This window comes from Collinsella sp. HCP28S3_B9 (assembly GCF_052066095.1).
In the GTDB taxonomy this organism is placed as follows: Bacteria; Actinomycetota; Coriobacteriia; order Coriobacteriales; family Coriobacteriaceae; genus Collinsella.
This window is the reverse complement of sequence record NZ_JBQHST010000006.1, coordinates 1-57470: the sequence shown is the minus strand read 5'-3', so window position 1 is coordinate 57470 and position 57470 is coordinate 1. Positions and strand designations below refer to the sequence as shown.

Genomic DNA, 57470 nt, shown 5'->3' with positions numbered 1-57470 from the left:
GCGCCCGTCACGTCAATGCCCAGGCGACGCGGGTCGCATGCGCTTGCCGCAAAGCAGATGTCGCTGGGGATGACGAAAGCCTCGTGACGGTCGCACGGCGTCGGCACCACGAGCGTGTCGCGGCCGGCAACAGCACCGTCGCCCGAGCCCAACCCCAGGTCGCCCGCGGCGGCCCAGTACGTGTCAAAGTCCTCATCGCTGCCGGTAAAGCTCGCCAGGCAGCCGTCGGCCACAAAGATGCGGCCTGCCAGCTCGGCAAGCTTGGCGCGCAGATTGTCCAGGCGCTCGTCAAAGTGGTCGAGCAGATCGCGCAGGAACAAGTAGAAGTCCACGCCCGAAAGCTGCTCGCGCACCACGGCCGAAGGCGAACTGTAGCTCATCGCGCGGCCAAGCGCCGCCGAGTGACCGTTGTTGATAAAGCCCTGCTCAAGCCCAATGCGAATCTGCGTGAGCACGTCGCGCACGCGGTCGGCGTCGGCATCAAGCAACAGCGTGCTCGACCACACCTCGCGCGGCAGGCTCGCCAGCGCATCGATCTTTTCGGACAGGGCGCCGGCGCTCACCAGCAGGTAGGGGCGCACGCCGTCCACGTCGGGCTGGGTCATGACCTCGGTCGTAAAGCTCAAAAAGCCCAGCCTGCCAGCGATGAGGTTGTCGAGCTCCTCGGCCGAGTGTTCGCTCGTGGGTAGCTGTTTGAGCAGGCGGCAGAGCAGGGTCACATAGGGCAGGTCTTCAAACGCGACGCAGCTCAGGTCGAAATACTGCATGGCGTAGGCCAAGCGGTTGGTGGGGATGCCGTGGCGCAGGCAGGGGATGGGCGCGGTCGTGTCCACGACCAGCGGCGGCTCGGGGCGCGCCTCGCCAATGTCGGACACGCGCAGGCGTGGCAGCGTGGCCTTGGCCTCGGGCGCGTCATCCGCCTCCTGCGCGGCGCGCAGCACGGCCGTGCGCTCGACCACATCGGCCAGCTCGGCATCGGTCATGGCGTCGCGCTTGGCTGCCAGCTCGGCGGCCTCGGCACCCTCCGAACCCTCGGCGGCATCCACCGGCACCAGCTCGACCAGCGCCATGTGGTCGTTTTCCAGCACGAGCTCGCGCAGCAGGTCCTCAAAATAGCTGCCGTCCAGCTCGCCGCGCAGCTCCTCGTACACCGGGCCGTATTTGAGCGCCAGCGTCGCGGCGTCGTCATCGTAGAGCCAGGTGCTCAGCGCGTCGCACGCAATGGCCACGCCGTCGGCGATACCGTAGTCGCGCTGGCGCAGGTCGTATTCGTTGCTGCTGATGATGGCCTCCAGGCGCTCGCGCGGAACGCCGTGCTCGCACAGGTCGCGGCAGGCGTCCTGGAACACGCGGCGCAGCTCGCGCGCCACGCCGGGCTGAGCGTTTTGCAGCATGATGAGCTCGTTGGGCTGCAGGCTCTCGGCCGCGGTGTAGCTCACCACGTTGCCGCCCAGGCCGGCGGCCAGAATGGCCTTCTTAACCGGCGCCTCGTTGGAACCCAGCAGTGCCTCGAACAGGATGTCCGCCGCGATCGTGCGCTTGCGGTCGAGCGCGCTGCCCAGCACAAGACCCAGGCCCACCAGGGCGTTCTCGGGTGTGGTTGCCATCTCGACACGCTTGTACTCGCAGGTCACGGGCGCCTGCACGACCAGCGGATTGGGCGCCAGCGTGGACGGGTCCTCGCCGGCGGCGACGGCTGCGTCCATGCGGCGGCTCGCGGCACTCGGCTGCGACAGATAGCGCTCGTCCAAAAAGGCCAGTGCACGGTCCACGTCCAGGTCGCCGTAGAGCGTGATGTAGGAGTTGGAAGGATTGTAGTGGCGCGCGTGCGTGTCCAGGAACTGCTCGTAGGTGAGCGCAGGGATCGCGCGCGGGTCGCCGCCGCTCTCGTGCGCATAGGCGGTGTCGGGATAAAGCGCGGCGTTGACGGCGTCGTCCAGCACGCTCATGGGGTCGGACAGCGCGCCCTTCATCTCATTGAAAACCACGCCGTTATAGCGTAGCGTTCCCTCGCGCAGGCTTGCGGAACTGCCGTTGCCCTCGCCCTCGGCGCCCTCCGGCAGGTCCAGCTCGTAGTGCCAGCCCTCCTGCTCAAAAATGGTGGGCTTGGTGTAGATGGCCGGGTTGAACACCGCGTCCAGGTACACGTCCATCAGGTTGTACAGATCCTGCTCGTTGGTGGTGGCAACGGGGTAGATGGTTTTGTCGGGGTAGGTCATGGCGTTGAGGAACGTCTGCATGGAACTTTTGATCAGGTCGACAAACGGCTCCTTGACGGGAAACTTGGCCGATCCGCACAGCACCGAGTGCTCGAGGATATGGAACACGCCGGTGGAATCGGCCGGCGGCGTCTTAAAGCCAATGGCAAAAGCCTTGTTTTCGTCGTCGCACGCCAGGTACAGCAGGCGGGCGCCCGAGGCGGTGTGGCGCAGCACGTAGGCGTCCGAGTCGAGCTCGAGCACGGTCTCGCAGCGCTCGACGGCAAAGCCGTGACAGGTGGTGCCGGGCACCAGCAGCGCGGCGGCAGCGGCGCGCGGGTCGGTTAAGGTGGTGGACATATGCAGTCTCCTTTGACGCCCCAGCGGGGACGAATCGAGTCGAATCCTCGAGAGTATACCCATATGAGGCCGCGGCTCTGCGGCGAACTGGAGACGATGTGGGTGGACTAGCCTAGCTAGGTTGATAACGAATGCCGCGGGTAGCCGCTGCATCCCGCTAAAGTGAAATAACACCCCGTTTACCGAATCATTTAGGAAATATATGGACTCCTAAAAAGTTCTAATACAATATAAGTCATCTATCTATAAGCTGCTGATTCCTTGCAAAGGTATGGTTGATATGGTTGAAGCAAATAGCGTTATCCCCCTGTACAAACAGATTGTTCGTGCGCTTTCTGATTCGATCGCCAACGGCACGTACCGCCCGGGAGATAAGCTCCCGACCGAGGCGGAGCTCATCGAGCAATTTGGCGTGAGCCGAATAACGGTTCGATCCGCAATTAAAGAAATGGAAGATGCTGGGCTTGTTGAGAGGGCCCGCGGCAAGGGCACGTTCGTTTCGTCGGACACACAGATGTATGCCGCGGACGACCGTGAGAGCTTTACCCATTCGTGCCAGCTTGCGGGAAAACAGGCGTCTACCAGGGTTCTCGCAATGGGCTGGGACTTCCCAAGCCTGCGAGACGCGAAGTTCCTGGGCGTAGACGATACCCAAAAGGTATTGCGTAGTCGTCGTCTGCGCCTTGTGGATGACAAGCCCACGATGCTGGAAACCAATAGCTATTCCGCTGCGCTTTCTTTTTTGGAGCATGAATCCCTCGAGGATTCGCTGATGGCGGTACTCGATCGCCAGGGGATCAAGATGGGCCCCAACACGCGTACGCTCGAGGTCTGCTATGCGAGCGAGCTCGAGGCGGCATACCTTAACGTGGAGCTGGACTCTCCGCTGCTTCTGTTTGTCGATAAACGTTATGCTCCAAGCGGCGAGCCGCTTTTCATCTCCCGTCAGGTGTACTGCACCGAGCGACTGAAGTTCTATCTGTAAGCAAGGGCGGCCGTTCTGTAAAAGGAGCGGCCGTTTTACCGACCAATTGTTACCGTTCGCGGAATTAGAGAATTAACGCACCGCAAAAAGGAAATTGCTTATATACTTTGTTATGACAATATAGTACGTCTTATTGATATTGGAGAACTATGAATAAGATATTGCTAGCGAGTCATGGTTATCTCGCCCAAGGTATGAAAAGCTCTCTGGAGATTCTGATGGGCGCCAACGACCGAATCGAGTGTCTGTGCGCCTATGTCGATGACGACACGAGGGATGTCGCAGCGCTTATCGATGCTTGGATGGAGTCGAAGGATCCGGCCGACACGTGGTTTGTCGTAACTGACATCTTTGGCGGCTCTGTAAACAACGAATTCATTCAGAGACAGACCACCGGATCGTTTACGTTGATCGCCGGAATGAACTTGCCGCTGCTGGTGGAAATGGTTACACAGCTGGACTCCCTGGATGCGGACAAGGCCAAAGCCGCGGTCGAGGGGTCGCGTTCGTTTATTCAGCTTTGCGAGGCGGCGGACATGCTTGCCGATGTCGAAGAAGAAGAGTTCTAGCTCAAGCTTCAACGAATAATTCAACCCTGTCATTACCTTTATTACGCGCGGAGATGATTACGATGATTAAGCTTACGAGGGTCGATTACCGATTGATTCACGGCCAGGTCGCCATGTCTTGGACGCATGCGCTGGATGTCGATTGCATCCTGTGTGCCAGCGATGCCGTGGCAAAAGACGACATGAGAAAAGCCGCTTTGAGGCTGGCTCGTCCCAACGGCGTGAAGCTCGTCATAAAAGACGTAAACGCGGCCATCGAGGCGCTCAACAGCGGCGTCACCGACAAGTATTCGCTGTTTATCATTGTCGAGACGATCGAGGATGCCTATCGCCTTGCTAAGGGTTGCAAAGACATCAAGGAGATCAATTTGGGCGGAACTCGAAAGTCTCCCGAGACCACGCTTCATCCGACCCCCGCGATCTTTGCGACCGAAACCGATGCCGAGCATATCCAAGAGCTTGTGAACGATGGCGTGGTTATCGAAATCCGTCAGGTTCCCAATGACTCAAAGGTATTTGCCAAGGACGTTTTCTAGCTGGAAACATGCCATTGTCTAGCATTTATTAACTAGATCCTCCTTTCTTTAGCCCGTCGATTATTTGATCGGCGGGCTTTTTATTAAAGAAAAATCAAAAAAATCTGAAATAGTTCTTGCATAGTTAGTTATATAAAGTATTATAACGTCATGGGATGAATGAAGGGTTCATCCAAGTGAGTTAGGAGTAAGGGATGTTCAATTTCGATGAGCCTCGTTACGAGAAGGTTGTGAGCGATGCCCTCGCTCTCCGTCCTCAGATTGAGGCTGCCGTGGACGAGGTCTGCGAGCAGGGTTATTCCAACATCTTCTTCATCGGCTGCGGCGGCACCTGGGCCCACACGCTCCCGATGAAGTATTGGGTCGAGACCACCACGGCCGACGTCGACGTCCACTGCGAGATCGCCGCTGAGTTCCTCGCATGCCCGCCCAAGACCTTCAACAAGGACTCGGTCTGCGTCTTCTCCACCCGTACCGGCACCACCCCCGAGATCATCGAGGCCGCCAAGTTCTGCCAGGAGCAGGGCGCCCGCACGCTGATGTATGTCTCCAACGACAACACCCCGGCCACTGAGTACGCCGATTACAAGTTCTTCAGCTTCGCCGAGGACGACGTTCTGTGCGAGGCCATCTACACCTACCAGATCACGCTGGTCGCCCGCTTCCTCAAGAACGCCGGCGCCTTCCCCAAGTACGACACCTTCATGGAGGAGTTCGGCAACATCGCTCCGTACCTCATCAAGGCCAAGGACGCCCAGGACGAGCGCTGCGCCGCCATGGCTGAGGACTTCAAGGACACCGACTACCACATGGTGATTGGCTCCGGCATGCTCTGGGGTGAGGCCTACGACTACGCTATGTGCATTCTCGAGGAGATGCAGTGGATCAAGACCAAGTCTATCCACGCCGCTGAGTTCTTCCACGGCACCATCGAACTGTGCGAGGAGGGCACGAGCCTCATCATGCTCTACGGCGAGGACGACACCCGCAAGCTCATGGACCGCGTGGACAACTTCACCCACATGCTCGCCGACGAGAAGGGCGTCAACGTCCGCGTGAACAAGTTTGACACCGCCGAGGTCGAGCTGCCGTTCAGCGACCCCGAGTTCCGCAAGATCGTCTCCCCGATGGTCACCTACACCATCACCGAGCGTCTGAGCTGCCATCTCGAGCACGTCCGTAACCACCCGCTCACCACGCGTCGTTACTATCACCAGATGAACTACTAATCCTCTCAAATTGCTGTGGTTGTCTGCAGACGAGCTGCGCAGAATGCCTCGCCTGCAGACCTGTTTCTGGGGTTGATCTAAATGGTTGTCCAGTATCTTCTAATTGCACTGGTCGCATTTATTGCGTCCATGGACGAGCAATTATTTGGCATTACGATGCTTGGTCGTCCGCTGTTTACGAGCCTGTTTGTCGGCCTGATTCTTGGCGATGTCCAGCAGGGCGTTATCGTCGGCGCTGCTTTGGAGTCCATGTTCATGGGCGCCATCATGGTCGGCGCGGCGGTTCCTCCCGAGGTCTATGCCTCCGGCGTGCTTGGCTGCGCGTTTGCCGTCATTACGGGTACGGGCACGGCAACTGCCGTCGCACTCGCCCTTCCCGTCTCCGTCTTCCTTCAGGTGTGGCGCAACTTCTGCTACGCCGTTCCGGGTGCCTTTGCCTGCAAGAAGATTGAGACCGCTCTGGCAAATCGCGATCTTGCCAAGGCGAATCTGTACCATCTGACCATCGTGCCGCTGTCGATTGGCATTCCGTCTGCACTGCTGGTGTTTTGCTCGCTGTTCTTTGGTGCCGACCTCATCAACAATGCGCTTAACGCTATTCCGCAGTTTGTGATGGACGGCCTCAACGTTGCGTCCGGCGTCATGGTCTGCATCGGCTTCGCTCTTCTTATTAGGACCATGGGCGACAACAAGCTTCTTCCTTGGCTGTTCATCGGCTTCATTATGGTCATTTACCTCAAGATGGACGTGGTCGGCGTCGCCGCAGCTGCCATTTGCGTCGCGCTGCTCCTGGCCTTCCGCGAGGGCTCGTCCGGTCCGCAGGCGGTTGCTGCAGATGAAGAGGAGGACTTCTAATGGCTACCCAGAACACCGACCTCAAAGAGGCCAAGAAGGATGCGATTATGACTCCCGATATGTATCGGAGCATGTTCCTTCGCCAGTTTACGAGCCAGTGCTCGCAGTCGTACGACAAGATGATGGCAATGGGCTTCATGTACACCATTCAGAAGCCCCTGCGAAAGATCTATCCCAACGACGACGATTACTATGCGGCGCTCGATCGCCATACTGAGTTCTTTAACATCACGCCTCATGTGCTTCCGTTTGTAGCCGGCCTAACGGTTTCGATGGAAGAGCAGGCGGCTGCCGATAAGAACTTCGACACGTCCTCGATTAACGCCATGAAGGTCGGCCTCATGGGACCGCTTTCCGGCATTGGCGATTCGTTCTACTGGGGTACGTTCCGCGTGGTCGCTGCCGGCATTGGTATTGGTATCGCTTCGACGGGCAACCCGCTCGGCCCCATCGTGTACGCGCTCATTTACTCCGTGATTAACTTTGCAACGCGTATCGTCGCAGCCCATCTGGGATACGACCTGGGAACCAAGTTTTTGCAGCAGTCCGAAGAGAACAACCTTATGTCTCGCATGACGCATGCTGCCGGTGTCCTCGGAATGACCGTTATCGGCGCCATGATTGCGGCACAGGTCTCACTGTCCACTGCCTTGACCTTTGACGTGGGCGGTTCGGAGATTGTCCTGCAGGATCTGTTCGATTCGATCTTCCCCGGTCTGCTGCCCTTGCTGGCAACCTTTGCCTGCGTCGCCCTGTACAAAAAGGGCGTCAAGACCATTTGGATCATCTTGGGCATCTTTGCAATCTGCATCATCGGAACGGGCTTGGGAGTGTTCGCGGCGGCGTAATGTTAACTCCTATGCTCGCGCGTTGGATAGCTAACTGACCGTTTGAAAACGGGGCTCGGCGTAAGGCCGGCCCCGTTTTTTTGAGGGATTTTCCGACTGTCCAAAAATCCACGCTCGTCCATTGCTTACGCATCTCTCATCTCTCATTCGTCACTAATACGAGAGATAACAGAAAGACGAGAGATGAATATGAGAGATAACTGAGCAGCAAAGAGACAAGAAATCACGGTATTGTCTCAATACTGATTGTTCTACCAGCAAAAACATGTTTAAATGAAACAGATGGTAGATATCTTATCTCTCATCTTTCACTCATCTCTAATACGAGAGATAACAGAGAGACAAGAGATAATTACGAGAGATAACTGAGAGACGAAGGAAATCTATTCGCGGCATTCTCCGCCGGACCGAGCGAAAGGACGTGCAGATGAACGAGAACGAACTGATCGGTCTGCTCGAGTCTTTAAGGCGCATGGGCTCGGACGATCTTAGCGTCGAGGTCAAGGAGAGCGCCACGACGCTTTCTCGCGACGTATGGGAAACGGTTAGCGCATTCGCGAATACCGCCGGCGGAATTATCGTGCTCGGCGTGAGCGAGCGCGCGGGCTTTGTCCCGGTTGAGGACTTTGAGACCGAGAAGGTGCTCAACCAATTTGTCGCAGGCATGGGTGATGCCGGCGGTCGCGGAAAACTGGCCAATCCGCCCAAATACACTATTGAGCGCGTGGAGCTTCGGGGCACCGTGGTTCTCGTTATCACGATTGAGGAGCTCGACCCGTCGAGCAAGCCCTGCTATGTAATAGAACGCGGCGCCCAGGGCGGCAGCTACAAGCGCGTCGATGACAAAGACGTACCCCTTTCGTCGACCGAGGTTTTGGCACTGTCGTCATATGAACGGACGAGTCCTAGCGATCGCGATGCGGTGCCCGGCACGAGTGCGGGCGATCTCGACGAGTCGCTGGTCGACCGCACGATAGAGCGTGCCTATTCGTTGACGCCTCGAGCGATGCGCGGTGCGGCGGACAAGAAGACAAAGATGGAGCGTCTGAATTTCCTCGACTTCCAGGGCAAAGTTACTAAGGCCGGGCTCCTGGCTGCGAGTGCCTATCCTCAGCAGTTCTATCCTAAGCTCTTTATCGATGTGGCGGTCTATGCCGGAACGCAGAAGGGCGCGGCGGGGTCGTTGAGGTTCATGGACCGTACGATCTGCGAGGGAACGTTGGGCGAAATGGTCTCGGATGCCGTCGCGGCAGTCGCCAAGAATTTGCGGCGAACCTCGACGATCCAAGGCGTCTCGCGTGTCGACTCGCTGGAGATTCCCGAGGAGGTCCTGCGCGAGGCAATCGCCAACGCCGTAATCCACCGAGAATACGGAGATCGGTTCTGTGGGCAGTCGATCGCTGTTGACGTCTTTGATGACCGTATCGAAGTGACGAACCCCGGCGGCCTATACGGAGGAAAGACTCGCGAGAACTTGTTTGACGGCAGCTCCCGGTGCCGCAACGCGACGCTCATGAAACTCATGTCGATTGTTCCGCTGCCGGATGGCGCAGGTTCGCCGGCTGAGGGCAATGGCTCGGGCATCCCGATGATGATCGATGCCATGCGCGCGCATGGTCTGGCCGAGCCCCTGTTCTGCCCGGGGTTCGATCGGTTCAAGGTCGTACTTTACCGTTCAAAGATCGAGCCGGTCGATCATGGCGGGGGCTTAATTGTGACGGCACTCAAACACTACGGCGAGCTGGGGACGCGTGAACTGGCAGAACGCACGGGGCTTACAATTTCCCAGGTTAGGTCGCGCGTCAACGCGCTCATTGCTCAAGGCGAGCTTGAGCCCACGGCGCCGGCGACGAGCCGCAACCGCAAGTATCGACTGTCAGAGCGCGTGGAATAAATGCGTTAGTGGACGAGGCGACCCAATAATCGACCCTCAATTGGCGCCCACTAAGGTAAGGCGGTTGTTGCTCAGTCGACGGTGATGCTGAAGATTCGGCTTACGCCGGCATGGCCCCGAACCCGTCCATCAAGAACAGCCTAAGAACCAGCTTGATGACATATCCCGGTTTGACTTCTGCCGCGTCAAAGACGTGGCGCTCGGCGAGCTCGCTGCAGTATGCGTAGATATCGCGGATAAGGTCCGCGCCCGAAAGCGTAAACATGTAGCCCGCGTCCGAAAGCGCATTGGGCGCGGCGGGCAACTTGGCCATGTGGCAGAACGTCTGCAGGTCGGGCGCCATAACATTCTGGTAGTCGAGGTGGCCGCTGGCATCCTGTGCGGCAAGCTCCAATTGGCGCACAAAATCCAGCGCCGCCGCTAACACAAAGCTCGGCGTAGGCGCATTGACGTCCTGAGTGGTCGCCACAAGCCTGCCCGCCGCTTGCGTGACAAGCCAAGCGACCTCGCGCTGGCAGCGCACGGCCTTGCGCGTCACCGGCTTGATGGACGAAGAAGAAACGCTTCCCTTAGGCGGATTCGAAGCAGCCATAAGACCCTCCCATGAACAATCCGGCCCAACAAGCCCGGATGAAACACGTGCTACATCAGTATACAGGGGAGTGGGATAGCGGGGTATGAGCGCGCCAGCGGCAAACCGAGAGCATCAACGATGTGCCGATCGCGGAATGAGATCTCGTAATAATTGACTCTCGGCCATATTATTGAGGGGCATGACTCGCGTTCGTATGGTTGTAGGTGCTGGCGATGAACGACATTGACCTTGCTGTTCCGTTGATGGATGGACCAAGCTATGACCGTGCCTGCAGTCTCGTGCCTTCCGAATACGTTGAGGCATGGGAGTGGTTTCTGGGTGAGGAACAGCGCGGCGGCGTTTGGACCAGCCTTCCGCACCGCACCAAGGAAGATAGCCCTCAGTATCAGTATCGTTTGAGAATTGGCGCGGACTTCTTTCCCGTAACGCGGGATTCAGGGATCTTCTGGCCGGGCCAGAACCGGGTGAAGCAAGATCCCAATAAGATCTTTGCGCTTTCGGTCCATAACTCTAAAAAGAGCTTCTACACCGATGTTCCTCCGCTCTATTTGGATGACGGTACGTGGGTCATTAAGTATTCGGTTCAAGCGCCAGGCGCCGTTGGTTCTCGAGACCAGAATTACAACCGTAAAATGCTCAACTGCATGGAATATGGCGTACCAGTCGGAGTCATATTTGCAACCGAGGTGGGCTATAAGGTGCTTGGCCTTGCGTTTGTTGAACGGTTTGAGCCCGAAAACGGCTGGTTTGTTCTGCATGGTCCCGTTCATAAAGGCGGACCGGACCCTCGTTTTGCATCCGACATGAGCTATCTGAAGCACATGCCAGTCGACATTGAGTTTGCCGGACAGAGTGCGACCGATGACGAAAAAGTTCGCTATGCGTTGAGACGCGAGCGATTGGGGCAGCAATGGTTCCGCAAGCAGCTCATTGCCGCCTATGATGGTCGCTGCGCGGTGTCGGGTTGTGGGGTTAACGAGGCACTGGAGGCTGCACATATCGAGAATTACTCGGGACCCAAATCACAGGTTGCCAGCAATGGCATTCTGCTTCGGCGCGATTTTCATGCTCTATTCGATGCTCATCTGATTTCGTTTGAGCCTGTTTGCGGCGAATATCGGCTGTGCGGATCGTACCTGCTGGATAAGACCGACTACGCTTCCTTTGCAGGTGCGACGCTAAGGCAGCCGAATGAGCGTCAGTGGCGACCCAATGCGGTGTTTCTCGAGGCCCATCGCATTGAGTTTGATCGCTCGGAAAAGAAGCGTGAAAAGGCGGGGCTTCTGCCGTATTAGCGTATTTGGCTTTGGCGGTCTTTTACGATCGTGTTGTTTGATCGGATCGCGTGGCGATGCAATCTCGTGCACGCCCGCCGGTGCATGCTCTTCCTGATTTGGATAGCGAGAGAGGAGCGCGTGTGAGCTGGAGAGGCGATATTGCGATGGGGAAGTACGGAAAACTGCCGTGTGCCCTTATCGACAACAATATGTTTCCGGGCGTAGAGGTTGATTGCGGGTCGTTTGCCGTCTCCTGTCCTTATTGCGGCTCACAAATATCGTGTCTCGATATTCGGTTCATCGATGCGCGCGACAGACTCAGCGACGAAGTGAGAAAACGGACGGGCGTTCATATGCCGGTGTATCCGGAGAAATGCCCTGTTTGCGGCCTCGATATCGTGTATGACGTTTGCGACGGGGGATAGGTGATGCGGAGGAGCTGGCTGTGAAGGCCTCTCCGTCTCTACAAATAAACCCCCTCACCGAGCTGCTTGTGGAACTCGGCGTGATGGTCGCGTGCCCAGGTAAAGAGTGCCTGGTCAAAATTGGTATGCGTGGCCGGAACGCCAAAGACGCCGGCAACTTCGACGCGCACAAACTCCAGTGCCGGCAGCTTGTTGATGGCAGTGAGGGCAAACGGGGACGTGGGTTCTTCGAACAGATAGCGGCTGCCTTGCAGCGCGCCGCAACTGGTGCACGTGTTGCCGAGTGATGGGGCTTTGGAGGCTCGCGCGCCTACGGGCTTGTAGCCACAGCGCTTAGAAAGATAGTCGCGGATCTCGCCCGGGACGCAGCCAAGAGCGGGAACAATGGCGAGCGCGTTGGCATTGGTCGTGTCGATGGCAATGTGCCCGGCCTTGTTGGGTGCGTGCGCGATGGCGATGCCCTCGCTGTCATCGGCTCGATAGGGAATGCCGAAGGCCGCGACCGAGGTCTCTTTGTGGCATTTCCAGCATTCGCGCTTGCCCAGTACTAGATATATATACGGCGCAGAGGGGTCGGATCGGTCAACACCGGGCAGCCACTCGGCAAAGGGCTCGGGGTTGACGCCGCTGGGTACATACCAGATCTTCTTGGTCCGGTCCCATTTGGCGCCCAGCGCCTTGGCTTCTTCTTTGCGCGAAAAGGGAACATCGAGCTCGGTGCGCATGGTGGCTCCTTGGTGCTACAGGTGTAAGTGGCTCAAGGATACCGCAGGGTGTGGACGTTGTGGCGTTTTGCCGAGAAGCCGCGGTGAGGACTGGTTGGTTACGCCTTGGATAAACTGGCAAGTAGATGGTCGGCTTTTGGCCAGTTGGGCGGCAACCTTGCCAAAAACTTGACGGATTGCGGTTTGGGCATCGGCGAATGAACACTTTGGCGCACCTCGGCGAAAAAACCGCCGGTCGTTTACCGGAAACTTAACAGGACCGCCAGCCCCCGCCGGCGTGCGTGCTATCTTCGCGCCATGAGGTACTTTATCGTTTCACATAACGCCGCATTGGCGCTGTTGGCGCACATGCCGAACCCTCGCTTTGGGGATTCGGAGCCAGAGGTCGTGTCGATTGCAGGTGCCTGTGCGCTCTTGGACCAAGAAGCGCAGGAGGTTATCGATCGCTATGACCTGGGGATCGAAACGCTGGATTTGCTGGTGCCGTCGCGCGCCGGCCGTCGGCAGAGCAAGCATGTTAAGACGCATCTGTGCACCAACGAGCTCCCGGCGGGTTCGTTTATCTCGCTGGGCCACTGGATGGGCGACCTTGATGCGTATGTGTGCTCTCCCGAGCTGGCGTTTTTGCAGGCTGTGCACGATGGCGATGTGGCAGCGGCCGTCTATGCCGGCTATGCGATGACATCGGATTACCGGCTGGATAACCTTGCTCCCGGTGGGGTAACAGGCAGGGGTGCGGGCATGCGCGATAGCAGGCTCACGACTAAGGAGCTCATCGCGGCGTATATCGAGAAGTCACCCAAGGTGAGGGGTATCGCGAAGGCAAAGGCGCTGCTTGCATATGTGATCGAGGGGTCGCGCTCTCCGAGGGAGTCGGGGCTCTGCATGTTTATGTCGCTGCCTGCGCGCTACGGCGGGTATGCATTGGGCAAGGTCGAACTTAACAAGAAGGTCTTCATTCGCGATGGATACAATGACGGACGCGATCACAAGCTTCGCGTGTTGGAGCGCACACCCGACATAACGCTTACGGCTAAAGTCGAGGTGGGCATGGATAAAGTAAAGGCCGGGCTGCTGCCAGAGGTGCTGACCGCGATGGTCGATTACGACAGCGATGCCATTCATGACGGACGCGAGAAGATTTACAAGGATGCCGAGCGCCGCAACGAGTTGGAGCTGTTGAGCGGCGTGGCACACTTCACCGTGACGACTGAGCAGGCAAATGACTACGACAAGCTCATCCGGCTGTGCGAACGCATCCGACGGAAGCTGCACCGGAACAAGCGACCCATTTTTAACAAGCCCATGAGCGAGGAGCAGCGATACTTTGCCCTCAAGCGCGTCGAAGCGAAGCGGTTTAAGCTTTGGCAGGCCGTAATCGAGGCGCGTCAACATTGGTAGGGGCGGTTGCTGGGCATGGGACCAAGGGCCTCATTGTCAGGTCTAATACTTTTCCCGAGAAGTGAACGAGTCAAAACGGACCCCCGAAACATCGACACTTTTGGTGGCTTATTTCCTGCGGTTTTATCATTGGAATCCTGCGGTTTTGGCTGTAAAAAGTGTGGATGCTTCAGGGGTCCAAATAAGGTCGTTCACTTCTCGGGAAAAGTATTAGACCTGATTATGGGAAGGTTGTCCGGATGTGGCCGCGAGGCTTGCGAAGGCCAGATCGGGGCAGTCGACAAGACTGTTTGGGTGATTTTGGGGCTGATTGGGGCGATCGCCGGGGTTGTCTGGGCGACTTTGGGTGTGGCAGGGGTAATTGCCGGCGATACCGAAGCAACTTGGGGTCTGCCGGGATGATTGCCGGTTATGTAGAGGCGATATCAGCCTCGATTGGGATGGTTATTGGAGCTGCCGAAGCGGTTTTGGGTGCCACGGCGCCCTTTTGGCTTAGCACATAAAACAAAACAGCCCAGAGGCATAGCCTCTGGGCTGCGAACATTTGGTGGGCGTTACAAGATTTGAACTTGTGACCTCTTCCGTGTCAGGGAAGCGCTCTCCCCCTGAGCTAAACGCCCGATCAAGGGTGCGCAAGTGCGCAAGGGATAATATAACGGAGCTTGAACTCGGTGGCAAGAATATTTTTTAAAATCGCTAACGTTGTGGAATCAAAGGGCTTTGTCGCGCCCATTTTAAAAGAGCTCGCTGCCGTGATTTGGCTGTCGCATAATGCAAAGCCGTTGCGATGCCGAACCATGGAAGAGACGTCTGCGGAATTGTCCTACCGATAAGCGGACAAGCCCCCAGCTGGTGCCTTCGCCGTGGTAAGGTAAGCCGAATTGTTTCCAGGCTGTTTCGGGGGAGCGGGATGAGCAAAGAGCGTGTCGAGCAGGTCGAAGGCACAGGGACTTCGGTGCCGATGACCGATATATCGAACATTGATGTGCCCGAGGGCACCGATGAGCTCAGCCGCAGCACCCGCCGTGCATGGCGCGACCGCCTCAACGATGCCCAGACGCGCAAGATGATCGTGGGCATGTTGGCTACGCTCGTGGGCGGCTCGTTTTGGGGCTTCTCGGGCACCAGCGCGAGTTTTTTGTTCGATACCTACCATGTCGATACGCTGTGGCTTATGAGCATACGACAGATTCTCGCCGGCCTGCTCTTTATGGCTGTGGTTGTCACGCGCGACCGCGCACGCCTGGTTAAGCTTTGGACGACGCCGACCGACCGCAAGCAGCTGTTGCTCTTTACCGCCTTTGGCCTGCTGTTCAACCAGTTTTGCTATCTTTCGGCCGTGCGCCTGACCAACGCCGGAACCGCGACGGTCCTTCAGTGCCTGCAGCTGGTCATCATCATGGGATATACCTGCATCACCGATCGCCGCAAACCGCGCATGCGCGAGGTTATCGGTATTGGCCTGGCCCTTGGCGGCACGTTTTTGATCGCCACCGGCGGCGACCCCACGAGCCTGAGCATCTCGCCGCTCGGTCTGGTGGCGGGTCTTATGTGCGCGGTGAGCGCCACCTGCATGGCGGTGATTCCCGCCAAGATCCTGCCCGAATACGGCAGCCCCATCGTTACAGGCTCTGCCATGCTCACGGCAGGCGTGGTCTCGTGCGTTTTCGTGCAGCCGTGGGCCCATATGCCGGCGCTCGATGCCGCCGGCGTCGAGGCGCTCGCGGTGTTTGTGGTCGTGGGCTCGTTTTTGGCGTACATGCTCTATATGCAGGGCGTCAAGGACATCGGCTCGGTGCGCGCGAGCCTCATCGGGACCGTGGAGCCGGTCTCGGCAACCGTTACCAGCGCCGTTATGCTGGGCACGGTATTTTTGCCGACCGACCTTATCGGCTTTGCCATGATTATCGTAATGATGTTTTTAACGGTGTAGTCGACGCAGCGGCTGATACAAGTTAAAAACTGAATAGGGATTCGCGCATGTTGCGTGTAATCAGGACGCATGTCTGGAGTTTAGCTGCGCGCGTTCAATATGACATAAACTGATAACGTTTATCGACTTTTGTATTGCGAGGATTTCTCTATGGCTGGAAATCATTTTAAAGGTAGCGGAGACGGCCGTTCTGCGGTCCCGCCGCGTTCTAACGGGGCGGGAAGGCCCAGCGCTCCGGGTGGCATTGGCCAGAACGGCGCCGGCAATCGCACGTCTCCGGGCGAGACGGCGATGTTCACCGCTCTGTATGAGCAGTCTCAGAAGGCAAAAAAGGCGGCCCGCGCAAACGGCCAGGCCGCTGCGACCGGGGCTACCCCCGCAGTGCCACCGCGCGAGGTCTCCGCAAATCCCGCAGGCAATGCAGGCAGCGCCAATGCTGCCGGCAACACCTCGTCGCTCAAGGATGCAGGCATCACGGGCAACTTGGGCACGATTTACACGGGAGCTTCCGAGACCGGCACGTTTGCCCGTCTGGACGATAGCGGTGCCGAGTTTGTGGGCTCGGGTTCCAAAGAAGACTATTACGATTTTGGCCTGAACTACGGCGGCGGCACTTCGTCGAGCACGACGTCGGACGGGCTGGTCCGTCATCGTCATCGCAAGGGCGAGAACAAGAACCGTTATGCCGCCACAGCGGTCGTTGCTGTCGTCGCGGTTGTCCTCGTTGCACTTGGCGTGAGCGGCTTCATGTTCTTTAACTCGGCAAAGACCGTGAAGGCCCAGGCAAAGGAGGCCGTGGGTATCGTCGCAGACCTTAAGGGTAAGGTCACGTCGGGCGATTTTTCGACCCTGCCCGACGATGCGAAGAAGATCAACGACCTTTGCAGCAGCATGAAGGCGGAGACCTCGAGCCCGGTGTGGACGATGGCCTCGTTCATTCCGGTGTATGGCAGCGATATTAGCGCCGCCCGCACCATGGTCGACGCTCTGTCCGATGTTTCGAGCGGCGCGCTGGTCCCCATGGCCGATAATCTCGCTCAGGCAACGCCTGGCAAGCTGTTCCAGGACGGGACAATCAACGTGTCCGCGCTGCAGGCGGTCGCCGATTCGCTCTCCGATAGCTCGAAGGCGTTCAAGAGCGCCAACAAAAAGGTGCAGGGTATTGGCGATACGCATATCGCCCAGGTGACCGAGCTGGTCGATAAGGCAAAGGACGGCTTTGCCACTCTGGACGGTGTAGTCGACGCGGCAGAGAAGATCGCCCCCGTTCTGCCCCAGATGCTCGGCGTCAACGGCCAGACGCGCCATTATCTTGTGCTCGCGATGAGCAATGTCGAGATCCGCGCCTGCGGCGGTTTCCCGGGTTCTCGCGGCGTGATGTCGGTGACTGACGGTAAGCTCGAACTGGGCGATTTTGTCAAAGTCGACTTGATGAAAGAGCCTTTGAGTCCGCTTCCCATCACCGATGAAGAGGCAAACTTGTTCACGACCGGATGGGGCCTGACGGGATTCAACACGCTCGGATACACGATGGGCGACGTTACGATGACGCCCGATTATCCGCGTGCGGCTCAGCTTGTCAGCGATATGCAGAAGGCCATTGTCGGAGATGACATCGACGGCGTATTTGCAGTCGATCCGGTATTTTTGCAGTATATGCTCGGCATTGTAGGCGGCACGCAGCTTCCCGACGGCACCGTCGTCGACGGAAGCAACGCTGCAAAGGTACTGATGCACGATGTTTATTGGAATTACCCGGCAGAGGAACAGGACGCCATTTTTGCGGCGGTTGCCGGATCGGCTTTTAACAAGATCGTGGACGAACTGGGCTCCAGCGATATTACTAAGATCGCTGCCGCCATCGAAAAGGGTGCTTCCGAGGGTCGCATCCTGATGTATTCGAGAAACGACGACGAGGAAAAGGCCGCGAAGGCCCTTGGCATCTCCGGCGCTCTCCAAACCGATACGTCGGAGGCTCCGATCTTGGGCGTCTATGTGAACAACTACAGTTACTCAAAGATGGATTGGTTTCTCGATAAGCGAGTCACCATCGATTCTTCGGTTGAAAATGCCGACGGTTCGACGACGTATCGAGTGACCACTACGCTCAAGAACACGATGACCCCCCAGGAGAAGGCCGAGATGCCTGGTTATTTCCAGGGCCATAACGGCATTAGCCAGGATATTGATGACGAGGTGCTGAGACTCTATCTCTATGCTCCCGCGGGAGGCAGCATTTCGGACATTAAGACTTCGGGCTCCGGTTCTATCGAGATGAGCGAAGCGACGCACGATGGCCTGAAGGTTGCATGGGGCGGCGTCCACATGCTTCTTGGACAAGACATAAAGGTTGAGTACACGGTCACGACTTCGAAGGACTCTGGGCACAAAGAGCTTGAGGTTCGTACCACGCCGACCGCTCAAACGTTCGAACAGGATAAGTAAGATATGAAGTACTTTGGCACCGACGGATTTCGCGGCGAGGCCAACGTTGGGCTGACCGTGGAGCACGCGTACAAGATCGGCCGCTTTGTGGGCTGGTATTACGGCGCCAGGCGCGGGGCCAAGGCGCGCGTGATCGTGGGTAAGGACACGCGTCGCTCGAGCTATATGTTCGAGGCGGCGCTGGTGAGCGGTCTGGTTGCGAGCGGCGCAGACGCCTATATGCTGCATGTGATTCCTACGCCGGGCGTGGCGCACCAGACCGTGGAGGGCTGCTTCGATTGCGGCATCATGATCAGTGCGAGCCACAACCCGTTTTGCGATAACGGCATTAAGTTGGTTAACAGCGACGGCTTTAAGATGGACGAGGACGTGCTGGAGCTCATCGAGGACTACATCGATGGCAAGAGCGAGGTGCCGCTGGCCACGGGCAACCACATTGGCGCCACGGTTGACTACATGCAGGGCCGCAACCGCTACATTGCCTCGCTCATTGCAAGCGCGAACTTTTCGCTGCAGGGCGTCAAGATTGGCATTGACTGCGCCAACGGCTCGGCGTCCTCTGTCGCCAAGCCGGTGTTCGATGCGCTCGGCGCCGATGTGCGCGTGATTAACGCCGCACCCGACGGCTTTAACATTAACGTCGACTGCGGCTCTACGCATATGGAGCGCCTGCAGCGCCATGTGGTGGAGCAAGGCTTGGACGTGGGCTTTGCCTACGACGGCGATGCCGATCGCTGCCTGGCAGTGGACGAGCGCGGCCGCGTGGTCGACGGCGACCAGATTCTGTACGTGTGCGGCGTGTATCTTAACAAGCACGGGCGCCTCTCGGGCGGTACCGTGGTGCCGACGATCGCCAGCAACTTTGGCCTGATTAAGTCGCTGGAGCTTGCCGGCCTGAGTGCCGTGACCAGCGGCGTGGGCGACCGCCACGTGTATGCCAAGATGCGCGAGGGCGGCTACAGCCTGGGTGGCGAGCAGACGGGCCATACGATCTTTGGCGATATCGAGCGTACGGGCGACGGCATTATGACCTCGCTGCGTGTGATGGAAGTGATTCGTGCCGAACGCGAGACGCTTTCGCAGCTCGCGGTGCCGTGCAAGCTGCTGCCGCAGGCGCAGGTTGCCGTACGCGTGGCGGACAAGGATGCTGCGCTGGGCAACATGGGCGTGCAGGCCGCCATCGCCGAGGCCGAGGCGTTGCTGGCAGGCGAGGGCCGCGTGCTGGTGCGCAAGAGCGGAACCGAGTCGGTGATTCGCGTTTTGGCCGAGGCCCCCGACCAAGACGCCGCCGACGCCGCCATGAAGCGCATCGCCGCCGCGCTGGAGGCTCTGTAGTTACGCAGTTTTACCAAACCGCGTAACCGCTCGACGCTACATACGGCCCCAAGCGGCAATCTGGCGTTCAATTTCAAGGGCGCGACCAGAAGGTCAGCGCCCTTTCATTTCACGTCACCTTGCTCGCTTGGGGCCGTTTTCGCTGACGTTGCCAAGACATCGACGTCAACATGGTTGGCGATGGCGATGGCGTGCTGGTCAATCCTTACAGCTGGTACAGCGTGGTGAACTTGTCCTGCAGGTAGCTGCAGTAGTAGCGGGCATCGAATGCCATACCGCACGCGCCCTTGATGAGCTCCGGCGCGTCCTTGGCGCGGCCCCACTGCCAAATGTGCTCGCCCAGCCAAGCACGGACGGGTGCCAAATCGCCGCTCGAACAGGCGCCGTTAAGGTCGACACCGTCGCGGCACATGGCCGGCACAAACATGGCATCGTAGGCGCTGCCCAGCGCATACGTGGGGAAGTAGCCAAACGAGCCGCCGCTCCAGTGCGTATCCTGCAGGCAGCCGCGCGTGTCGTCGGGAACAGGAATACCCAGGTACTCGTCCATAAAGCGATTCCAAAGCGCGGGGATGTCCTTGGCCGTGGCCTCGCCGGCAAACAGCATGCGCTCAATCTCGTAGCGCACCATAATATGCAGCGGGTAGGTGAGCTCGTCGGCCTCGGTACGGATCAGCGACGGCTGAGCGATGTTCACGGCGTGGTAGAGCGTGTCCTCGTCCACGTTGCCGTAGACCTCGGGCGCGTGACGGCGCAGCACTTCGAGCAGCGGGCCCATAAAAGCGCGACTGCGGCCTACGGTGTTCTCGAAAAAGCGGCTCTGGCTCTCGTGAATGCCCATGGAGGTGCCGCCCTCCAGACACGTGCGCGCGTAAGCGGGATTGACGCCCAGCTCGTACATGGCGTGCCCCGCCTCGTGGATGATGCTATAGACGTTGGAGATGCAGTCGTTCTCGTAGATGTGCGTGGCGATGCGCGCAACGCCCACCGAGAAGCCCTCGCTAAACGGGTGCTCGGTAAAGGCGAGCGTGGTGTCGTCCAGGTTAAGGCCGACGAGCTTCATCAGGTCGAAGCTCATGGCGCGCTGGGCGGCCTCGGGCACGCGGGCATGCAAAAAGTCGGCATCAGGCTGCTGCCCGCGCTCGCCGATGGCGTGAACGAGCGGCACGACGGTGGCCTTGACCTCGTCACAAAACGCATCGAAGCTCTTGGCGGAAAGGCCGCGTTCGTACTGGTCGAGCCAAACATCGTATGGGTCGCGCTTGGGGTCCATGAGCTCGGCCTGATGCTTGAGCTGGGCGACGATTCTATCCACGTAGGGCTCAAAGCTCGCCCAGTCGTTGGCCGTCTTGGCCTTGTGCCACACGGCGTCGGCCTCGCAGGTGAGCCTGGTCCAGGCTTCGGCTTCTTCGGTGGGAATGGCGCTTGCCTCGCGCTGGTCGCGGCCGAGCACACGGATCTCATCGAGCAGCTGCGGGTCGTCGATCTTGCCGCCGGCGACGGTCTCGTGTGCCAGCGAGCCTACAAGCTCGACGGACTTTTTGCTGGTCAGGAGCTTGTGATGTTCGCCGGCAAGGGTGCCCATAGCATCGGCGCGGGCCGCAGCGCCGTTGGCGGGGGCAATCGTCGCGCCATCGAACTCGGCAATCTTGAGCAGGTACTCGCGGGTCCATAGTTTGCCTTCGAGCTTGCGGAGCTTCTTGATGCCCTTGCCCGCCTTGGCGTTCTTAGAGGCCTTGGCCACGGCGGCCTTGGCTTTTTTATCGAGTTTCTTTCCCATACCTATATCCTTGATCTCGCAGACCGGACGCCACGGGTGGGCGTGCGGCCAGTTTGCACAGCTACCTGCCTTGTACCCAGTGCGAACAAAACGGAACGCGGCGATATGCTCGCAGAATGTGTTATCCTATAGCCCAATGCGTTGACGGAGAGGGTTTTGCCCGCCGCGCCGCCGGCAAGAGAGGGAAGGTCATGGGCTGCAAGCCTTCCTGCGGTGGCAAGGGCCAAGCGTTCACTCCCGAGCAGCAACCTCAACGGGCGCGCGGCCAGCGGCGGCGAAGCCCCAGTAGGGAAGCCGTGAGCCTCGCGATAAGGGGCACAGAGTGGGCACGGCGGGCCAGACATCCGCCGGGTCAAACAAGGTGGTACCGCGGAATTCAACCGTCCTTGGGCAATGCACATGCCCGAGGACGGTTTTTTGTTACCGAACCGGGCCGCGTTTTTGCAACGCCAGACGGCGGCAGTCGTCCTGGCGAGCGGGGAACGCGAGAGACGAAAGGGAAGACATGAGTCTGATTGATGATCTGGTCAAACTCGAGGAAGAGGCCAAGGAGCTCGTCGCAGGCGCCGACGACGCCGCCAAGCTCGAGGCTGCGCGCGTTGAGCTGCTCGGCCGCAAGGGCCGTATTACCGGCCTGATGCGCATGATGGGCAAGCTCGCCCCCGAGGATCGCCCTGTGATGGGCAAGCGCGCCAACGAGATGCGCCAGCTGATCGAGGGCATGCTCGACGAGCGCACCACCGAGATGAAGGCCGCCGCCCTCAAGCACGCACTGGAGCACGAGGCCGTCGACATCACGCTGCCGGGCATTCGTCCGCAGATCGGCCACCAGCACCTGATCAAGCAGATCATCGAGGAGGCCGAGGATATCTTTAGCGGTATCGGCTACACCGTCGAGTCCGGTCCCATGGTCGACACCTCCTACTACAACTTCACCGCGCTCAACGCCCCCATGGATCACCCGAGCCGCTCGGCCCGCGACACCTTCTATGTGGTCGACAACAACCCCGGCAGCGTCGCGCACCCCGAGGCGCATGCCCACGGCGAGTCCGACGTGCTGCTGCGCACCCAGACCTCGGGCGTGCAGATTCACACCATGGAGTCGCAGAAGCCGCCCATCTACATGATCTGCCCGGGCACCGTCTACCGTCCCGACACGGCCGACGCTTGTCACCTGCCGCAGTTCAACCAGATCGAGGGCCTGGTCGTCGACGAGGGCATCACCTTTGGCGATCTTAAGGGCACGCTCGACTACTTTGTTAAGTGCATGTTTGGCGAGGACCGCAAGACGCGTTACCGCCCGCATTTCTTCCCCTTCACCGAGCCTTCCTGCGAGGTGGACGTGAGCTGCCACGTCTGCGGCGGCAAGGGCTGCAACTTCTGCAAGCACAGCGGCTGGATCGAGATCTTGGGCTGCGGCATGGTCGACCCCAACGTCCTGATCAACTGCGGCATCGACCCCGAGAAGTACACCGGCTTCGCCTTTGGCATTGGCGCCGAGCGCGTCGCTGCCCTGCGCTACGACCTGCCCGACCTCAGAACGCTCATGACAGGCGATATGCGTTTCCTGAATCAGTTTTAAGTTGACCTGTCCCGGCGGCTTCCCGAGCCACCGCACCTTGCCCCTCAAACCGTCGCTTGCGTACCCAAGTACGCGGCGCTCCTCTTTCGGGGCAATCTGCGGCACCTCGGAAACCCGTCTCCGTAGCTGGAGTTTTCCGTCTGTTTATTGCAGACGTTACAGATGAAAGGAGACCAGTTAGATGCGTGTTTCTTACGACTGGCTCAAGACCATGATCGATATTCCGGAGGATCCCAAGACCCTTTCGGACGAATATATCCGTACCGGCACCGAGGTCGAGGCGATCGACACCGTGGGCGAGTCCTTCGACCACGTGGTGACCGCCAAGGTACTCACCAAGACCCCGCACCCCGATAGCGACCATATGTATGTGTGCTCGGTCGACGTGGGTGACAAGAACCTCGACGCCGACGGCAACCCCGCTCCGCTGCAGATCGTCTGCGGCGCGCAGAACTTTGAGGCCGGCGACCACATCGTCACGGCCATGATCGGCGCTGTGCTTCCCGGCGACGTCAAGATCAAGAAGAGCAAGCTTCGCGGCGTCGTGTCCATGGGCATGAACTGCTCCGCGCGCGAGCTCGGCCTGGGCGGCGACCACTCCGGCATTATGATCCTGCCCGAGGATACGCCCTGCGGCATGCCGTTTGCCGAGTACGTGGGCTCGAGTGATACCGTGCTCGACTGCGAGATCACGCCCAACCGCCCCGACTGCCTGTCCATGATTGGCATGGCCCGCGAAACCGGTGCCATTTTCGATCGCGATTTCCACGTTGAGCTGCCCGCCATCAAGGCGGAGACCGGCCGCGCGACCGACGACGAGCTTTCGGTCGAGATCGCCGACGAGGGCCTGTGCGACCGCTATGTCGCCCGCATTGTGCGCAACGTGAAGGTCGGCCCGTCGCCCGACTGGATGGTCAAGCGCCTTAACGCCCTGGGCGTGCGTCCGCACAACAACATCGTCGACATCACCAACTATGTGATGATGCTCACCGGTCAGCCGCTGCACGCTTTTGACCTGGACACCTTTGCCGAGCGCGAGGGCAGGCGCCGCGTGGTGGTTCGCGCCGCCCAGCAGGACGAGAAGTTCACGACCCTCGACGGCGAGGAGCGCACGCTCGATGCCGGCATGGGCCTTATCACCGACGGCGAGCGCCCCGTGGCGCTGGCCGGCGTTATGGGCGGCATGGATTCCGAGATCGAGGACGACACCGTCGACGTGATGGTCGAGAGCGCCTGCTTCGACGCCGGCCGCACCTCGCACACCAGCCGCGACCTGTCGCTGATCTCCGACGCCTCCATCCGCTTTGAGCGCCAGGTCGATGAGACCGGCTGCGTGGATGTGGCCAATGTTGCCTGCGCGCTCATCGAGGAGATCGCCGGCGGCGAGGTCGCTCCCGGCTACGTGGATGTGTTCCCCGCGCCCAAGACCATCGACAGCATCAAGCTGCGCCTGGCCCGCGTGCACGCCATCTGCGGCGCCGACATCGAGCCCGATTTTATCGAGCGCTCGCTCACCCGCCTGGGCTGCACCGTCGAGCGCGACGGCGAGGACTTTATGGTTACCCCGCCGAGCTTCCGCCCCGACCTGCCGCGTGAAATCGACCTGATCGAGGAGGTCCTGCGCCTGTGGGGCATGGGCCGCGTGACGGCGACCATCCCGGCTGCCAAGAACCACATCGGTGGCCTGACCCGCGAGCAGAAGCTTACCCGCAAGGTCGGCGAGATCCTGCGTGCCTGCGGCCTCAACGAGACCACGACCTTTGGCTTTGCCGCGCCGGGCGACCTGGAGAAGATCGGCATGTCCACCGAGGGCCGCGGCTGCCCCGTGGTACTTATGAACCCGCTGGTGGCCGAGCAGACCGAGATGCGCCGCTCGCTGCTGCCGGGCCTGCTGCAGTCTGTGGCCTATAACGAGGCCCATGGCACGCCCAACGTGCACCTGTACGAGGTCGGCAGCCTGTTCCACGGCCGCGAGAACGCCAGCCTGCCCAAGGAGACTAAGTCCGTGGCGGGCGTGCTCTCGGGCCAGTGGAGCGAGCAGTCCTGGAACATGAAGTACCGCAAGCTGCGTTTCTTCTTTGGCAAGGGCATCGTCGAGGAGCTGCTCGCCCAGCTGCGCATCGAGAAGGTTCGCTTCCGTCCCGTCGAGGGCGAGGGCTATGCCTTCTTGCAGCCGGGCCGTGCCGCCGAGGTTCTGTCTGGCGGCACCGTGCTGGGCTGGGTCGGCGAGATCCACCCCGAGGCGCGCGAAGCCATGGGTATCGACGAGGTCGTCGTTGCCTTTGAGCTCGACCTGGACAAGCTGATCAAGGGCGCCCGCAACCAGGAGAACTACCGCGAGTTCTCGCAGTACCCGGCTGTTGAGCACGATCTTGCTATCGTGGTCGACAACTCCGTGACTTGCGAGGACCTTGAGCGCCGCATTACCAGCGCCGGCGGCAAGCTGCTCGAGGGTGTGCGTCTGTTCGACGTCTACCGCGATCCGGTCCGCGTGGGCGTGGGCAAGAAGTCCATGGCCTTTGCGCTTACGTATCGCTCCGACGACCACACGCTTACCAGCGAAGAGGTCGAAAAAGCGCACCAGAAGATTGTCACCAAGGTGTGCAAGGGCGTAAACGGCGAGGTCCGCGGCTAGGTCCTGCACTGGGGTATGGGTCAGCGGTGGCTGATGCCGAGCCTTACGTGACTGCTATCCTCGGTATAAGGCGCTGCTGAGCCTGCATATATGACACGCGCATTGCATAACGGCGTACTGCTTTGTCGGCAGTGCGCCGTTTTGCTATGATAGCCCGTGGCGTGTTACGAATCTGACAATACGTAACACTGGCAAGGTGATTTAAGCGGCGTTGTAATTCTGTGCGCCGATAACCGGGAGGCGTACATGCACATTCCAGATAATTATCTGTCCCCGCAGACCGATGTCGTCATGGCAGTGGCGATGGTGCCCGTTTGGGTTCACTGCATCAAAAAGGTGCGCGCCACGCTCGACCGCGAGCACATGGCGTTCCTGGGTATCTGCGCCGCATTCTCTTTCTTGCTCATGATGTTCAACGTGCCGCTGCCCGGCGGTACCACGGGTCACGCCGTCGGCGGCGCGCTCATCGCGCTGCTGCTGGGCCCGGAGGCCGCGGCCATCGCGGTTTCGGTCGCGCTGGCGCTGCAGGCGCTGCTGTTTGGCGACGGCGGCATCCTGTCCTTTGGCGCCAACTGCTTTAACATGGCCTTCGTGCTGCCGTTTGCCGCCGCTATCGTGTTCCGTGCGCTCAACAGCCGTTTGCACGACAAGAGCTGGGGCACCTCGGTTTCGGCCGTCGTAAGCGGTTGGGTCGGCCTGTGCCTGGCGGCCCTGTGCACGGCGATCGAGTTTGGTATTCAGCCGATGTTCTTTACCAACGCTTCGGGCGCGCCGCTGTACTGCCCCTTCCCGCTCTCTATTGCCATTCCGGCCATGATGATCCCGCACATGTTGGTAGCCGGCGTGGTCGAGGGCGTGGCGACGGCCGCCATCTACGGTTTCATTAAGAAGACGGCGCCGAGTGTTATCGTCGGGCCCGAGGCCGCCGATGGCCAGTTTGCTGCCGAGGGCGCTACTGCCAAGAAGACCTCGCTGGTTCCCACGCTCATCCTGGTCGCCGTGCTTGTCGTGGCCACGCCGCTCGGCTTGCTGGCCACCGGTGACGCCTGGGGCGAGTGGGACGCTGAGGGCGCCGCGACCGCCGTTCAGGAGGCTGGTGACGACAGTCTGCAGACTTCGGTCGGTCTCGATACCCCGACCTTTGCCGATGCCCTGCCCACGGGCGATTATCTGCAGGCCTATTCCGAGGAGCAGGGCCTTGGCTTTGCCGGCCAGGCCGCGATGTATATTCTTTCGGGCGTGATTGGCGTGGCGGTGCTCACCATCGCATTCCGTCTGGTCTCGCTAACGGTCAAGGAAAGCGGAGCCCATGGCGACGGTCGAGCTGCCTAGCTGGCTTGCGGCCGAGCAGCGTTATGAGCCCGCGGGGGCTCGGCATCGTGTGATGCAAAAGAATGTCCTGCACCTGGCGAGCCTGCTTGAGCGGGTTCGCCTAGGTGGCGGCGTGCATAAGGGCGGGTCGATTATCGACCGCGCCCTTTCTTCCGTTTCGGCGCCAGTGCGTTTGGTGGGGATGTTCGTCTGCGTCCTGTGCGTATGCCTGACGCAGAGCCCGCTGTACTTGATGCTGATGACAGCGATCGCGTTGGTGCTCGTTGCGGTTCGCCCCGCACGCGGGCTGCACGCGACCTTTGTGCCGGCGTTGGCTGCCGCGGGGTTTGCCGTGGTTTTGGCGCTTCCTGCCCTGCTGCTGGGTGCTTCTGCCACGGACGCCATGCTCAAGATTGCGCTCAAGACCTTTGTTAATGTGTCATTGGTGCTGGGCGTTTCGTGGACGCTTACCTGGAGTCGCATGTCGGCGGCGCTTAAGATGCTGCACCTGCCCGACGAGGTTATCTTTACGTTTGATATGGCGCTCAAACACATCGAGGTGCTGGGTCGCACGGCGCACGACCTGTGCGAATCAGTCTTGCTGCGCAGCGTTGGCCGTGCGCCTGCAGGATTTTCGCGTACCGATTCGATCGCGGGTATCATGGGCATGACCTTTATCAAGGCGATGGAATGCAGCCGCGCGATGGACGAGGCTATGCTTTGCCGCGGTTTTGCCGGCGCATATCCGGCGCCTGCACGGAACGGATTTGGCTGGCGCGACGCGGTCTATGCGGCCGTTGTGGTGCTGCTCGCCGTGTTGTGCGCGGTGCTGTAGCGCGGGCGGTCAAGCCGTCGATGTGAATAGGGAAGGGCGACGTTTTGGCAAACGATACAAATGGTGCGATGGGTGCGAGCGGTGCTGCCGGCGCCAAGGCCACGCCGCTCATCGAGTTTCACGACGTGGTGTTTTCCTATGCGGGCCATACGGTGGTCGATGGCGTGTCGCTGCAGGTTAATCGCGGTGAGCTGGTTGCTCTGCTTGGACCCAACGGCTGCGGCAAGACGACGATCATGCGGCTTATCAACGGCCTTGAGCTTGCGGATGCGGGTACGTACCTGTTTGATGGACATGTGGTCGATGCGGCATATCTCAAGGATTCCGCGACGGCCCAGCGGTTCCATCAGCGCGTGGGCTTCGTGTTCCAAAACGCCGATGCACAGCTCTTTTGCGCCACGGTCGGCGAGGAGGTCGCGTTTGGCCCGGCTCAAATGGGGCTTTCGGCGGACGAGCTCGGGCGCCGCGTCCGTGATGCCATGGAGCTGTTTCAGGTTGCCGATCTGGTCGATGCCTCGCCCTATCAGCTTTCGGGCGGGCAAAAGAAGCGTGTGGCGCTGGCTGCCGTCGTGTCGATGAACCCCGATATTCTGGTGCTCGACGAGCCTACCAACGGACTTGACGAGGACTCTTGCGACATCGTGGTCAACTTTCTACTGGCCTATGTTGCTGCCGGTAAGACGGTCTTGATGAGCACGCATCATCAGGATTTAGTACGACGTCTTGGGGCCCGTGCGATTTATATCGATCGATATCACCACGTGGTCGGGGCTCCCGTGCCATCATATGGAACCGAAAACGGTGCAGCAGAATAGTTGCCGCATAGTGGGGTTGCGGCCGCGCACGTGACTTGCTGCGAATGGTATAGTTATCCGGATTTTTACGGGGGTGGCTATGCCAAGTTGGAATATTCATATCGCTCAGACGGAACGACTTCTGGCGCGTGCCGGCGCGCTTGCCGATAACGTGCGCGACCGCAATGCCTTTTTGTTTGGCAGCGTGGTTCCGGACATTTTTGTGGGGTACATGGTTCCCGGTATTGCCGACCCCATCCCGTATCGCATCACGCACTTTGCCAAGCCCGAGCCCATTCCTAAGCCACGCGAGCATGAGTTTTGGGACACCTATGTGGCGCCGTTGCTTAAAGGTGCGCCGGCGGGTGCGCCGGCTGCAGCGACCTCGATTGTCGAAGAGCGTGAAAGGCTCAATCGGGTGCACTATCCGCAGCGCTACAAAGACGCCGAGCCGGTTGACGGCCCCGGCGCCGCCGAGTTTTCGCTCGCGCCCGATGACGTGGCGCAGTCGCTGCTCGATTTGACGCTGGGCGTTTGGTCGCATCTGGTGGCCGATACCGTGTGGAACACGCGCGTGAACCAATACCTCGAGGCGCGCGGCGGCAAGCCGTGCGAGGAGTTCCGCATTAAGAAGCAGGGAGACTTTGACTGGTTTGGCAAGACGCTCGGCATCGTTTCTATCCCGCGTGCGACCGATCGCCTCTATACCGCGGCGGCCCAGTTTGGTCAGTATTCGATTCCACAAGAGTATGTGCTCAAGACCATTGGCGTTATGCACGAGATTGTGCGCGAAAACCCCGGCGATCCGGATCATCCGCCGTACCGTCTGCTGACCGAAGGGTTCTTTGACGCAACGTTTACCGAGGTCGTCGAGCTAACCGAGGCGGGTTTTGCCGCCCGCGTTGCCGCTTCTGACGTCCCCGCAGTCCCTCTGATCGCTAGCTGCTAGCCGGCTGACGTAACGGTGAACAGTTCATTCCAATTGACCAACAGCTCCCCGCCGCAGGGCATCTTCGGTGGTGTGCTCGGCATCGGAAAGGTTCGCGACTGAACACAAATCGATGAAGCGGCATATGAAGTAGGTCTTAAAAAGGGCCCGGAAGGCGAAGCCTTCCGGGCCCTTTTTAATGCAAATGTGCTTGCAAGTGCGATTTAGCGCACCTGAGCGACGTAGGCAACGTTGGTCGAGGAGACCTTGTCCTCAAGCTGGACGCTCATACGGGGATCGCCGGCGGTAGCGACGGTCAAATCGCCGGTCTCGACGTAGCCGAGCTCCTTAGCGGTCTCGATCGCCTTGACGATCGTGCCGTTGACGGTGCCCTGGGTAATCTCGGCCTTGTGCGGGATAACGCCCCAGTACATGATCATCTGCTGGACGGCCCACTCGTGGCGGGAGAACGCGCAGATCGGCATGTTGGGACGGAAGTGCGAGATCAGGCGAGCGGTACGGCCGGTGGTCGTCGGCACGGTGATGCACTTGGCGCCAACGGTGGTGGCCATGTTCACAGCGGACATACCCACAACGTTGTTGACGACGCGGGTGCCGTGAGCATCGGCCGGAACCTCGAGCGGAGCGTGAGCCGGGAGGTACTTCTCGGTCTCGAGAGCGATGCTGGCCTGCATCTTGACGGCCTCGACCGGGTACTTACCGGCAGCGGACTCGCCGGACAGCATGACGGCGTCGGTACCGTCGTAAATGGCGTTAGCAACGTCGGCAACCTCGGCGCGCGTCGGGCGCGGGTTCTGCTGCATGGAGTCGAGCATCTGCGTAGCGGTGATAACGGGCTTGTAGGCCGCGTTGCACTTGGCGATGATCTCCTTCTGGATGTGCGGAACGAGCTCGGGCTTGATCTCGATGCCCAGGTCGCCACGGGCGACCATGATGCCGTCGGAAGCCTCGAGGATCTCATCGAAGTTCTCGACGCCCAGGGCGCACTCGATCTTCGGGAAGATCGTCACGTGCTCGCCGCCGTTCTCGCGGCAAAGCTCGCGGATGCCGCGGACAGACTCGCCGTCACGGATGAAGGAAGCGGCGATGTAGTCGATGTTCTCGGTCAGGCCAAAGAGGATGTCCTGACGATCGCGCTCGGTGATGGCGGGCAGCGAGATGTTGACGTTGGGCATGTTGACGCCCTTGCGCTCGCCGATCAGGCCGTCGTTCTTGACGACGCAGGTCATGTCCTGGCCGTCGACGGACTCGACCTCGAGAGCAACCAGGCCGTCATCGATCAGGATGAGGGAGCCCTTCTCGACCTCGGAGGGCAGAGCCAGGTAGTCGAGGGAGATGTGCTCAGCGGTGCCGTGGAAATCCTCGGACGTGGGCTGAGCGGTGACGACGATCTTGTCGCCGGTCTTGACGGCAACCTTCTTGCCGTCGACCAGAAGACCGGTGCGGACCTCGGGGCCCTTGGTGTCGAGCAGGATGCCGACGGGCATACCGAGCTCCTTGGAAATACGACGGACGCGCTCGATGCGACCGTGGTGCTCGTCGTAGGAGCCGTGCGAGAAGTTAAAACGGGCGACGTTCATGCCCGCCTTGATCATCTCGCGGATGGTCTCGTCGCTATCGCAGGCGGGACCCATGGTGCATACAATCTTAGTGCGCTTGTACATTCAGACCTCCATCTGACATCGTCTTGCGCTGATAGATAAACCATAAGAAATAAAACTGAGTTGATTATAACGAAATACCGACCGAATACCCCAAAAAATCGACCGTATGCCGAATTAGAAGTTCATCTTTTACGGAAAAAACGGTATATGAAAAAACTTTATCAACCGCTCTAACCGCTGCTATCTGGGCGATATTTTAGTTTGGCGACGCGCCTAAGAAAAAACGTTTTATCAGTATTGAGCATCACACGGTCCGCATCGTTGCATACGGACCATATTTACAAATGGATTGTTTTGGCTAGACGCGTCGCTTTGGGGTACCATAGCTCCACTATCAACTGCCGCTCAGCACGGCAGCCTTGATGAGCCCTTGCCCTTCTCCTGGGAATTATGATCGGGCATCAATCTGCTGAGTGGCCCGAATCCCAGGAGGGGACTCTATATGCAAAAGGAATACCTGTCCGCCGCGGCGGAGGTGCTCAGCGACCAAGGTGTCGATGAGAACCTCGGCCTGAGCAACGACGAGGCGTCGTCGCGCCTCGCCAAGACAGGCCCTAACAAGCTCGAGGAAGCCGAGAAGACGCCGCTGTGGAAGCGTTTCTTTGAGCAGATGGCCGACCCCATGGTCATCATGTTGATCGTTGCCGCCGTTATCAGCGCGCTCACGGGCATGGTTAAGGGCGAGGCGGACTTTGCCGATGTCGCCATCATCATGTTCGTCGTTATCGTCAACTCGGTGCTGGGCGTGGTCCAGGAAGCCAAGAGCGAGGAGGCCCTCGAGGCCCTTCAGGAGATGAGCGCGGCGCAGTCCAAGGTTCTACGCGACGGCAAACTCGTGCACCTGCCGAGCGCCGAGCTCGTTCCCGGCGACGTGATCATGCTCGAGGCGGGCGACTCCGTCCCGGCCGACTGCCGCGTGCTCGAGAGCGCCACGATGAAGATCGAAGAGGCCGCGCTCACCGGCGAGTCCGTGCCGGTCGAGAAGCACGCCAACGTGATCGAGCTTGCCGCGGGCACCGATGACGTGCCGCTCGGCGACCGCAAGAACATGTGCTACATGGGCTCCACCGTTGTGTACGGCCGTGGCCGCGCCGTCGTGGTCGGCACCGGCATGGATACCGAGATGGGCAAGATCGCCGGTGCCCTGGCCGAGGCCAAGGAAGAGCTCACACCGCTGCAGGTGAAGCTCGCCGAGCTCAGCCGTATCCTCACCATTATGGTGATTGTCATCTGCGTCGTGATCTTTGGCGTCGACATCGTCCGCCACGGCGTGGGCAACGTCCTTACCGACCCGACTGCCCTGCTCGACACCTTTATGGTCGCCGTCTCGCTCGCCGTCGCTGCCATCCCCGAGGGCCTGGTTGCCGTCGTGACCATCGTGCTGTCGCTTGGCGTGACCAAGATGGCCAAGCGCCAGGCAATTATCCGCAAGCTCTCTGCCGTCGAGACTCTCGGCTGCACGCAGACCATCTGCTCCGACAAGACCGGTACCCTTACCCAAAACAAGATGACCGTCGTCAAGCACGAGCTTGCTGCGCCTAAGGAGAAGTTCCTGGCAGGTATGGCGCTGTGTTCCGATGCCCAGTGGGACGAGGAACTGGGTGAGGCCGTGGGCGAGCCGACCGAGTGCGCGCTCGTCAACGATGCCGGAAAGGCGGGCCTCACTGGTCTGACTGCCGAGCACCCGCGCGTGGGCGAGGCCCCGTTTGACTCGGGCCGCAAGATGATGTCCGTGGTCGTTGAGACCCTGGACGGCGAGTACGAGCAATACACCAAGGGCGCGCCCGACGTGGTGATCGGCCTGTGCACCCACATCTACGAGGGCGATAAGGTCGTCCCCCTGACCGAGGAGCGTCGTGCCGAGCTCGTGGCCGCCAACAAGGCCATGGCCGACGAGGCCCTGCGCGTGCTGGCGCTGGCAAGCCGCACCTACACCGAGGTCCCGAGCGACTGCAGCCCCGCCGCGCTCGAGCACGACCTGGTCTTCTGCGGCCTGTCCGGCATGATTGACCCGGTCCGCCCCGAGGTCGCCGACGCCATCCGCGAGGCCCACGATGCCGGTATCCGCACCGTCATGATCACGGGCGACCACATCGACACCGCCGTGGCCATCGCCAAGCAGCTGGGTATCGTCACCGATCGCAGCCATGCCATCACCGGTGCCGACCTCGATCGCATGAGCGACGAGGAGCTCGACGCGCACATCGAGGACTACGGCGTGTACGCCCGCGTCCAGCCCGAGCACAAGACCCGTATCGTCGAGGCTTGGAAGTCGCGCGACCAGATCGTGGCCATGACGGGCGACGGCGTCAACGACGCCCCGTCCATCAAGCGTGCCGACATCGGCGTTGGCATGGGCATCACTGGTACCGACGTTACCAAGAACGTCGCCGACATGGTGCTTGCCGACGACAACTTCGCCACCATCATCGGTGCCTGCGAAGAGGGTCGCCGCATCTACGACAACATCCGCAAGGTCATCCAGTTCCTGCTTTCGGCCAACCTTGCCGAGGTGTTCTCGGTGTTTATCGCCACGCTCATCGGCTTTACCATCTTCCAGCCGGTGCAGCTGCTGTGGGTGAACCTGGTCACCGACTGCTTCCCCGCGCTCGCGCTGGGCATGGAGGATGCCGAGGGCGACATCATGAAGCGCAAGCCGCGCAACGCCAAGGACGGCGTCTTTGCCGGCAATATGGGCCTGGACTGCGTGGTCCAGGGCTTGATCATTGCCGCGCTGGTGCTGGCGAGCTTCTTTGTAGGCGTGTACTTTGATATGGGCTACATCCACATCTCCGATATGATCGCCGGCGTCGCCGACGAGGAAGGCGTGATGATGGCCTTCATCACGCTCAACATGGTCGAGATCTTCCACTGCTTTAACATGCGCAGCCGCCGCACGTCGCTGTTTAAGATGAAGAAGCAGAACAAGTGGCTGTGGGCCTCTGCCGCGCTGGCGCTGGTGCTGACGGTGATCGTAACCGTGCAGCCGACGCTTGCCGAGATGTTCTTTGGCCCCGTGACGCTTGAGCTCAAGGGCGTTATCGCCGCGCTGGGCCTTGCCTTCCTGATCATTCCGCTGATGGAGATCTACAAGGCGATCATGCGCGCAGTCGAGAAGGAGTAACGTACCTGTCCGGGTCCGCCCCACGCCCTTTCTCCCTCACTGGTCCTCGCGCTTCGCGCTGCGGGATCGTTCGGGAGAAAGGGCTTCCGGGGCGGGCCCTGCGGTATCCTTGCTGGCTTTTCTCCCGCGCGGATGATAAAGGGCTGAGGGAAAGTGTGTGAGTCGGTCGAGCGTTTGCTCGACCGACTCTTTTTTGTGGGTAAAATACCTGCTCAGTTGTGATTTGTGGTGCTGGGAGGCGCTTGTGGGTAAAGCTAGGGCTAAGGCGAAGAAAAAGACGACGGGGGCGCGAGCCAAGCGTGATCGTCGTCGGAAGCTTGCGACCGAAGCCCCCGCGTCTGCCGAGGAGCTGCTGGCGAGCGTGCCGGGACTCGATGCGCTGCAGGATGTTCCGGCGTTTGGCGATCTGCCGGTCGCCGCGGCTCAGCAGGCAGCATTTGACGATTTTTGCGCCCAAGCCGAGGAGCCCGAGCAGATGCAACTGGGCGCCGTGGTGCGCTTAGATCGCGGGTTTCCGCTGGTGGCGACGGCCGACGATACCTTTCGTGCCGAGCATGCCGTGGGGTTTGCCAAGTCGCGCGGCGAGGACGAGGTACTGCTGCCGGCTGTGGGCGACCGTGTGGCGGTGCGTCGTGCACCCGGGCACGACATGGGCGTAATCGAATGCGTCCTGCCGCGACGCACGAGTTTTGAGCGTTGGCGTGGCCGCGCCCGCGGCGAGCGTCAGGTGCTTTGTTCCAACGTGGATAGCGTGCTGATCGTGCAGGCACTTGGCGCCGGCGAGGTGCTGCTCGACCGCGTGGCGCGCTCGCTGGTTTTGGCGCTCGACTGCGATGCCGAGCCGGTGGTGGTGCTTACCAAGGCCGACCGCTGCGGGGGCGCGGAACTCGAGCGCGATCTGGATCGCGTGCGCCGTCTGGTGGGCCCGGACGTGCGCGTGATCGTGACGTCCTCTGCCGAAGGCCGTGGTTTGGATGAGGTGCGCGCCTGTGTTCCGGCGGGAACGTGCGCCATGATCCTGGGTGAGTCGGGGGCCGGAAAGTCGACGCTGCTCAATGCGCTGCTGGGCCACGATGCGCTGGCTACCGGTGGTGTGCGCGAGCGCGACGACCAAGGCCGCCATACCACGGTCGCGCGCGTGATGGTGGCGCTGCCGGGCGACGCCGGCGTCATTGCCGACGCTCCGGGCCTGCGCAGTTTGCCACTCGTTGGTCACGAGCGGGGCCTGGCGCGTGCCTTCCCCGAGATCGTCGAGGCGTCGCGTGCGTGTCGGTTTGGCGACTGCACGCATACCCACGAACCGGGCTGCGCCGTTCGCGAGGCCGCCGATGCCGGGCAGATCGATGGCCTGCGCCTGGAAACGTTCCAAAACTTGGCGTCATCCATGCGCGTGAGTGCCCAAATGCTCGATCCCGATGTCCATCTGTAATTGAATTTATCTATGACAGCCGTCTTCCAACTGTGCGGGAGGCGGCTTTTTTACTGGCGATGCGCCCTTAAATGAGCGTTTTGCCGACGCGCTGACCAAAACCTTGCCGCGGGCTTGACGGGTTGGTCAGCTCTTGGCTGGTAATTGGTTTGACACTTAAAACCAAGATGGTGATCGCGCTGTTTTGTTGCTTGGCCGCTCGGACAATAGTGGTACGGGCATCCCATCCGCCCAGTGCTGTCTTGAGAGGAGCTGCCGTGAACAAGAGCAAGCGCATCGCCATCAGTCTGGCAGCGGGCGTGCTCGCCGCGGCACTCTGCATGGTTTACGGGTCATCGGTTCGTTCGCGGGCTGAGCAGGACCAGGCCGAAACCTTGGCCAAATACGGCGGCGATCGCGTCGAAGTTTGCGTTGCCGCACGTGATATCGATGTGGGTGAGACCCTCGACGAGACCAATGTCGTAACCCAAGAGTGGCTCGCGAGCCTGCTGCCGCGCGATGCGGCGACCGAGCTGCGCCAGGTGCGTGGCGACGTGACGACCTCGCGTATTCCCAAAAATGCCGTGGTCTGCGATGTCTACACCAAAGCCGAGAGCCATACGCTCGAGGTGCCCAAGGGCAAGGTTGCCGTTTCGGTGGCGGTCGATGCCGAGCATTCGGTGGGAGGAGCCGCAGGCGTGGGCAGCTACGTGGATGTGTACGTGCAAAAAGACGGCGTGACCGACCGGCTGTGCGGCGCGTATGTGATCGATACCAGCGACGAGGCCGGTGCCACGCGCGAAGGCAAGGTCGAGTGGGTGACGCTGGCGGCCGACCCCAAAGACGTCAAGGAATTGCTGGGAGCCTCGGGCAAGGGAACGGTCAGCTTGACGATTCCCGCCACGGCACGCGGCAAAAAGAGCGGAGGCGACGAGTGATGAAGGCGATCTGGCTTGCGTGCTGCGCGTGTGGCGATTACGGACTGCTGCAGCAGGAAGTCGAGGGCCGCGATGCGGGCGCGCAGGTGCTTCGCGTGGGCGACCTAGACGGATTGGTGTCTATGGCTCGGGCGTTTCCTTCGCGCCGTGGCGCTGCCATTATCGCGGCATCCCTGTTTGATACTAAAGATGTGCGAGAGACCGTCGCGCGCCTGACTGCCGAAGGACGCGTGAGCCGCGTCGTCGTGTTGATAGAGGAGCTCGATCCGTCGGATATCGAGGGACTGTTTCGCGCGGGGGCGACCGAGGTCATCGCTGCGCACAGCATATGCGGCAGCGGACATGTGGGCGAGGGAGCGGTTGATTCCGATTGGGGCGTGTCGCCTGAGCCCGATGTTTTTGTTGATAGGGAACCCGGGGCGCCTCGCGCTACAAGAGGCCCGCGTGTTGATGACTATGGGAAAGCGGAAGCCGAGCATGTTCGGCGCCCCCCGGGCCCCCTTGCATGTGGTGACGTCGGAGCGTCGGTGCCGTATGGCGAAGACCTCCTGGCCGTAGATATGGGATACGTGCACGGCGTGAGCCTGGCCGATGGACTCGATGAGGTCGAGGGCCTTGTCGCGGGTGATGGCCCGCACGTCGACGTGACAGCGGAATCCCCAGTTCCGCCCCTACCGTTTGAGCAGCCTGCCGTGCCGGCGTGGACGCAGCACTTGGGTGCGGCTGGCGAGACGGGGACGTTGCCGCCCACGTCGTCAGCCCCTGCACCGCTGGCAGACACTGCGTCGACGTCGCATCGAGCTCCGGTCATCTGCGCCGTCTCGGGATCGGGCGGCTGTGGCAAATCGACGATTGTCGCCACGATGGCGCATGCCGCTTCGTTGCTGGGTCTGCGAGCTGCCGTACTCGATTTGGACCTAATGTTTGGAAATCTCTACGACTTGCTGGGCGCCGATGCCCCGCATGACATGGCGACACTTATCGAGCCGTCGGTCACGGGCGCACTTGCGGAGCCAGACGTGGTCGCTGCATCGATGCGCGTTGCCCCAGGCGTTACGCTTTGGGGGCCTGTCGCAGCGCCCGAGCGCGCCGAGCTCATGGCGCGTCCGGTAGAGCTGCTGCTCGACATCTTGCGTCGTGAGTCCGACGTGGTCCTTATCGATACCTCGGTCTTTTGGGGCGATGCCGTGGCGGCTGCGGTGGCGGCGTGCGACCGTTGCCTTGTCGTGGGTGATGCGGCAGTTTCTTCTGCGACGTCTGCAGCGCGCGTCATTGAGCTGGCGAGCCGTGTGGGCGTGCCGCGCACGCGCATGAGCGCCGTATTCAACCGATTTGGCGCGCGTGGGGCGGACGAGGATGTCGCCATGCGCTTTGAGATTGCCTGTGCGTTGAGCTCCAAGATTCGTATCGCCGATGGCGGGCAGGATCTCGCCGCGCTCATGGCGTTTGGGCGCGCTGACGAGGCAGTGGGGCAGACCAGCGCTTTTGCGACCAGCGTGCGCGAGGCCACGCGTGAGATGCTCGTGGAACTGGGGTGCGCCGTAGGGCCTTGGAGCGATATGGTCGCCGACCGTGCAACGCGCACCGAACGCCCGCGCATCCGCCTTCCCTGGTCGCGTGAGGGTGATTGCCGATGAGCCTGCAAACGAGAATCAAAGCAGCCGGTGCGGCAGCGGCGACGGCACCTGTCGATGTGGGATGGCGCCGTGCGGTCAAGCGCCGCACCAAGCGGGCCGTGATGGACCGCGTGGGCTACGACGAGGTGGCACGCATCAGTGCCTACATCGATCCGGTTCTTGCCCGCTCGGAATTGCGTCCTGCGGTGGAGGCGGCACTCAACGTGGAAGAACCGACCGACCTGGCGACGCCCGAGCGTGAGACCATCATCAACGAGATCTTGGATGACGTGGTGGGCTTGGGCCCGCTGCAGCCGCTCATTGAGGACGACACCGTCACCGAGATTATGGTCAACGGTTGCCGCTCGGCTTTCTTTGAGCGCGGCGGGGTCTTATACCCCATCGAGCATGCGTTTGAGGATGACGAGCAGATTCGCGTGCTCATCGACCGCATCATCTCGCCGCTGGGCAGGCGTATCGACGAGCGCAGTCCCATCGTCAACGCCCGCCTCAAGACAGGTTATCGCGTCAACGCGGTGATTCCGCCCGTGGCGATCGATGGGCCGATCCTCACTATCCGCAAGTTCTCGGATCGCATCTGTTCGTTGGACGAGCTTGTGGGCCTGGGGTCGCTGCCGCTTTGGTATGCGCAACTGCTTTCGTGTGCGGTGTCGCTGCGCCAAGATTTGGCGGTTGCGGGCGGTACGGGGTCGGGCAAGACTACGCTGCTCAACGCGCTATCGTGCGAGATATCTACCGGCGAGCGCATCGTGACGATCGAGGATTCCGCCGAGCTCAAGTTCGCGCATCACCCGCATGTGGTTCGCCTGGAGGCGCGCGAGGCTTCAATTGAGGGTGAGGGTGCGGTGACAATCCGCGACCTGGTGACCAACGCCCTGCGTATGCGTCCCGACCGTATTGTGGTGGGTGAGGTACGCGGTGCGGAATGTTGCGACATGCTGCAGGCCATGAACACGGGCCACGATGGGTCGCTCACCACGCTTCATGCGGGCACCGAGCAAGAGACCGTGGTGCGTTTGACGCTGCTTGCGCGCTATGGCATCGATCTGCCGAGCGAGCTTATCGAGGAACAAATCGCTATGGCGCTTGACGGCATCGTGATGTCCGAGCGCCATGCGGACGGCCGGCGTTTTGTGTCCTCCTATTCGGGGGTGCGACGCGGCGCGTCGGGTGGCGTGGAACTCGAGCGCTACGTGACCTTCGATGCCGCCGAGCGCACCTGGACCCTCAACCGCGAGCCGCCGTTTATCGCAGAGGGCTTGCGCTCGGGAACGCTTACGCAGGAGGAGGTGGACGAATGGAGGTCGTTGTGCCCCTCGTCGTAGGGGGCCTTGCCGGGTTTTCGGTCGCGACGGTATGCGGAGTGGAGCCTCATGTGCCGAGGGTGCCGCCGGCGGAGCTGGTGCGCCATATGTTTGAATCGGTGGCCGAGAAGCTGCCGCGTGAGCTGGTGGAAAACGATCTGCTGAAAAAGATCGCCCGCTCCTGGGCATCGTTGGCTCCCGTGCGCCGCATCGGTCTTGTCGTTGAGGATGATGCTTCACGCTTAGCGTTCCTGTTGCTATCGAGTGGCGTCTGCTGCCTTGTGCTTGCCGTGGTGTCGCTATCGCCCATCGGCTTTGTTTTGGGGGCGGTTGCGCCCTTTGCCGCCGGCGCCGCATGCGACGTCTTTGACCACCGACGCGAGCAGCGCGATGTGGAGGAAGCCATGCCCGAGGCCTTTACGGCACTTTCCATGTCGCTTGCCTCGGGACATTCGCTGGCCCAGGGCATGCGGTTTGTGGGCGCTCACGCGCAAGAGCCGGTGCATACCGAGTTTCTGCGGGTGGCGGCGGCGATCGACTGCGGCATTTCGGCTGCCGATGCGCTCGACGACCTGCTTGTCCGCATCGACGCCCCCGGGCTTTCGCTTGTCACGTTGGCGCTCAAGGTGTCGCAGCGGACCGGTGCCCCGCTTGCCGATCTGCTGTCCGAGGCGTCGAGCATGGTGGGGGAGCGTATCGAGCTCAAGCGCCGCCTGGATGTCAAAACGTCGCAGGCGCGCATGTCGGCGCATATGGTCGCGGCGATGCCGGCGGGTATGTGCGCGGTGCTGGCCCTGCTTTCGGCAGATTTTCGTCGCGGTCTTGTGACGCCTGCCGGTGCGGGCGCTGTGGTGTTGGGTCTTGCTCTCAACGCCGTTGCCCTGGTGGTTATCCGGCGCATTATGCGGGTGGAGCTATGAGCGCCCCGGTTGCAGTTGCGGGTTGCCTGTGCGCCCTGAGTGTATTTATCGCGACGGGTTTGGATCGGGCGGATGCACGCAAGATCGCAGGGGCCTGCAAGCGCGAGGCGGTGCTAGTCGTTGCTGCGGCCCATTCGGTGATCGATGCCGCTATTGCGTGGGTGAGGGGCGCACTTGGCGTGGACAACTCAGCGCAGGTTTCGCTCGGTGAGGTGTCCGAGATGATTGATGTGGTGCGCCTGGGGCTTTCCGCCGGCCTTTCGTTCGATGCGGCGCTCGAGATCTTTTGCGCCAATCGTCGATCGGCGCTGACTGTTCGGCTTGAACGGGCATGCATGGCGTGGCAGGTGGGCGTGGGAGCGCGCGAGGACGAGTTGTTGGCGGCCGCGCAGGACCTGGACGTGCGGGCGCTCGAGACCTTTGCCATTACGGTGGGTCAAGCGCTCGCCCTGGGTGCCCCGCTTGCCGAGACCCTTGCTGCCCAAAGTCGCGAGATCCGCGCCGCCCATCGTGCCGCGGTTGAGCGCGAGATTGAACGAGCGCCCGTCAAGCTGCTGATTCCCACCGGCACGCTCATCTTGCCGGCACTGCTGTTATCCATATTGGGCCCGCTGCTGGGAGCAGGCGGGATGATGTAGGGAGGAATACATGAACAAAATGGCTGACGTTATGGGTAGGGTTTGGAGTCGGACGCTTTACCGTGCAATGCGTTCCTGTCAACGTGCCAAGGCGCTGGTGCAGGAGGAAAGCGCGCAGGGTACCACCGAGTACGCCATCTTGGTCGGCGTGCTCGTGGTAATCGCGATCATTGCCATCGTTGCATTTAAGGGCAACGTCGAAAAGCTATGGAACGCGATCAAAGACGGCATCAACAGCCTGTAGAAGGCGGGCATTCTGTTGGCGTGCTGCTGGTGCTCGCTTGCCTGATTGTGGCGATAGCGGCGACGCTCTGGGGGCTGAATGCCGTGCGACAGCAGCGTTCTGGGGCCTTCGCGGATGGGAGCTCGGGCGCGGCGGCGCCTCCCGATGACAAAGCGCGGGACACGGCCGACAGGGATGCCGCCGTCACGGCACAAACTTTTCTGCGCGCCCTCGACGAACGGGCGGATGCTGCGGCGGGTCCATCTGCGGACAACGCAGTCGCAGCCCGGCTGACATGGGCCGAGGAGCGACCGATGACCGAGGCTGCCGCGGACCTGTTGCGTGTCTATCGCGAGGTGCCCACAGCCCAGCTCGCTCTAAGCGGCTACCTCGACATCAAGGGCAACGTATGGGGCGCCATCGTGCGCGATGGGCGCGGCTGGGTCGACATGGTGACGGTTGCCGCGGATGCCGGCGACGCCTCGTGCCGCTTACGCGCGGTGCGCTTGGTTCCGCAAGCATCGGGGTCAAAGGAGGGATTGTGAAATGCTTGACGTTTTGCGCGAGGAGTCTGCCCAATCGACCGTTGAGTACGCCATCGTCACCATGGCGCTGCTTTCCATCGTGCTGGCGATTGCGGGGCTTTGGCGCGCCGGCACCGACGGACGCTTGGCGGCGTTGGCTGCACGGGCGGCGTCCCATGGCGTCGCCTCGACATCGGTTATCGACGCCGCCGCAGGCGCCAAAGACATCGCGCTCTATTGATATCGCGCGCGAGGATTGGGCGCAGTCCACGGTCGAGGCCGCTTTTTTGCTGCCGACGTTTTTGACGCTCATCCTGCTTGCGCTGCAGCCGGTGTGCCTGCTCTATACGCGTGCGGTCATGGAGTCTGCCGCCGCCGAGACGGCGCGGCTCATGACCACGACGACGGCGGAGGACGACGACCTCAAGGAGTTTGCCCGCCGCCGTCTCGCCGCGGTGCCCGATGTCTCGATCTTTCACGCCGGCGGACCGCTGTCGTGGGATATCGAGCTTGGCCGGGCGGGCGCAGGGGGCGTTTCGTCTGTATCTATCGCGGGTGATGTAAAGCCGCTACCCGTGATCGGCGCGTTCGCGCAGGCCATGGGCAATGTGGGGGGAGGAGGGAATGTCGAGTTGAAAGTCGACGTTTCGTACCGATCGCGTCCCGGATGGCTGGAGGGAGACTATGATTCGTGGATTGCCGCGTGGGATTAGGCGTCGCCTGCTGCGAATGATGCGAGGGCTCGTGTGCCGTTGCCGGTCGAATGCCCGCCGCAAGCGGGGCGGCTTCATGGGCCGCTCCGGTATCGACTTGTTTATCGAGGACGGTGCCTACACTACGCTTTCTTCGGCGGTCGTCATACTTGTGGTGCTTACGCTACTGTTTTCGTCGACGGCGGCGATATGGAGTATGTCGCGTGCCGGGGATACCCAGGTGGCGGCCGATAGCGGTGCTCTGGCGGGTGCCAACGTGATATCGTCCTACCATACAGCGGCCACGGTGGTGGATGCGAGCATTTTGAGCTTGGGCCTGGCGGGGTTTGCCACAATCGGCACCGGCTTGGTTGCCATGCTGGTGCCGGGTGGGAAAATAGCCGCAAGCGATATGGTCGATACCGGGATTGAGATTATTAAAACGCGCAATAGGTTTGCCAAAAGTGCGTCGGAGGGTTTGCAAAAAGTCGAAACGGCTCTGCCGTATCTGGTTGCCGCGCGAGCTACGCAGGCTGTTTCGGCGCAGGATACCGATAACGTGACCTATACCGGCACAGCGCTCGCCGTGCCCAGGACATCGGAGTCGGACTTTGTTGCGCTCGAGGGGTCAGAAATCTCGACCGATGCCATCGAGAGCACCTCAAAAGACCTTGACTATGCTGCCAAGGAACTGAAGAAAGCGTCCGAGAAAACGTCAAAGGCCAAGGAACGCGCCTGGCTTGCCGACTGCGGCGGATCGGACAGAGGCGCAGTCGGAAGCTGTTCGTGCATGTGGGAACGCGCGAGGAGCTTGGCAAAGCTATCGGGTGAACAAAACCGCCACTATACTTCGAGTATCGATTGGGAGCCGCAGATCGCCCTAAATCGTGCGAAGACCTATTACCGCCGGCGCCTGGCAAATGAAAGGCCGCTTGGTGGGGGTGTAGAGATGGAAGCGGAGTCTGTCGCGCGCAAAGCGTTTTACGCTTATGCAATCGAAGAACTCGATCACTCGTATATTAAAGATGATGGTGAAAAAATCTTATCCCAGATTCCATTCCTGCCACGCACTCCAGATGAGGTGAAGGGAACCCAGCTCTACACCGATGCCATGTGGCCTACGAGTGATATTGGCGGCAAGACATACCTGCACTATGGGACCGGATGCCCCAACTATAAGAATGGGTCGCCGGGCGGGTTGGCATCCGTCGTCGATTACGATGGCCACGATGTGTGCGAGGAGTGCCAATTTGACGTCGTTGACCTGGGTCGCGCCCTCATGCCTCCATCATTTATCGAAAACGGCTTCGAATACCACTTTGACAAGTTCAAAGACGCCCTGGAAGACTACGTCGAATGTCGCAACAAAGAGCTCGAGCTTATGCGTCAGACCGAGGACGAAGCCGATCGCGCGGGTAATGCGTTTGACCAGGCCATCAAGGCGCTTTCGGGCGAGCGGCCGCGTATCGCCCCGCCCGGCCGAAACGGCGTGGTCGCCTTTGCGGTCTCGGGCGATATGACCAGTCCCGGTAAGCTCAACTCTTCATTCAATAAGCCGGTTACGCTCGGCAGTCGCGGTGCAATCTCTGCCGCGGTCTTGGCTCCCGACAACGCGACGGCGCAAAACAACGTGCTCTCGCGGTTTTTCTCGACACTGGAAGAGCGCTCGGGCGGCGTTGCCGGCGTACTCGATGGCGTCATGGATGTTTGGGGACGCCTGCTTGTGGGATGCGGAGACATCCAAGGTTCGGCCGACGAACTTATGGACGAGATGATTAAAGACCTAGGAGGGGGCAGCGGCGCGTTGGGCTCCATTGCATCGTGGCTCGGCGATACCGTTTCGGCGTCCGTGGCGGCGCTGGGTTTGGAACCGTGCGACTTGCGCCTGCGAAAGCCGGTGCTGACCGATTCCGCTAACGTCATTAAGAGTCCGGGGTCTGACATTGCCGGTCTCTCTCAAGCGCAAGACAAACTGCGAAGTATTCCGTTGGGCGTGACCGATCCCAAGGCGCTTTGCGAGGCGTTGGAATATCAAGTCGAACGCACCATTAGCGGTACAGTGTTCACACTTGCGGAGATTCCGTTGCCCGGCGGTGGTTCCATCCCGCTTACCGTCGATGTCGCCACTCTGGTTGGCGCTCTGGGCGGTGGGTCGTAATGAGTATCCGCATGCGTCTGCGCGAGGAGCGCGCCCAGGCGACGGTCGAGATGGCAGTGGTCGCTCCCGTTTTGCTGGCGCTTGCGCTCATTGTGTACAACGTCATGGTCTTTGCCGGCGCCGTTGCGCGCTTCGATCGCGTGGTGCCCGATATCGTGCTGGCGCACGCTGTGGCGCCGGAAGGGGAGGGCGACAAGAGCTCTGCCGATGCCTCGGTGCGTGTCCAGTCCGAGATTCAGGCGGCTATGCAGGGCTATAATCTGCAGGTCGAGGTCTCGAGCGAGCAGAGCTCGGCGTCGTCTGACGGCGGCTTGCTCTCTCTGTCCGGGACGTTTAGGACCTATGCCTGCGTCATGTACTATGAGCCGTGGCCTAGATTGCTTAGCATTGCCGGCGTTTCTCTGGGGACGCCGGCGAAGCTGTCGCACGAGCGCGCGGTTACGGTCGATCCGTGGCGACCGGGGGTGGTCATGTGAGCGCCGTCTTGTCTTATATCGCCTACGCGCGTGCGCTCAATAGGCTCGGTTGGTCGCCGGCAGAGTTTATGGTGGCAGAATCGTTTGGCGCACGCTTGCGCGGCATGCTGGGCCGCGTGCCGATTACGGCTGACGGACTGCCGCTCGTCATGGCGTTTCCGTCCTGCTCTTCGGTCCACACCTGTTTTATGGCTTATCCCATCGACATTGCCTTTATTGATTGCAGCGGCAATATCCTTGCACGCTACGAAAATGTCCGCCCCTGGCGCATGTGCTCCTGTCCCGGTGCTTGGGCGGTGCTGGAACGCCCTTCAATCCTTGTATCGCCCGATGTCTTGCAACGAGTGCAGGCTTGAAGGCCCTGGGCGAAAAACTTCTTGCGGCCGGTTGATGTCTCTGACGTGCTGCTTTACAGAACCGAGGCGGTGTCCAAAAACTTTTTTCAAATTCTCGGTTGACCGGAGCGCGTCCTTGGTTATACTAATCAAGCCTTGAAACAAGGCACACCTCAAATGGCTGGGTAGCTCAGTTGGTAGAGCAGAGGACTGAAAATCCTCGTGTCAGGGGTTCGATTCCCTTCCCCGCCACCTTGAATTGACTAGGACCTCTGCAAAGAGGTCCTTTTCTTTTATGTAGCCCCCGCACGGAATCGAACCCCGCGAGGGCGCGGAGCTGAGGAAACGCGATAGCGTTTGCCAGCGTAGCTCGCAAGGCGCGCAAGCGCCGCAGCGGTCCGTCCGCGCAGCGCGCGGACGCGATTCCCTTCCCCGCCACCTTGAATTGACTAGGACCTCTGCAAAGAGGTCCTTTTCTTTTATGTGGACCCGCGGAAAACGCATCCCAGAATTTCAATCCTGAGCGGGATGCGCTTTCCGCTTTAGGGGCGCTTGGGAAAATGCGACCCGGAATGACGTGAAATTACGGGACATGCTTTCCGGTTGGGCCTGCTGGCGGAAAATGCATTCCATTATTGAGCAAAAAAACGGGATGCGCCTTCCGGCGCCTGCCTTCGGCGCGCGTGCGCATCTTGGCGTACCATCTCGGGTGTGCCCGCCCAGACATTACTCCTACTTTTGCGCCACTTTGCAGACCGTTCGATCGGCTGTCCGTGTGCGCGGGTATACTCAAAACGATACTTTTCCTATGCAATACGATGCGGGTTCGCCCTGCACGATTCGAAGGGGGCCGTGATGGAGAGGATACTCGGCGTTAATCTCTCTGGCTGGTTTATTCCCGAGCCTTGGGTGACCCCGTCGCTGTACGCGGCGACAGGTGCGTCCAATGCGGCGGAACTGCAAGAAGCCATGGGCACTGCTGCCTATAACGAGCGCATGCGTCGCCATTATGAGACATTCGTAAGCGAAGATGATTTTCGCCGTATGGCGCAGATTGGTCTCAATGCCGTGCGTTTGCCGGTGCCCTGGTATGCCTTTGGCTCGCAGGAGTCCGATGCGTCCTACATTTCGGTTATCGACTACATTGACCGTGCAATTGAGTGGGCTGCCAAGTACGACATTCGCGTGCTGCTCGATCTAGCGACTGTGCCCGGTGGCCAGGGCGATTCCAACGATTCGCCCACCACGCCGGAGGCTGTTGCCGAGTGGCATTCGTCCACCAACGGTCGTCACGTTGCGCTCGACGTGCTGGAGCGTTTGGCCGATCGCTACGGCGAGGCCGAGAGCCTGCTGGGCATTGAGCTGCTGGATACGCCGCAGATGAGTGTCCGCAAGAGTCTCTTTACCATGACGGATGGCATTCCGGCCCACTACCTGCGCAATTTCTATCGCGATGCTTACGAGCTCGTCCGTTCGTATATGCCCGAGGATAAGATCGTCGTCTTTTCGTCCTCAGGACATCCCGGCGAGTGGAAGCATTTTATGCGCGGCGCCAAGTACAAGAACGTCTACATGGACCTTCACCTGTACCATTACCGCGACGAGCATGCGCTCGACATCACGAGCCCCCGCGGGCTGACGACGGCGATTTCCCGCAACAAGCGCGAGCTTAAAGAAGCGATTTCGACAGGGTTCCCCGTGCTGGTGGGCGAATGGTCGGGCGCGGCGATCTTTGCCAACTCGTCGGTTACGCCCGAGGGCCGCAATGCCTACGAGCGCGTGTTTATCGCCAACCAGCTGGCTTCGTTTGCGCCGGCTGCCGGTTGGTTCTTCCAAACGTGGAAGACCGAGAAGCGCATTGCAGCATGGGACGCCCGCGCGGCGCTCGGTACGCTCGAGCGCGGCATGATTGAATAGGTTGATATGACGCAAAACAGCGCCCGTACGGGCAAACTCTATGTGGTCGGAACACCCATCGGCAACCTGGGCGACCTGTCTCCGCGCGTTGGCGAGGCGTTTGCCGCCGCCGATGCGATCTGCTGCGAGGACACGCGCGTGACCTCAAAGCTACTGATGCACCTGGGCATTTCCAAGCCGCTTGTCCGTTGTGACGAGAATGTGATCGCCAGCCGCGCCGCCGGCCTGGTTGACCGCCTGCTGGCGGGGGAGACCCTCGCTTTTGCCTCGGATGCCGGCATGCCGAGCGTGTCCGATCCCGGCCAGGCGCTGGTCGAGGCGGCGCGTGAGGCCGATGTGCCCGTCGAAGTTATTCCCGGGCCCTCTGCTTGCGTCACGGCGCTCGTTTCGTCCGGTATTCCCTGCGAGCATTTTTTCTTCGAGGGCTTTTTGGGCCGAAAGCACGGCGACCGCGTGCGCCGTTTGCAGCGCCTTGCCGTGGTGCCCGGCGCACTCATCTTCTACGAGTCTCCACATCGCATCGTGGCGACGCTCGAGGCCGTGGCAGAGGTCTTTCCCCAGCGTGAGGTTGCCGTCTGCCGCGAACTCACCAAGCTGCACGAGGAGGTCTTGCGCGGGCCCGCCGCCCAGCTTGCCGAGGGGCTGCGTGCTCGCGGCGAAGTAAAGGGCGAGATTGCGCTGGTCATCGCGCCACCGAGTGAAGACGAGGAGGCCGGCATTGTGCCGGTTGGCGCAGCAGCAGCGGATCCCGACGAGGCCCTGCGCGAGGATATCCGCGCCGCGCTCGAGGAGGGGGAGCCCGCCTCTGCGGTGGCCAAGCGTCTGTCTCAGAAGTATTCACGCCGCAAACGCGATGTCTATGCCATGGTGCTCAATATGCAATAGATGGAGGATATCCAGCCCTTGCGTTAGAATCATCCCCTGTATGCAACGTTTTTCTGGAGGACAAACCCCATGGATCAAAGCAAGCCTTCGTTCTTTATCACGACGCCCATCTACTACGTCAATGCCGATCCGCATCTGGGCACGGCTTATTCCACCATCATCGCCGACGTCCAGGCTCGCTATCGCCGCTCCGCTGGCTATAACGTCAAGTTCCTGACCGGCATGGACGAGCACGGCGAGAAGGTCGCCGAGGCCGCAGCCAAGCATGGCATGACGCCGCAGGAGTGGACCGACAGCCAGGCTCCGCACTTCAAGGAGCTTTGGAGCAAACTCGAGATCTCCAACGACGACTTCATCCGCACCACCGAGCCGCGCCAGCATCATGCGGTGCAGTATCTGTGGGAGCGCATGAAGGAGTCTGGCTACCTGTATAAGGGCAGCTACGACGGTTGGTACTGTGTGCCCGACGAGACTTACTTTACCGACACGCAGGTCCAGAAGGGTGACGAGGAATACGGCAGCGTCGGCCAGCACCTGTGCCCCGACTGTCATCGTCCGCTCGAGCGCGTGCAGGAGGAGTCCTACTTCTTCAAGCTTTCCGCTTTCCAGGACAAGCTGCTCAAGCTCTATGACGAGCATCCCGATTTCGTCGAGCCTGCATTCCGCATGAACGAGGTGCGTAGCTTTGTCGAGGGCGGTCTCAACGACCTTTCCGTGAGCCGTACGAGCTTTGACTGGGGCATCCAGGTTCCGTTCGATGAGGGCCATGTGACCTATGTGTGGTTCGACGCGCTGCTCAACTACATGACGGCTGTCGGCTACGGTGTCGATACCGATGAGGCCCGTGCCGAGCTGGCCTATCGCTGGCCTGCGCAGTTCCACATTGTGGGCAAGGACATCATTCGCTTCCACTGCGTCATTTGGCCCGCTATGCTCATGGCCATTGGCGAGGCTCTGCCCGAGCACGTCTTTGCCCACGGCTTCCTGACCGTGCGCAATGCCGAGACTGGCAAGGCCGAGAAGATGTCCAAGAGCCGTGGCAACGCCATTGCCCCGCAGGATGTTATCGACATGCTGGGCGTCGAGGGCTATCGCTACTACTTTATGACCGACGTGGTCCCCGGCACCGACGGTGCTATCAGCTTCGACCGCATGGAGCAGGTCTACAACGCCGACCTCGCTAACAGCTGGGGCAACCTCATCTCGCGTTCGCTCAACATGAGCGGCAAGTACTTTGACGGTTGCGCGCCCGCCAAGCCCGCATCGTTCGATGCGTTCGATAACCCGCTGGCAAAGATCGCCGATGGCCTGGCCGAGCGCTACATGGCCAAGATGGACGTGCTCGATTACGGTGGAGCCAAAGACGAGGTTATGGAGCTCATCCACGCCGCCAACCACTACATCGAGGACTCCGAGCCCTGGGCACTTGCCAAGGACGAGGCCAAGGCCGACGAGCTGGCGTTTGTGATCTACAACCTCCTCGAGGCCATCCGCATTGCCGCTCACCTGCTGATGCCGCTCATGCCCCAGACTTCTACCGAGGCCCTGCGCCGCCTGTCGTGCGAGGACGAGGCCGCGAGCGACGACCTCAAGGGCATTTGCGCTTGGGGTCTGCTTGCCGGTGGTCAGCCCGTCGAGAAGGGTGAGCCGCTGTTCCCGCGTCTGGGTTAAGACGCCGCGCGCCATATCGGCAATCTGCTGTTTAGGTGTAAGGGCATGGCCGCAACGGTCCATGCCCTTTTGTTTCAAGACGCCGCCACCATGTTAAGGAGGCAACTATGACAACTTCGCCTTTGGCAAACCCCACGGCAACAAGGGAGCTGCTGGAGGAGTTTGGCCTTGCGACCAAGCATCGCCTGGGCCAGAACTTCCTGATCGACAACCATGTGATCGAGCGTATTTGCGAGCTTTCCGAACTTGCGGGCGATGAGCGCGTGCTCGAGGTTGGTCCGGGCGTTGGAACGCTCACGCTTGCGCTGCTTCAGGAGGCGGCGTGCGTCACGTCGATTGAGGCCGATCCCGAGCTCGAGCCGGTGCTCGATGCCCATGCCGCCGACTATGCCAACTTCCGCTTTATCATGGGCGACGCGCTCAAGGTGTGCCCGGAGCAGATTGAGCAGGCCGCGGGCGGTGAGCCGACGGTATTTGTCGCGAACTTGCCCTATAACGTGGCAGCGACGATCATTCTGCAGTTCTTCCAGACGATGCCCGCGCTCAAGCGCGCCGTCGTCATGGTTCAAAAGGAGGTTGCCGATCGCATTGCCGCAACGCCGGGCAACAAGACCTACGGCGGCTATACGGCAAAGCTCGGCCTGTATGCGCAGGTGACGGGTCGCTTTGAGGTGCCGCCGCGCTGCTTTATGCCGGCGCCGCATGTGGATTCGGCCGTCGTGCGCATCGACCGTGTTGACGGCGTAGCGCCCGAGGGGCTTGATCGCGAGTTTGTGGCCCGCGTGATTGACGCTGCGTTTGCTCAGCGTCGCAAGACCATCCGCAATTCCATGAGCGCCAACGGCTTTGCCAAGGACGTGCTCGATGCCGCCTTTGAGGCTTGCGGCATCGCACCCACCACGCGCGCCGAGACGCTTGGCGTTGCCGATTTTGTCCGTCTGGCTCAGGAGCTAATCCATGATGCCTAATGACGAGCGCGTGACGTTTACCAAGAAAAAGAAAACGGTTGCTTGTCCCGTGCCCTTGGCGCCGCTTGCCGATACGCATGCGCACTTGCTCTCGTTTTGGGGCAAGGAAGTACCCGAGACGCTTGTGCGCGCCAAGGCTGTAGGCGTCGACCTGTTGGTGACGATCTTTGATCCCATTGCCGACAAACGCAGCGTGACGGACTATAGCGACTGGCTGGTGCGCGAGATTTTGCCGATGCGGGATATTCCGCAGATAAAGTATCTCGCCGGTGTGCACCCCTATGGTGCGCCGGACTATACCGATGACATTCATGCACAGGTCGTTGCTGCGCTTGATGATCCCTTATGCGTCGGTATCGGCGAGATCGGTCTGGACTACCACATGGATTACGACGACGACATCGCGCCGGCGCCCCACAGCGTGCAGATCGACTGTATGGCGCGCCAACTCGAGGTTGCCGTACGCCGCAATGTGCCGGTAGAGCTGCATCTGCGTCATGAGGACACGGACGAGGAGCGCTCCTCGCATGTGGATGCGTACAACGTGCTGCGCGAGGTGGGTGTGCCTCAGGCCGGTTGCGTGCTGCACTGCTTTGGCGAGGATCGCGCCACGATGGAGCGCTTTGTGGGTTTGGGCTGCTATATCGCCTATGGCGGCGCGGCCACCTTTAAGCGCAACAATGATGTGCGCGAGGCATTTGCGTCAACCCCGCTCGATCGAATTTTGTTCGAGACGGATTGCCCGTATATGGCTCCGGAGCCCATTCGCGGTCTTGAGTGCGAGCCTGCAATGATTTCCATCACGGCAAACGCGCTGGTCAACGACCGTGTCGATCGTACTGGAGAGAAAGCAGAGGCAATTGCGCAAGCTGCGTGGGACAATGCCCGCAAACTTTTTCAAAAATAGTTCTTGCGTTCACGGTGGCGCTCCGTTATTCTAATTCCTGCACGCGGGCGTGGCGGAATTGGCAGACGCGTACGGTTCAGGTCCGTATGGGGGCAACCCCATGAAGGTTCAAGTCCTTTCGCCCGCACCATTGATTGAAAGAGCTCCCAGCAATGGGAGCTTTTTTGTTATGGGCCCATCGCAGGGACTTGAACCTGCGAAGGAGCGAGCGTCAAGAAAACGCGGAGCGTTTTTAGCGAGCTGGCGAGTCCGCCGGCAGGCGGGCGAAGCCGGTGCGGATCCGCGCAGCGGATACGCGGACGTCCTTTCGCCCGCACCATTGATTGAAAGAGCTCCCAGCAATGGGAGCTTTTTTGTTATGGGCCTCCTGATGGTGTCACATGGCTGCTTTGTGCGGGTATCCTAGTGCCAACGTGTGCCCATCGGAGGAGAGACCATGCTGTTATCCGGTATTATCGCTGCCCTTACGAGCCTTCTACTTCCCATCATCATTTTGTTGCTACTGCTTCCCAACGCCTGCTATGTCGTTGAACAGCAGCATGCTGTGATCATCGAGCGCCTGGGCAAGTTTAACCGCATCGTCAACGCGGGTTTCCACATGAAGGTGCCCGTGATCGACCGCAAGGCCGCCACGGTGAGTCTGCGCACCATGAAAAATGGTTTTGGGATCGACGTTAAGACCCAGGACAACGTGACTATCGGCCTTGAGGTCTCTGCTCAGTACCACGTGAGCTATGACATGGGAGCCGGCCCGGCAGATTCGGGCATCTACAAGAGCTACTACATGCTGCAGGAGCCCGTCGACCAGATGCGCGACTTCATTACCGATGCCCTGCGCTCTTCCATCCCTGTCTATACCCTTGATGAGGTCTTTGCCAAGAAGGATGACATCGCCAAGGACGTCAACGCCACCGTATCCGAGCAGATGGCCGCCTACGGCTTTACCCTCGTGTCGACGCTCATCACCAAGATCGCGCTGCCGACCGAGGTCGAGAACTCTATGAATGACATCAACGCCGCCCAGCGTAAGCGCGCTGCTGCGCAGGAGCTCGCTGAGGCCGACCGCATCAAGCGCGTTACCGAGGCGACCGCCGAGGCCGAGGCAATGGAAAAGGCGGGCGAAGGCATCGCCAACCAGCGCAAGGCCATCGCGCTGGGTATCAAGGATTCGCTCGAGATTATCCAGGAGACGGGCGTCGGCAACGATGAGGCCAACCAGCTGTTCATGTTTACGCAATGGTCCGAGATGATGACGGAGTTCGCTCGCACGGGTAAAACATCGACGGTCGTGCTGCCGAGCGACTTTTCGCAGTCGGCCTCTATGTTCGAGCAGATGCTGACCGCCGGCAAAGTTCAAAACGATTCGAAGGAGTAGGCGCGCGTGAAGTGCACCGTTGTATGCGTCGGTAAGCTCAAAGAGCGTTTTTGGAAGGATGCCTGCGCCGAGTACACCAAGCGCCTGGGCGCCTATGCCAAGGTGGATATGCGCGAGGTGGCCGATATCGACCCGGCCAAGGCGGGCGGCGTGGATGCCGCGCGCGACAAGGAGGGAGCGGCGATTCTTGCAGCCCTGCCGCCCCGAGCGCATGTGATCCTGCTGGCCATTGAGGGCAAAGAGCGCTCGAGTGAGGAACTCTCGGCGCGGCTCGATGATCTTATGTTGCGAGGCAACAGCGACATCGCCTTTGTGATTGGCGGATCGGACGGTGTGAGCGATGATGTTCGCTCACGAGCTGACGAAATGCTCAGCTTTGGACGCATTACCTTGCCGCATAACTTGGCGCGCGTGGTGCTGCTGGAGCAGGTCTACCGCGCCTGCAAGATTAGCCGTGGCGAGCCGTATCACAAATAGGTCGGCAATACGAAACAATGCCGTGGGACAATAGCTCTCGATTTGAAGAACCTGTCTGAGAGGACTATGAGATATGAAGATTGGATTTGTCGGTTTTGGCAATATGGCGAGCGCTATGGCCGATGGCTGGATTGCCGCCGGTGTGGCTGCGAGCGACATGTGTGCCTGCGCGGGCCGCTACGATGCCCTGGTTGAGCGCTGTGAGGCGCGTGGGATGCTTGCCTGTCGTGATGCGGCGGAGGTTGTCGCTGTATCCGATATCGTGGTTGCTGCGGTCAAGCCGTACATGATCGAGAAGGTCTTCGCTCCGCTCAAGGATACTCTTGCCGATAAGGTCGTCCTTTCGGTCGCTTGGACTTGGGGCAGTGCCAAGTGGGAGCAGGTCCTGCCGGGTGTCGCGCACATCTCGACGGTCCCCAATACACCGGTTTCGGTGGGCGAGGGCGTCATCGCCTGCGAGAAGTCCTCTACGCTCAACGGCGAGCAGCGTGCCGTGGTGCTCGATCTGCTCGGAAAGCTTGGCACTGTCGTTGAGCTCGATACGAGCTTGCTGTTTGTGGGCGGTACCGTGGGCGGTTGCGCCCCGGCATTTGTTGCCATGGCGATTGAGGCCCTGGGCGACGCGGCCGTCAAGCACGGCATTCCGCGCGCCGACGCCTATCGCATTGTGAGCCAGATGGTTCTGGGTACGGCGAAACTGCAGCTTGCAACTGGGCAGCATCCTGCGGCGATGAAGGATGCCGTGTGCTCGCCCGGCGGCGCAACCATCAAGGGCGTCGTCGCGCTCGAGGACGCCGGCATGCGCAGTGCCCTGGTCAAGGCCATCGACGCCACCCTTCAGTAAACCTGCCATTTAGGGACAGGTTTATTTTGCCTGGTTTTTCCTGCGGTTTTAACTCTATAGCGAAAAGCGCCCCGCAACCGGGTAGAAACCGTTTGCGGGGCGCTTGCGTTTGCCCAGATAAAACCGACCAAAATAAACCTGTCCCTAAATGGCAGGTTAGTCCCAGAAGCTGTCTTGATCTTCTTCGGATTTGGGCCCGCGGTCGACGTAGAGCTTATGGGTGCGCTTCTCCATTACAAAGGCAAGAATCGCAAACAGCAGGATGCCGCCGGCGAAAAGGATGGCAAAACCGGTGCGGGTGCCAAACAAAAAGGAAAAAACTGCGTCCATTGGGTGCCTTCTTGCGTAGTTGAGTTGGGTCGTAAACGCTCATAAGTATATACTTGCCCATACATGTACAAGGTTGCAACCTAAATGGAATGTATATCACCGGAGGATCTAATGCTTGATATCAAGTTTGTTCGCGAGAACCCCGATGCCATCGATACCGCCATGGCTAACCGCCAGACGTCTTGGGATCGCGAGAAGTTCTTTGAGCTCGACGATGAGCGTCGTGCCGTCATCACCGAGGTCGAGGAGCTCCAGGCCACGCGTAATGCCGAGTCAAAGAAGATCGGCGCCCTGATGAAGGAGGGCAAGAAGGACGAGGCCGAGGCCGCCAAGGAGGCCGTGCGCGCCGTCAACGAGAAGATCGACGGTCTGGCCGAGCGCCGCACCGCTCTCGAGCAGGAGCAGTACGACTTTATGGCTCACCTGCCCAACATTCCCTGCGAGGCCACCCCGTACGGCAAGGACGAGGACGAGAACATCGAGCGCCGTCGTTGGGGCACCCCACGCGTGTTCGACTTCGACTTTAAACCGCACTGGGATCTGGGCACCGACCTCGACATCCTCGACTTCGAGCGCGGCAACAAGCTCTCCGGTAGCCGCTTCACCGTTCTCGGTGGCGCCGGCGCCCGTCTGGAGCGCGCCCTCATCAACTTCTTTCTCGATACGCACACCAGCCGTGGTTTTAAGGAGTGGTGGCCGCCCATCGTCGTCAAGCGTCAGACCATGTTTGGCACGGGCCAGCTGCCCAAGTTCGAGGACGACGCCTATCATGTCTCGGGCGATAACTTCCTGATCCCTACCGCCGAGGTCGTGCTTACCAACCTGCACGCCGGCGAGGTTCTCGATGCCGACACCCTGCCGCGCCGCTACACCGCCTTCACCCCCTGCTTCCGCGAGGAGGCCGGCTCTGCTGGTCGCGACACCCGCGGCATCATCCGCCAGCACGAGTTCGACAAGGTCGAGATGGTCAAGTTTGCCAAGCCGGAGGAGTCCGACGAGGAGCTCGAGAGCATGACCGCCGAGGCCGAGTTCCTGCTTCAGCAGCTGGGTCTTCCGTATCGCGTGATTAGCCTGTGCACCGGCGACCTGGGCTTCTCTGCCCGTCAGACCTACGACATCGAGGTCTGGCTGCCGAGCTACAACGCCTACAAGGAGATTAGCTCCTGCTCCAACTGCGGCGACTTCCAGGCTCGCCGCGCCAACATCAAGTATCGCGATCCCGAGAACTTCAAGGGCTCGCGCTACCTGCACACCCTTAACGGTTCCGGTCTGCCGGCTGGCCGCACTATGGCCGCCATTCTGGAGAACTACCAGAACGCCGACGGTACCATTACGATCCCCGAGGTTCTGCGTCCTTACATGGGCGGCCTCGAGAAGATCGAGCCGGTCGCGTAGGTTTGCTGCATAAGCGATTTGCGGGGGCGCCCCTATCCGGGGCGCCTTTTTTGTGCGCGGAGCCTTACCATGTCGCGCGGACAGCTCAATACAAAATACACGAACAAACGTTCTGTATACGCTCGTCTACCTGCTATGCTTTTACTAGATACGAGCAAGAGAAGGGGGATGTGATGGACCTGTTTGATGAGCGGGTAGTTTTGTTTGAGAGCGATGAAGGTGGGGAGCACCTGCTAGTTACGTGTGAGCCATCGGGTATGGGTGGCTTGGTGGTGAGGCAAACGAGCGAGGGTCCGTTGACCCAATGGTGCTTTGAGGAGTCGCCACATGTAGTTGAGACCTTTGTGACGCACGAAGGGCTTGCAACACTCGAACGGTTCTATGGAGTCGGGACTTCTAACCAGGTGGCACGCATGCTGAGTATCTCGTTTGCCGAGTATGATTGCGCCCAGCGGGTGCGCTCGCTATTGAGGGATCTCGGTGTTGGGTTCGATGTGGTTGAAAAGCCGATCGATCGTATGGGAAACGGTGATACATGCGGAGCTGCATGAGGAAAATGGTCTAGAAAAAATCAAGATTGTGCTTGACTCCAATTAACTAAAATGGTTTCATATGTCTTGCGCTGCGGCGTTACCTCAGCTGGATAGAGGGTCTGACTACGAATCAGAACGTCATAGGTTCGAATCCTATACGCCGCACCAATCGAACTTGAAGCCTCCGGCAACGGGGGCTTTTCTTTTTTGGAAGCCATGCATGGATTCGAACCTCGGTCGAGGCGCGAGCGTAAAGAAAACGCGAAGCGTTTTTAGCGAGCGGGCGAGCGCGCCGGCAGGCGGGCGAAGCCGGTGCGGATCCGCGAAGCGGATGCGCGGAATCCTATACGCCGCACCAATCGAACTTGAAGCCTCCGGCAACGGGGGCTTTTCTTTTTTGGAAGCCATGCATGGATTCGAACCTCGGTCGAGGCGCGAGCAGCATAATCGCCACATCATAAAATTTTTTCAAATTGTCGCTTGACCCGTCGGGGCCTCGCGTGCATAATAGTCCGTGCGTTGCGGCGTTACCTCAGCTGGATAGAGGGTCTGACTACGAATCAGAACGTCATAGGTTCGAATCCTATACGCCGCACCAATCGAACTTGAAGCCTCCGGCAACGGGGGCTTT

General features: G+C 60.3%; 49 protein-coding genes and 5 tRNA genes (1 of these 54 running past the window's edge). 46 read left to right on the top strand and 8 right to left on the bottom strand.

Features of this window, described 5'->3' with window-relative positions; genetic code table 11:
* On the bottom strand, positions 1–2558 hold the 5' portion of the coding sequence (locus ACTNBB_RS02705) for an insulinase family protein (RefSeq protein ID WP_441056561.1). Its footprint begins 487 nt before the window's first position; only the first 2558 of its 3045 coding nucleotides appear in the window; the start codon lies at positions 2556–2558; its stop codon lies off the left edge, out of view.
* Between the two features lie 280 nt (positions 2559–2838).
* Between ACTNBB_RS02705 and ACTNBB_RS02700 the strand changes: the two genes are divergently transcribed.
* The 7 genes from ACTNBB_RS02700 (at position 2839) to ACTNBB_RS02670 (ending at position 9474) form a co-directional block, all read left to right on the top strand.
* Positions 2839–3543 carry a GntR family transcriptional regulator gene (locus tag ACTNBB_RS02700; protein WP_152067323.1) on the top strand — a complete coding sequence of 235 codons (705 nt, stop codon included), beginning with the start codon at positions 2839–2841 and terminating at the stop codon, positions 3541–3543.
* A gap of 149 nt (positions 3544–3692) precedes the next feature.
* Positions 3693–4112, top strand: coding sequence for a PTS sugar transporter subunit IIA (locus ACTNBB_RS02695; RefSeq protein WP_152067324.1), 420 nt, complete (start codon positions 3693–3695; stop codon positions 4110–4112).
* A gap of 62 nt (positions 4113–4174) precedes the next feature.
* The gene (locus ACTNBB_RS02690) at positions 4175–4648 is read left to right on the top strand and encodes a PTS sugar transporter subunit IIB (RefSeq protein ID WP_138339750.1); all 474 of its coding nucleotides are present in this window, start codon (positions 4175–4177) and stop codon (positions 4646–4648) included.
* A 194-nt stretch (positions 4649–4842) separates the two neighbouring features.
* On the top strand, positions 4843–5877 hold the full coding sequence (locus tag ACTNBB_RS02685) for an SIS domain-containing protein (protein WP_117640663.1): 1035 nt from the start codon (positions 4843–4845) through the stop codon (positions 5875–5877).
* Between the two features lie 81 nt (positions 5878–5958).
* Positions 5959–6732 (top strand): PTS mannose/fructose/sorbose/N-acetylgalactosamine transporter subunit IIC, encoded by a 774-nt coding sequence (locus tag ACTNBB_RS02680; protein ID WP_152067325.1) that lies wholly within the window; start codon positions 5959–5961, stop codon positions 6730–6732.
* Complete coding sequence (locus ACTNBB_RS02675) at positions 6732–7580, top strand: PTS system mannose/fructose/sorbose family transporter subunit IID (protein ID WP_138339748.1); 849 nt, start codon at positions 6732–6734, stop codon at positions 7578–7580. The genes ACTNBB_RS02680 and ACTNBB_RS02675 overlap by 1 nt, the downstream gene beginning before the upstream one ends.
* Before the next feature lie 427 nt (positions 7581–8007).
* On the top strand, positions 8008–9474 hold the full coding sequence (locus tag ACTNBB_RS02670; protein ID WP_441056565.1) for an ATP-binding protein: 1467 nt from the start codon (positions 8008–8010) through the stop codon (positions 9472–9474).
* A 100-nt stretch (positions 9475–9574) separates the two neighbouring features.
* On the opposite strand, the gene ACTNBB_RS02665 is transcribed toward ACTNBB_RS02670, so the two are convergent.
* Complete coding sequence (locus ACTNBB_RS02665) at positions 9575–10066, bottom strand: hypothetical protein (RefSeq protein ID WP_226790459.1); 492 nt, start codon at positions 10064–10066, stop codon at positions 9575–9577.
* A gap of 215 nt (positions 10067–10281) precedes the next feature.
* Here ACTNBB_RS02665 and ACTNBB_RS02660 point away from each other — a divergent pair, with 215 nt between their 5' ends.
* On the top strand, positions 10282–11364 hold the full coding sequence (locus ACTNBB_RS02660; RefSeq protein WP_441056567.1) for an HNH endonuclease: 1083 nt from the start codon (positions 10282–10284) through the stop codon (positions 11362–11364).
* A 445-nt stretch (positions 11365–11809) separates the two neighbouring features.
* Here the strand turns inward: ACTNBB_RS02660 and ACTNBB_RS02655 are convergent, their stop codons facing one another.
* Complete coding sequence (locus tag ACTNBB_RS02655; protein WP_441056569.1) at positions 11810–12496, bottom strand: DUF5710 domain-containing protein; 687 nt, start codon at positions 12494–12496, stop codon at positions 11810–11812.
* 387 nt (positions 12497–12883) lie between these two features.
* On the opposite strand from ACTNBB_RS02655, the gene ACTNBB_RS02650 reads away from it, so the two are divergent.
* Complete coding sequence (locus ACTNBB_RS02650) at positions 12884–13897, top strand: hypothetical protein (protein ID WP_441071019.1); 1014 nt, start codon at positions 12884–12886, stop codon at positions 13895–13897.
* A gap of 545 nt (positions 13898–14442) precedes the next feature.
* Here ACTNBB_RS02650 and ACTNBB_RS02645 read toward each other — a convergent pair.
* Positions 14443–14517, bottom strand: a tRNA-Val gene (locus tag ACTNBB_RS02645).
* 290 nt (positions 14518–14807) lie between these two features.
* On the opposite strand from ACTNBB_RS02645, the gene ACTNBB_RS02640 reads away from it, so the two are divergent.
* The 3 genes from ACTNBB_RS02640 (at position 14808) to glmM (ending at position 19610) form a co-directional block, all read left to right on the top strand.
* A complete protein-coding gene (locus ACTNBB_RS02640; protein WP_441056573.1) occupies positions 14808–15830 on the top strand; it encodes a DMT family transporter in 1023 nt (340 codons plus the stop codon).
* Between the two features lie 150 nt (positions 15831–15980).
* Positions 15981–18275, top strand: a complete 2295-nt coding sequence (locus ACTNBB_RS02635; protein WP_441056575.1) for a DUF4012 domain-containing protein — start codon at positions 15981–15983, stop codon at positions 18273–18275.
* 3 nt (positions 18276–18278) lie between these two features.
* Positions 18279–19610: a phosphoglucosamine mutase gene (glmM, locus tag ACTNBB_RS02630; RefSeq protein ID WP_441056577.1), complete on the top strand. Its 1332-nt coding sequence runs from the start codon at positions 18279–18281 to the stop codon at positions 19608–19610.
* A gap of 205 nt (positions 19611–19815) precedes the next feature.
* On the opposite strand, the gene ACTNBB_RS02625 is transcribed toward glmM, so the two are convergent.
* Positions 19816–21390 (bottom strand): carboxypeptidase M32, encoded by a 1575-nt coding sequence (locus ACTNBB_RS02625; protein WP_441071017.1) that lies wholly within the window; start codon positions 21388–21390, stop codon positions 19816–19818.
* 505 nt (positions 21391–21895) lie between these two features.
* Here ACTNBB_RS02625 and pheS point away from each other — a divergent pair.
* The 6 genes from pheS to ACTNBB_RS02595 all read left to right on the top strand — a co-directional run bounded on the left by pheS (position 21896) and on the right by ACTNBB_RS02595 (position 29496).
* Positions 21896–22972, top strand: a complete 1077-nt coding sequence (pheS, locus tag ACTNBB_RS02620; RefSeq protein ID WP_154517607.1) for a phenylalanine--tRNA ligase subunit alpha — start codon at positions 21896–21898, stop codon at positions 22970–22972.
* 181 nt (positions 22973–23153) lie between these two features.
* Entirely contained in the window at positions 23154–25607 is a 2454-nt protein-coding gene (gene pheT / locus ACTNBB_RS02615) for a phenylalanine--tRNA ligase subunit beta (RefSeq protein WP_427728441.1), read from the top strand.
* Between the two features lie 246 nt (positions 25608–25853).
* Entirely contained in the window at positions 25854–26939 is a 1086-nt protein-coding gene (gene cbiM / locus ACTNBB_RS02610; protein ID WP_441056582.1) for a cobalt transporter CbiM, read from the top strand.
* Positions 26917–27753 (top strand): energy-coupling factor transporter transmembrane component T family protein, encoded by an 837-nt coding sequence (locus ACTNBB_RS02605; RefSeq protein ID WP_441056584.1) that lies wholly within the window; start codon positions 26917–26919, stop codon positions 27751–27753. The genes cbiM and ACTNBB_RS02605 overlap by 23 nt, the downstream gene beginning before the upstream one ends.
* A gap of 44 nt (positions 27754–27797) precedes the next feature.
* Positions 27798–28568 carry an energy-coupling factor ABC transporter ATP-binding protein gene (locus ACTNBB_RS02600; protein ID WP_441056586.1) on the top strand — a complete coding sequence of 257 codons (771 nt, stop codon included), beginning with the start codon at positions 27798–27800 and terminating at the stop codon, positions 28566–28568.
* A 79-nt stretch (positions 28569–28647) separates the two neighbouring features.
* Positions 28648–29496 carry a hypothetical protein gene (locus ACTNBB_RS02595; RefSeq protein ID WP_441054335.1) on the top strand — a complete coding sequence of 283 codons (849 nt, stop codon included), beginning with the start codon at positions 28648–28650 and terminating at the stop codon, positions 29494–29496.
* Positions 29497–29699: 203 nt separating this feature from the next.
* Here the strand turns inward: ACTNBB_RS02595 and pyk are convergent, their stop codons facing one another.
* Entirely contained in the window at positions 29700–31160 is a 1461-nt protein-coding gene (gene pyk, locus ACTNBB_RS02590; RefSeq protein ID WP_154517625.1) for a pyruvate kinase, read from the bottom strand.
* A gap of 442 nt (positions 31161–31602) precedes the next feature.
* Here pyk and ACTNBB_RS02585 point away from each other — a divergent pair, with 442 nt between their 5' ends.
* On the top strand, positions 31603–34284 hold the full coding sequence (locus ACTNBB_RS02585; protein WP_427728430.1) for a cation-translocating P-type ATPase: 2682 nt from the start codon (positions 31603–31605) through the stop codon (positions 34282–34284).
* A gap of 475 nt (positions 34285–34759) precedes the next feature.
* Complete coding sequence (gene rsgA / locus ACTNBB_RS02580) at positions 34760–35713, top strand: ribosome small subunit-dependent GTPase A (RefSeq protein WP_441056607.1); 954 nt, start codon at positions 34760–34762, stop codon at positions 35711–35713.
* Between the two features lie 67 nt (positions 35714–35780).
* Here the strand turns inward: rsgA and ACTNBB_RS02575 are convergent, their stop codons facing one another.
* Positions 35781–35984, bottom strand: coding sequence for a hypothetical protein (locus ACTNBB_RS02575; RefSeq protein WP_195838599.1), 204 nt, complete (start codon positions 35982–35984; stop codon positions 35781–35783).
* On the opposite strand from ACTNBB_RS02575, the gene cpaB reads away from it, so the two are divergent.
* From cpaB to proC, 22 genes are all read left to right on the top strand, one after another.
* Entirely contained in the window at positions 35971–36630 is a 660-nt protein-coding gene (gene cpaB / locus ACTNBB_RS02570; RefSeq protein ID WP_441056588.1) for a Flp pilus assembly protein CpaB, read from the top strand. The two genes, ACTNBB_RS02575 and cpaB, sit on opposite strands and share 14 nt — an antisense overlap.
* On the top strand, positions 36630–38267 hold the full coding sequence (locus tag ACTNBB_RS02565; protein ID WP_441056590.1) for an AAA family ATPase: 1638 nt from the start codon (positions 36630–36632) through the stop codon (positions 38265–38267). Before cpaB ends, ACTNBB_RS02565 begins: the two co-directional genes overlap by 1 nt.
* The gene (locus tag ACTNBB_RS02560; protein ID WP_427795920.1) at positions 38264–39592 is read left to right on the top strand and encodes a CpaF family protein; all 1329 of its coding nucleotides are present in this window, start codon (positions 38264–38266) and stop codon (positions 39590–39592) included. Before ACTNBB_RS02565 ends, ACTNBB_RS02560 begins: the two co-directional genes overlap by 4 nt.
* On the top strand, positions 39565–40491 hold the full coding sequence (locus ACTNBB_RS02555; protein WP_441056592.1) for a type II secretion system F family protein: 927 nt from the start codon (positions 39565–39567) through the stop codon (positions 40489–40491). The genes ACTNBB_RS02560 and ACTNBB_RS02555 overlap by 28 nt, the downstream gene beginning before the upstream one ends.
* Positions 40488–41129, top strand: a complete 642-nt coding sequence (locus tag ACTNBB_RS02550; protein ID WP_441056594.1) for a type II secretion system F family protein — start codon at positions 40488–40490, stop codon at positions 41127–41129. Before ACTNBB_RS02555 ends, ACTNBB_RS02550 begins: the two co-directional genes overlap by 4 nt.
* Positions 41130–41139: 10 nt before the next feature.
* Positions 41140–41373, top strand: coding sequence for a hypothetical protein (locus ACTNBB_RS02545; RefSeq protein ID WP_427719148.1), 234 nt, complete (start codon positions 41140–41142; stop codon positions 41371–41373).
* A 293-nt stretch (positions 41374–41666) separates the two neighbouring features.
* Positions 41667–41897 (top strand): hypothetical protein, encoded by a 231-nt coding sequence (locus tag ACTNBB_RS02540; protein ID WP_441056596.1) that lies wholly within the window; start codon positions 41667–41669, stop codon positions 41895–41897.
* Between the two features lies 1 nt (position 41898).
* Positions 41899–42117 (top strand): hypothetical protein, encoded by a 219-nt coding sequence (locus ACTNBB_RS02535; protein ID WP_154517649.1) that lies wholly within the window; start codon positions 41899–41901, stop codon positions 42115–42117.
* Positions 42053–42589: a TadE/TadG family type IV pilus assembly protein gene (locus tag ACTNBB_RS02530; RefSeq protein WP_441015643.1), complete on the top strand. Its 537-nt coding sequence runs from the start codon at positions 42053–42055 to the stop codon at positions 42587–42589. Before ACTNBB_RS02535 ends, ACTNBB_RS02530 begins: the two co-directional genes overlap by 65 nt.
* 76 nt (positions 42590–42665) lie before the next feature.
* Positions 42666–44726 carry a hypothetical protein gene (locus ACTNBB_RS02525; RefSeq protein ID WP_441071015.1) on the top strand — a complete coding sequence of 687 codons (2061 nt, stop codon included), beginning with the start codon at positions 42666–42668 and terminating at the stop codon, positions 44724–44726.
* Complete coding sequence (locus ACTNBB_RS02520) at positions 44726–45202, top strand: hypothetical protein (RefSeq protein WP_427795228.1); 477 nt, start codon at positions 44726–44728, stop codon at positions 45200–45202. The genes ACTNBB_RS02525 and ACTNBB_RS02520 overlap by 1 nt, the downstream gene beginning before the upstream one ends.
* A complete protein-coding gene (locus ACTNBB_RS02515; protein WP_427748305.1) occupies positions 45199–45558 on the top strand; it encodes a DUF192 domain-containing protein in 360 nt (119 codons plus the stop codon). The genes ACTNBB_RS02520 and ACTNBB_RS02515 overlap by 4 nt, the downstream gene beginning before the upstream one ends.
* Positions 45559–45716: 158 nt before the next feature.
* Positions 45717–45789, top strand: a tRNA-Phe gene (locus tag ACTNBB_RS02510).
* Between the two features lie 603 nt (positions 45790–46392).
* The gene (locus ACTNBB_RS02505; RefSeq protein ID WP_427728410.1) at positions 46393–47454 is read left to right on the top strand and encodes a glycoside hydrolase family 5 protein; all 1062 of its coding nucleotides are present in this window, start codon (positions 46393–46395) and stop codon (positions 47452–47454) included.
* A gap of 6 nt (positions 47455–47460) precedes the next feature.
* On the top strand, positions 47461–48339 hold the full coding sequence (gene rsmI, locus ACTNBB_RS02500; RefSeq protein ID WP_441056601.1) for a 16S rRNA (cytidine(1402)-2'-O)-methyltransferase: 879 nt from the start codon (positions 47461–47463) through the stop codon (positions 48337–48339).
* A 69-nt stretch (positions 48340–48408) separates the two neighbouring features.
* Positions 48409–50010: a methionine--tRNA ligase gene (gene metG, locus ACTNBB_RS02495; protein WP_154517665.1), complete on the top strand. Its 1602-nt coding sequence runs from the start codon at positions 48409–48411 to the stop codon at positions 50008–50010.
* Between the two features lie 107 nt (positions 50011–50117).
* The gene (rsmA, locus tag ACTNBB_RS02490) at positions 50118–50978 is read left to right on the top strand and encodes a 16S rRNA (adenine(1518)-N(6)/adenine(1519)-N(6))-dimethyltransferase RsmA (protein WP_441031685.1); all 861 of its coding nucleotides are present in this window, start codon (positions 50118–50120) and stop codon (positions 50976–50978) included.
* Entirely contained in the window at positions 50968–51885 is a 918-nt protein-coding gene (locus tag ACTNBB_RS02485; RefSeq protein ID WP_441056603.1) for a TatD family hydrolase, read from the top strand. Before rsmA ends, ACTNBB_RS02485 begins: the two co-directional genes overlap by 11 nt.
* A 43-nt stretch (positions 51886–51928) precedes the next feature.
* A tRNA-Leu gene (locus ACTNBB_RS02480) sits at positions 51929–52015 on the top strand.
* A gap of 306 nt (positions 52016–52321) precedes the next feature.
* Positions 52322–53260 carry an SPFH domain-containing protein gene (locus ACTNBB_RS02475; protein ID WP_117848150.1) on the top strand — a complete coding sequence of 313 codons (939 nt, stop codon included), beginning with the start codon at positions 52322–52324 and terminating at the stop codon, positions 53258–53260.
* Between the two features lie 6 nt (positions 53261–53266).
* Positions 53267–53737 (top strand): 23S rRNA (pseudouridine(1915)-N(3))-methyltransferase RlmH, encoded by a 471-nt coding sequence (gene rlmH / locus ACTNBB_RS02470; protein ID WP_370450649.1) that lies wholly within the window; start codon positions 53267–53269, stop codon positions 53735–53737.
* 73 nt (positions 53738–53810) lie between these two features.
* Positions 53811–54581, top strand: a complete 771-nt coding sequence (gene proC, locus ACTNBB_RS02465) for a pyrroline-5-carboxylate reductase (RefSeq protein WP_441056605.1) — start codon at positions 53811–53813, stop codon at positions 54579–54581.
* Positions 54582–54737: 156 nt separating this feature from the next.
* On the opposite strand, the gene ACTNBB_RS02460 is transcribed toward proC, so the two are convergent.
* Positions 54738–54911 (bottom strand): DUF6724 family protein, encoded by a 174-nt coding sequence (locus tag ACTNBB_RS02460; protein WP_195838594.1) that lies wholly within the window; start codon positions 54909–54911, stop codon positions 54738–54740.
* Positions 54912–55022: 111 nt separating this feature from the next.
* Here ACTNBB_RS02460 and serS point away from each other — a divergent pair, with 111 nt between their 5' ends.
* From serS to ACTNBB_RS02440, 4 genes are all read left to right on the top strand, one after another.
* A complete protein-coding gene (gene serS / locus ACTNBB_RS02455; protein WP_427729163.1) occupies positions 55023–56306 on the top strand; it encodes a serine--tRNA ligase in 1284 nt (427 codons plus the stop codon).
* Between the two features lie 173 nt (positions 56307–56479).
* Positions 56480–56857: a hypothetical protein gene (locus ACTNBB_RS02450; RefSeq protein ID WP_154517675.1), complete on the top strand. Its 378-nt coding sequence runs from the start codon at positions 56480–56482 to the stop codon at positions 56855–56857.
* A 73-nt stretch (positions 56858–56930) separates the two neighbouring features.
* A tRNA-Arg gene (locus ACTNBB_RS02445) sits at positions 56931–57007 on the top strand.
* A 353-nt stretch (positions 57008–57360) separates the two neighbouring features.
* Positions 57361–57437, top strand: a tRNA-Arg gene (locus ACTNBB_RS02440).
* Positions 57438–57470 lie beyond the last annotated feature (33 nt).

Excerpts from the sequence above, each read along its gene's own strand:
- ACTNBB_RS02700 (WP_152067323.1), top strand. The coding sequence starts at position 2,839 with ATGGTTGAAGCAAATAGCGTTATCCCCCTGTACAAACAGATTGTTCGT.
- ACTNBB_RS02695 (WP_152067324.1), top strand. The coding sequence starts at position 3,693 with ATGAATAAGATATTGCTAGCGAGTCATGGTTATCTCGCCCAAGGTATG.
- ACTNBB_RS02660 (WP_441056567.1), top strand. The coding sequence starts at position 10,282 with ATGAACGACATTGACCTTGCTGTTCCGTTGATGGATGGACCAAGCTAT.
- ACTNBB_RS02530 (WP_441015643.1), top strand. The coding sequence starts at position 42,053 with ATGGCGTCGCCTCGACATCGGTTATCGACGCCGCCGCAGGCGCCAAAG.
- ACTNBB_RS02625 (WP_441071017.1), bottom strand. The coding sequence starts at position 21,390 with ATGGGAAAGAAACTCGATAAAAAAGCCAAGGCCGCCGTGGCCAAGGCC.
- ACTNBB_RS02535 (WP_154517649.1), top strand. The coding sequence starts at position 41,899 with ATGCTTGACGTTTTGCGCGAGGAGTCTGCCCAATCGACCGTTGAGTAC.
- rsmI (WP_441056601.1), top strand. The coding sequence starts at position 47,461 with ATGACGCAAAACAGCGCCCGTACGGGCAAACTCTATGTGGTCGGAACA.
- ACTNBB_RS02690 (WP_138339750.1), top strand. The coding sequence starts at position 4,175 with ATGATTAAGCTTACGAGGGTCGATTACCGATTGATTCACGGCCAGGTC.
- metG (WP_154517665.1), top strand. The coding sequence starts at position 48,409 with ATGGATCAAAGCAAGCCTTCGTTCTTTATCACGACGCCCATCTACTAC.
- ACTNBB_RS02560 (WP_427795920.1), top strand. The coding sequence starts at position 38,264 with ATGAGCCTGCAAACGAGAATCAAAGCAGCCGGTGCGGCAGCGGCGACG.
- ACTNBB_RS02540 (WP_441056596.1), top strand. The coding sequence starts at position 41,667 with ATGACCGAGGCTGCCGCGGACCTGTTGCGTGTCTATCGCGAGGTGCCC.
- cbiM (WP_441056582.1), top strand. The coding sequence starts at position 25,854 with ATGCACATTCCAGATAATTATCTGTCCCCGCAGACCGATGTCGTCATG.
- ACTNBB_RS02505 (WP_427728410.1), top strand. The coding sequence starts at position 46,393 with ATGGAGAGGATACTCGGCGTTAATCTCTCTGGCTGGTTTATTCCCGAG.
- pyk (WP_154517625.1), bottom strand. The coding sequence starts at position 31,160 with ATGTACAAGCGCACTAAGATTGTATGCACCATGGGTCCCGCCTGCGAT.
- ACTNBB_RS02565 (WP_441056590.1), top strand. The coding sequence starts at position 36,630 with ATGAAGGCGATCTGGCTTGCGTGCTGCGCGTGTGGCGATTACGGACTG.
- ACTNBB_RS02460 (WP_195838594.1), bottom strand. The coding sequence starts at position 54,911 with ATGGACGCAGTTTTTTCCTTTTTGTTTGGCACCCGCACCGGTTTTGCC.
- ACTNBB_RS02555 (WP_441056592.1), top strand. The coding sequence starts at position 39,565 with ATGGAGGTCGTTGTGCCCCTCGTCGTAGGGGGCCTTGCCGGGTTTTCG.
- ACTNBB_RS02550 (WP_441056594.1), top strand. The coding sequence starts at position 40,488 with ATGAGCGCCCCGGTTGCAGTTGCGGGTTGCCTGTGCGCCCTGAGTGTA.
- rsgA (WP_441056607.1), top strand. The coding sequence starts at position 34,760 with ATGCAACTGGGCGCCGTGGTGCGCTTAGATCGCGGGTTTCCGCTGGTG.
- ACTNBB_RS02685 (WP_117640663.1), top strand. The coding sequence starts at position 4,843 with ATGTTCAATTTCGATGAGCCTCGTTACGAGAAGGTTGTGAGCGATGCC.
- ACTNBB_RS02670 (WP_441056565.1), top strand. The coding sequence starts at position 8,008 with ATGAACGAGAACGAACTGATCGGTCTGCTCGAGTCTTTAAGGCGCATG.
- ACTNBB_RS02485 (WP_441056603.1), top strand. The coding sequence starts at position 50,968 with ATGATGCCTAATGACGAGCGCGTGACGTTTACCAAGAAAAAGAAAACG.
- ACTNBB_RS02595 (WP_441054335.1), top strand. The coding sequence starts at position 28,648 with ATGCCAAGTTGGAATATTCATATCGCTCAGACGGAACGACTTCTGGCG.
- serS (WP_427729163.1), top strand. The coding sequence starts at position 55,023 with ATGCTTGATATCAAGTTTGTTCGCGAGAACCCCGATGCCATCGATACC.
- ACTNBB_RS02675 (WP_138339748.1), top strand. The coding sequence starts at position 6,732 with ATGGCTACCCAGAACACCGACCTCAAAGAGGCCAAGAAGGATGCGATT.
- ACTNBB_RS02545 (WP_427719148.1), top strand. The coding sequence starts at position 41,140 with ATGAACAAAATGGCTGACGTTATGGGTAGGGTTTGGAGTCGGACGCTT.
- proC (WP_441056605.1), top strand. The coding sequence starts at position 53,811 with ATGAAGATTGGATTTGTCGGTTTTGGCAATATGGCGAGCGCTATGGCC.
- ACTNBB_RS02605 (WP_441056584.1), top strand. The coding sequence starts at position 26,917 with ATGGCGACGGTCGAGCTGCCTAGCTGGCTTGCGGCCGAGCAGCGTTAT.
- ACTNBB_RS02525 (WP_441071015.1), top strand. The coding sequence starts at position 42,666 with ATGGGCCGCTCCGGTATCGACTTGTTTATCGAGGACGGTGCCTACACT.
- ACTNBB_RS02680 (WP_152067325.1), top strand. The coding sequence starts at position 5,959 with ATGGTTGTCCAGTATCTTCTAATTGCACTGGTCGCATTTATTGCGTCC.
- ACTNBB_RS02450 (WP_154517675.1), top strand. The coding sequence starts at position 56,480 with ATGGACCTGTTTGATGAGCGGGTAGTTTTGTTTGAGAGCGATGAAGGT.
- ACTNBB_RS02640 (WP_441056573.1), top strand. The coding sequence starts at position 14,808 with ATGAGCAAAGAGCGTGTCGAGCAGGTCGAAGGCACAGGGACTTCGGTG.
- glmM (WP_441056577.1), top strand. The coding sequence starts at position 18,279 with ATGAAGTACTTTGGCACCGACGGATTTCGCGGCGAGGCCAACGTTGGG.
- pheS (WP_154517607.1), top strand. The coding sequence starts at position 21,896 with ATGAGTCTGATTGATGATCTGGTCAAACTCGAGGAAGAGGCCAAGGAG.
- pheT (WP_427728441.1), top strand. The coding sequence starts at position 23,154 with ATGCGTGTTTCTTACGACTGGCTCAAGACCATGATCGATATTCCGGAG.
- ACTNBB_RS02475 (WP_117848150.1), top strand. The coding sequence starts at position 52,322 with ATGCTGTTATCCGGTATTATCGCTGCCCTTACGAGCCTTCTACTTCCC.
- ACTNBB_RS02585 (WP_427728430.1), top strand. The coding sequence starts at position 31,603 with ATGCAAAAGGAATACCTGTCCGCCGCGGCGGAGGTGCTCAGCGACCAA.
- ACTNBB_RS02635 (WP_441056575.1), top strand. The coding sequence starts at position 15,981 with ATGGCTGGAAATCATTTTAAAGGTAGCGGAGACGGCCGTTCTGCGGTC.
- ACTNBB_RS02665 (WP_226790459.1), bottom strand. The coding sequence starts at position 10,066 with ATGGCTGCTTCGAATCCGCCTAAGGGAAGCGTTTCTTCTTCGTCCATC.
- rsmA (WP_441031685.1), top strand. The coding sequence starts at position 50,118 with ATGACAACTTCGCCTTTGGCAAACCCCACGGCAACAAGGGAGCTGCTG.
- ACTNBB_RS02520 (WP_427795228.1), top strand. The coding sequence starts at position 44,726 with ATGAGTATCCGCATGCGTCTGCGCGAGGAGCGCGCCCAGGCGACGGTC.
- ACTNBB_RS02655 (WP_441056569.1), bottom strand. The coding sequence starts at position 12,496 with ATGCGCACCGAGCTCGATGTTCCCTTTTCGCGCAAAGAAGAAGCCAAG.